The organism is Mongoliimonas terrestris, assembly GCF_001927285.1.
GTDB lineage: Bacteria > Pseudomonadota > Alphaproteobacteria > Rhizobiales > Pleomorphomonadaceae > Chthonobacter > Chthonobacter terrestris.
In genome coordinates, this window is sequence record NZ_MSIG01000008.1 from 1 (window position 1) to 56,985 (window position 56,985).

At 69.7% G+C, this 56,985-nt stretch carries 48 protein-coding genes, 1 tRNA gene and 1 other RNA gene (1 of these 50 only partly in view); 27 read left to right on the top strand and 23 right to left on the bottom strand.

Annotation, left to right across the window (positions count from 1 at the left end):
* From BUQ68_RS12825 to BUQ68_RS12840, 4 genes are all read right to left on the bottom strand, one after another.
* Positions 1-1,044 (bottom strand): ABC transporter permease (locus BUQ68_RS12825; protein WP_075216387.1); only part of this gene is annotated, 1,044 nt, incomplete at its 3' end.
* 5 nt (positions 1,045-1,049) lie between these two features.
* Positions 1,050-2,159, bottom strand: coding sequence for a microcin C ABC transporter permease YejB (locus BUQ68_RS12830; protein WP_075216388.1), 1,110 nt, complete (start codon positions 2,157-2,159; stop codon positions 1,050-1,052).
* A gap of 102 nt (positions 2,160-2,261) precedes the next feature.
* Positions 2,262-4,157: an extracellular solute-binding protein gene (locus BUQ68_RS12835; RefSeq protein WP_075216389.1), complete on the bottom strand. Its 1,896-nt coding sequence runs from the start codon at positions 4,155-4,157 to the stop codon at positions 2,262-2,264.
* Complete coding sequence (locus tag BUQ68_RS12840) at positions 4,157-6,016, bottom strand: extracellular solute-binding protein (RefSeq protein ID WP_425349528.1); 1,860 nt, start codon at positions 6,014-6,016, stop codon at positions 4,157-4,159. The genes BUQ68_RS12835 and BUQ68_RS12840 overlap by 1 nt, the downstream gene beginning before the upstream one ends.
* 341 nt (positions 6,017-6,357) lie before the next feature.
* Here BUQ68_RS12840 and ffs point away from each other — a divergent pair.
* The 4 genes from ffs to recR all read left to right on the top strand — a co-directional run bounded on the left by ffs (position 6,358) and on the right by recR (position 9,678).
* Positions 6,358-6,454: signal recognition particle sRNA small type (ffs, locus tag BUQ68_RS12845), an RNA gene on the top strand.
* 136 nt (positions 6,455-6,590) lie between these two features.
* On the top strand, positions 6,591-8,564 hold the full coding sequence (locus BUQ68_RS12850; protein ID WP_075216390.1) for a DNA polymerase III subunit gamma/tau: 1,974 nt from the start codon (positions 6,591-6,593) through the stop codon (positions 8,562-8,564).
* A gap of 156 nt (positions 8,565-8,720) precedes the next feature.
* Positions 8,721-9,047, top strand: a complete 327-nt coding sequence (locus BUQ68_RS12855; RefSeq protein WP_075216391.1) for a YbaB/EbfC family nucleoid-associated protein — start codon at positions 8,721-8,723, stop codon at positions 9,045-9,047.
* A 25-nt stretch (positions 9,048-9,072) separates the two neighbouring features.
* Positions 9,073-9,678, top strand: a complete 606-nt coding sequence (gene recR / locus BUQ68_RS12860) for a recombination mediator RecR (RefSeq protein ID WP_075216392.1) — start codon at positions 9,073-9,075, stop codon at positions 9,676-9,678.
* Positions 9,679-9,704: 26 nt separating this feature from the next.
* Here the strand turns inward: recR and BUQ68_RS12865 are convergent, their stop codons facing one another.
* The 3 genes from BUQ68_RS12865 to BUQ68_RS12875 all read right to left on the bottom strand — a co-directional run bounded on the left by BUQ68_RS12865 (position 9,705) and on the right by BUQ68_RS12875 (position 13,031).
* Entirely contained in the window at positions 9,705-10,130 is a 426-nt protein-coding gene (locus BUQ68_RS12865; RefSeq protein WP_075216393.1) for an OsmC family protein, read from the bottom strand.
* Positions 10,131-10,284: 154 nt separating this feature from the next.
* Positions 10,285-11,664, bottom strand: coding sequence for a glutamine synthetase family protein (locus tag BUQ68_RS12870; RefSeq protein ID WP_245293243.1), 1,380 nt, complete (start codon positions 11,662-11,664; stop codon positions 10,285-10,287).
* 8 nt (positions 11,665-11,672) lie between these two features.
* On the bottom strand, positions 11,673-13,031 hold the full coding sequence (locus tag BUQ68_RS12875; protein WP_075216394.1) for an aspartate aminotransferase family protein: 1,359 nt from the start codon (positions 13,029-13,031) through the stop codon (positions 11,673-11,675).
* Between the two features lie 165 nt (positions 13,032-13,196).
* Here BUQ68_RS12875 and BUQ68_RS12880 point away from each other — a divergent pair, with 165 nt between their 5' ends.
* The gene (locus BUQ68_RS12880) at positions 13,197-14,375 is read left to right on the top strand and encodes an alpha/beta hydrolase (RefSeq protein ID WP_075216395.1); all 1,179 of its coding nucleotides are present in this window, start codon (positions 13,197-13,199) and stop codon (positions 14,373-14,375) included.
* A 42-nt stretch (positions 14,376-14,417) separates the two neighbouring features.
* On the opposite strand, the gene kdsA is transcribed toward BUQ68_RS12880, so the two are convergent.
* From kdsA to galE, 3 genes are read right to left on the bottom strand one after another with little or no spacing between them, the layout of a single operon-like run.
* Positions 14,418-15,275, bottom strand: a complete 858-nt coding sequence (kdsA, locus tag BUQ68_RS12885) for a 3-deoxy-8-phosphooctulonate synthase (protein WP_075216396.1) — start codon at positions 15,273-15,275, stop codon at positions 14,418-14,420.
* Positions 15,276-15,307: 32 nt separating this feature from the next.
* On the bottom strand, positions 15,308-16,279 hold the full coding sequence (locus tag BUQ68_RS12890) for a KpsF/GutQ family sugar-phosphate isomerase (protein WP_075216397.1): 972 nt from the start codon (positions 16,277-16,279) through the stop codon (positions 15,308-15,310).
* Positions 16,280-16,331: 52 nt separating this feature from the next.
* The gene (gene galE, locus BUQ68_RS12895; RefSeq protein ID WP_075216398.1) at positions 16,332-17,324 is read right to left on the bottom strand and encodes a UDP-glucose 4-epimerase GalE; all 993 of its coding nucleotides are present in this window, start codon (positions 17,322-17,324) and stop codon (positions 16,332-16,334) included.
* Between the two features lie 449 nt (positions 17,325-17,773).
* Here galE and BUQ68_RS12900 point away from each other — a divergent pair, with 449 nt between their 5' ends.
* Positions 17,774-18,868 carry a response regulator gene (locus BUQ68_RS12900; protein ID WP_175577810.1) on the top strand — a complete coding sequence of 365 codons (1,095 nt, stop codon included), beginning with the start codon at positions 17,774-17,776 and terminating at the stop codon, positions 18,866-18,868.
* Positions 18,869-18,893: 25 nt separating this feature from the next.
* Here the strand turns inward: BUQ68_RS12900 and ppk2 are convergent, their stop codons facing one another.
* Complete coding sequence (ppk2, locus tag BUQ68_RS12905; RefSeq protein ID WP_083656549.1) at positions 18,894-19,910, bottom strand: polyphosphate kinase 2; 1,017 nt, start codon at positions 19,908-19,910, stop codon at positions 18,894-18,896.
* Positions 19,911-20,087: 177 nt separating this feature from the next.
* Here ppk2 and BUQ68_RS12910 point away from each other — a divergent pair, with 177 nt between their 5' ends.
* The 12 genes from BUQ68_RS12910 to BUQ68_RS12965 all read left to right on the top strand — a co-directional run bounded on the left by BUQ68_RS12910 (position 20,088) and on the right by BUQ68_RS12965 (position 34,749).
* Entirely contained in the window at positions 20,088-21,467 is a 1,380-nt protein-coding gene (locus tag BUQ68_RS12910; protein ID WP_075216400.1) for an ATP-binding protein, read from the top strand.
* A 148-nt stretch (positions 21,468-21,615) separates the two neighbouring features.
* Positions 21,616-22,323: a phosphate regulon transcriptional regulator PhoB gene (gene phoB / locus BUQ68_RS12915; RefSeq protein ID WP_075216401.1), complete on the top strand. Its 708-nt coding sequence runs from the start codon at positions 21,616-21,618 to the stop codon at positions 22,321-22,323.
* A 163-nt stretch (positions 22,324-22,486) separates the two neighbouring features.
* Complete coding sequence (gene adhP / locus BUQ68_RS12920; RefSeq protein ID WP_075216402.1) at positions 22,487-23,512, top strand: alcohol dehydrogenase AdhP; 1,026 nt, start codon at positions 22,487-22,489, stop codon at positions 23,510-23,512.
* A 202-nt stretch (positions 23,513-23,714) separates the two neighbouring features.
* Positions 23,715-24,338: a ribosome maturation factor RimP gene (gene rimP / locus BUQ68_RS12925; RefSeq protein ID WP_083656550.1), complete on the top strand. Its 624-nt coding sequence runs from the start codon at positions 23,715-23,717 to the stop codon at positions 24,336-24,338.
* Positions 24,339-24,483: 145 nt separating this feature from the next.
* On the top strand, positions 24,484-26,157 hold the full coding sequence (nusA, locus tag BUQ68_RS12930; RefSeq protein ID WP_075216403.1) for a transcription termination factor NusA: 1,674 nt from the start codon (positions 24,484-24,486) through the stop codon (positions 26,155-26,157).
* Between the two features lie 81 nt (positions 26,158-26,238).
* Entirely contained in the window at positions 26,239-27,048 is an 810-nt protein-coding gene (locus tag BUQ68_RS12935; protein ID WP_075216404.1) for an RNA-binding protein, read from the top strand.
* A 77-nt stretch (positions 27,049-27,125) separates the two neighbouring features.
* Positions 27,126-29,840, top strand: a complete 2,715-nt coding sequence (gene infB, locus BUQ68_RS12940; RefSeq protein ID WP_075216405.1) for a translation initiation factor IF-2 — start codon at positions 27,126-27,128, stop codon at positions 29,838-29,840.
* Between the two features lie 177 nt (positions 29,841-30,017).
* Positions 30,018-30,485 (top strand): 30S ribosome-binding factor RbfA, encoded by a 468-nt coding sequence (gene rbfA / locus BUQ68_RS12945; protein ID WP_425349529.1) that lies wholly within the window; start codon positions 30,018-30,020, stop codon positions 30,483-30,485.
* A gap of 97 nt (positions 30,486-30,582) precedes the next feature.
* Entirely contained in the window at positions 30,583-31,512 is a 930-nt protein-coding gene (gene truB / locus BUQ68_RS12950; RefSeq protein ID WP_075216407.1) for a tRNA pseudouridine(55) synthase TruB, read from the top strand.
* 34 nt (positions 31,513-31,546) lie between these two features.
* Complete coding sequence (rpsO, locus tag BUQ68_RS12955) at positions 31,547-31,816, top strand: 30S ribosomal protein S15 (RefSeq protein ID WP_075216408.1); 270 nt, start codon at positions 31,547-31,549, stop codon at positions 31,814-31,816.
* Positions 31,817-32,167: 351 nt separating this feature from the next.
* On the top strand, positions 32,168-34,297 hold the full coding sequence (pnp, locus tag BUQ68_RS12960; protein WP_075216409.1) for a polyribonucleotide nucleotidyltransferase: 2,130 nt from the start codon (positions 32,168-32,170) through the stop codon (positions 34,295-34,297).
* Between the two features lie 176 nt (positions 34,298-34,473).
* On the top strand, positions 34,474-34,749 hold the full coding sequence (locus tag BUQ68_RS12965) for a hypothetical protein (RefSeq protein ID WP_075216410.1): 276 nt from the start codon (positions 34,474-34,476) through the stop codon (positions 34,747-34,749).
* A gap of 113 nt (positions 34,750-34,862) precedes the next feature.
* Here the strand turns inward: BUQ68_RS12965 and BUQ68_RS12970 are convergent, their stop codons facing one another.
* From BUQ68_RS12970 to BUQ68_RS13010, 9 genes are all read right to left on the bottom strand, one after another.
* Positions 34,863-35,255 carry a DUF1236 domain-containing protein gene (locus BUQ68_RS12970; protein ID WP_075216411.1) on the bottom strand — a complete coding sequence of 131 codons (393 nt, stop codon included), beginning with the start codon at positions 35,253-35,255 and terminating at the stop codon, positions 34,863-34,865.
* Positions 35,256-35,453: 198 nt separating this feature from the next.
* A complete protein-coding gene (locus tag BUQ68_RS12975) occupies positions 35,454-36,449 on the bottom strand; it encodes an NAD-dependent epimerase/dehydratase family protein (RefSeq protein ID WP_075216412.1) in 996 nt (331 codons plus the stop codon).
* A gap of 41 nt (positions 36,450-36,490) precedes the next feature.
* The gene (locus BUQ68_RS12980) at positions 36,491-36,859 is read right to left on the bottom strand and encodes a DMT family transporter (RefSeq protein ID WP_075216413.1); all 369 of its coding nucleotides are present in this window, start codon (positions 36,857-36,859) and stop codon (positions 36,491-36,493) included.
* 273 nt (positions 36,860-37,132) lie between these two features.
* Entirely contained in the window at positions 37,133-37,879 is a 747-nt protein-coding gene (locus tag BUQ68_RS12985) for an SDR family oxidoreductase (protein ID WP_075216414.1), read from the bottom strand.
* On the bottom strand, positions 37,876-39,210 hold the full coding sequence (locus tag BUQ68_RS12990; protein WP_210215639.1) for an FAD-binding oxidoreductase: 1,335 nt from the start codon (positions 39,208-39,210) through the stop codon (positions 37,876-37,878). Before BUQ68_RS12990 ends, BUQ68_RS12985 begins: the two co-directional genes overlap by 4 nt.
* An 11-nt stretch (positions 39,211-39,221) precedes the next feature.
* Positions 39,222-40,700 (bottom strand): UbiA family prenyltransferase, encoded by a 1,479-nt coding sequence (locus tag BUQ68_RS12995; protein WP_175577811.1) that lies wholly within the window; start codon positions 40,698-40,700, stop codon positions 39,222-39,224.
* Positions 40,701-40,844: 144 nt separating this feature from the next.
* The gene (locus BUQ68_RS13000) at positions 40,845-42,212 is read right to left on the bottom strand and encodes a hypothetical protein (protein WP_139315237.1); all 1,368 of its coding nucleotides are present in this window, start codon (positions 42,210-42,212) and stop codon (positions 40,845-40,847) included.
* A gap of 845 nt (positions 42,213-43,057) precedes the next feature.
* Positions 43,058-43,133, bottom strand: a tRNA-Ala gene (locus BUQ68_RS13005).
* A 381-nt stretch (positions 43,134-43,514) separates the two neighbouring features.
* Positions 43,515-43,889: a TIGR02300 family protein gene (locus BUQ68_RS13010; RefSeq protein WP_075216418.1), complete on the bottom strand. Its 375-nt coding sequence runs from the start codon at positions 43,887-43,889 to the stop codon at positions 43,515-43,517.
* Positions 43,890-44,100: 211 nt separating this feature from the next.
* On the opposite strand from BUQ68_RS13010, the gene aroA reads away from it, so the two are divergent.
* The 8 genes from aroA to BUQ68_RS13050 all read left to right on the top strand — a co-directional run bounded on the left by aroA (position 44,101) and on the right by BUQ68_RS13050 (position 52,659).
* The gene (gene aroA, locus BUQ68_RS13015; protein WP_075216419.1) at positions 44,101-45,453 is read left to right on the top strand and encodes a 3-phosphoshikimate 1-carboxyvinyltransferase; all 1,353 of its coding nucleotides are present in this window, start codon (positions 44,101-44,103) and stop codon (positions 45,451-45,453) included.
* Positions 45,450-46,076 (top strand): (d)CMP kinase, encoded by a 627-nt coding sequence (gene cmk / locus BUQ68_RS13020; RefSeq protein WP_075216420.1) that lies wholly within the window; start codon positions 45,450-45,452, stop codon positions 46,074-46,076. The genes aroA and cmk overlap by 4 nt, the downstream gene beginning before the upstream one ends.
* Before the next feature lie 290 nt (positions 46,077-46,366).
* Complete coding sequence (rpsA, locus tag BUQ68_RS13025; protein ID WP_075216421.1) at positions 46,367-48,067, top strand: 30S ribosomal protein S1; 1,701 nt, start codon at positions 46,367-46,369, stop codon at positions 48,065-48,067.
* 857 nt (positions 48,068-48,924) lie between these two features.
* On the top strand, positions 48,925-49,878 hold the full coding sequence (gene sppA, locus BUQ68_RS13030) for a signal peptide peptidase SppA (RefSeq protein WP_075216422.1): 954 nt from the start codon (positions 48,925-48,927) through the stop codon (positions 49,876-49,878).
* 254 nt (positions 49,879-50,132) lie between these two features.
* On the top strand, positions 50,133-50,420 hold the full coding sequence (locus BUQ68_RS13035; protein ID WP_075216423.1) for an integration host factor subunit beta: 288 nt from the start codon (positions 50,133-50,135) through the stop codon (positions 50,418-50,420).
* 249 nt (positions 50,421-50,669) lie between these two features.
* Positions 50,670-51,020, top strand: a complete 351-nt coding sequence (locus tag BUQ68_RS13040) for a LapA family protein (protein ID WP_083656552.1) — start codon at positions 50,670-50,672, stop codon at positions 51,018-51,020.
* Between the two features lie 20 nt (positions 51,021-51,040).
* Positions 51,041-51,991 carry a bifunctional Delta(1)-pyrroline-2-carboxylate/Delta(1)-piperideine-2-carboxylate reductase gene (gene lhpI / locus BUQ68_RS13045; protein ID WP_075216425.1) on the top strand — a complete coding sequence of 317 codons (951 nt, stop codon included), beginning with the start codon at positions 51,041-51,043 and terminating at the stop codon, positions 51,989-51,991.
* A 29-nt stretch (positions 51,992-52,020) separates the two neighbouring features.
* Positions 52,021-52,659, top strand: coding sequence for an alpha/beta family hydrolase (locus BUQ68_RS13050; protein ID WP_095407338.1), 639 nt, complete (start codon positions 52,021-52,023; stop codon positions 52,657-52,659).
* Between the two features lie 89 nt (positions 52,660-52,748).
* Here BUQ68_RS13050 and BUQ68_RS13055 read toward each other — a convergent pair whose 3' ends face one another.
* From BUQ68_RS13055 to BUQ68_RS13065, 3 genes are read right to left on the bottom strand one after another with little or no spacing between them, the layout of a single operon-like run.
* The gene (locus BUQ68_RS13055) at positions 52,749-53,894 is read right to left on the bottom strand and encodes an Hsp33 family molecular chaperone (RefSeq protein ID WP_075216427.1); all 1,146 of its coding nucleotides are present in this window, start codon (positions 53,892-53,894) and stop codon (positions 52,749-52,751) included.
* Positions 53,894-54,820, bottom strand: coding sequence for an ornithine carbamoyltransferase (argF, locus tag BUQ68_RS13060; RefSeq protein ID WP_075216563.1), 927 nt, complete (start codon positions 54,818-54,820; stop codon positions 53,894-53,896). The genes BUQ68_RS13055 and argF overlap by 1 nt, the downstream gene beginning before the upstream one ends.
* Positions 54,821-54,841: 21 nt before the next feature.
* Positions 54,842-56,059, bottom strand: coding sequence for an aspartate aminotransferase family protein (locus tag BUQ68_RS13065; protein ID WP_075216428.1), 1,218 nt, complete (start codon positions 56,057-56,059; stop codon positions 54,842-54,844).
* Between the two features lie 465 nt (positions 56,060-56,524).
* On the opposite strand from BUQ68_RS13065, the gene BUQ68_RS13070 reads away from it, so the two are divergent.
* A protein-coding gene (locus tag BUQ68_RS13070) for a GcrA family cell cycle regulator (protein WP_075216429.1) crosses the window boundary here: on the top strand, positions 56,525-56,985 show its 5' portion. Its footprint extends 97 nt past the window's final position; the window shows 461 of its 558 coding nt (coding positions 1-461); its start codon is at positions 56,525-56,527; the stop codon falls past the right edge of the window.

A 56,985-nucleotide genomic window follows, 5' to 3' on the forward strand; every position in this document is an offset into this window, starting at 1 on the left:
CCAGGGGGCCTGCAGGTTGGACTTGCCCTGGGCGAGCAGTTCGCCGAGCGACGGCGAGCCGGGCGGCAGGCCGAAGCCGAGGAAGTCGAGCGACGTCAGCGTGGTGATCGAGCCGTTAAGGATGAAGGGCATGAAGGTCAGCGTCGCCACCATGGCGTTGGGCAGGAGGTGGCGCCACATGATGGTGAGGTTGGAGACGCCGAGCGCCCGCGCGGCGGTGATGTATTCGAAGTTGCGCGCGCGAAGGAACTCCGCCCGGACGACCCCCACCAGCGACACCCAGGAGAAGAGGAGGAGGATGCCGAGGAGGATCCAGAAGGAGGGCGCCACCACGCTGGACAAAATGATGAGGAGATAGAGCGTCGGCACGGCGCTCCAGATCTCGATGAAGCGCTGGAAGAGAAGGTCCACCCAGCCGCCGAAATAGCCCTGCACGGCGCCGGCCGCGATGCCGATCGCTGAGGAGATGATGGCGAGCGTCAGCCCGAACAGCACCGAAATGCGGAAGCCGTAGATGAGGCGCGCGACCACGTCGCGGCCCTGGTCGTCCGTGCCGAGCCAATTGAAGTTGCCGAAGGTGCAGTTCTTGTCCGCCGCCCCGTCCGCATAGGCGACGCAGCGTTCCTCGCGCGTCAGAAGGAAGGCCGGCGGCGCCGGCGCCGGAGTCGGCATCTGGGTATTGATGGTGCGGTAGGAATAGCGGACCGGCGGCCACACCATCCAGCCGTTGGCCTCGATTTCGTCCTGGATGAAGGGGTCGCGGAAGTCCGTGGTGGCGAGGAAGCCGCCGAACTTCTCCTCTGGGTAGTTGACGAGCACCGGATAGAGGATCTCGCCCTTGTAGGAGGCGATGAGCGGCCGGTCGTTGGCGATCAGCTCGGCGAACAGGGTGACGACGAAGAGCACCATGAAGATAAAGAAGGACCAGGTGCCCCGCCGGTTGGCCTTGAAGTTGGCGAGCCGGCGCTGGTTCAGCGGCGACAGGAAGGGCCGCTTGGCGCGCGGCTCCGGTCGGGTGTCGGCGGCGGGGGTCTTGGCGTCCATGGGCGTCAGACCTCCCGGCTCTCAAAATCGATCCTCGGATCGATCCAGGTGTAGGTGAGGTCCGAGATCAGCCCCACCACGAGGCCGATCAGGGAGAAGATGTAGAGGGTGGCGAAAACCACCGCGTAGTCGCGCTGGATCACGCTTTCAAAGCCGAGGAGGCCGAGGCCGTCCAGCGAGAAGATCTGCTCGATGAGGAGCGATCCGGCGAAGAAGGCCCCGATGAAGGCGCCAGGAAAGCCCGCGATGACGATCAGCATGGCGTTGCGGAACACGTGCCGGTAGAGCACCGCCCGCTCGGTGAGGCCCTTCATGCGGGCGGTCTGGACGTACTGCTTGCGGATCTCGTCCAGGAAGGAGTTCTTCACAAGGAGCGTGGAGGTGGCGAAGGCGGAGAGCGCCATGGCGGTCAGCGGCAGCACCAGGTGCCAGAAATAGTCGAGGATCCGCTCCGGCCAGGAGAGTTCGGCCCAGTTGTCGGAGGTGAGGCCGCGCAAGGGGAAGATGTCGAGGAAATTGCCGCCGGCAAAGAGCACGATCAGGAGCACGGCGAAGAGGAAGCCCGGCACCGCATAGCCGACGATCACCACCGCCGAGGTCCACACGTCGAACCGGGAGCCGTCGCGCACGGCCTTGGCGATGCCGAGCGGGATGGAGATGCCGTAGGACAGAAGCGTCATCCAGAGCCCGAGCGAGATGGAGACCGGCATCTTTTCCAGCACCAGGTCGATCACCGTCACGTCGCGGAAATAGCTCTCGCCGAAGTCGAAGCGGGCGTAGTTCCACAGCATCAGGAGGAAGCGTTCCAGAGGCGGCTTGTCGAAGCCGAACTCCTGTTCCAGTTCGGCGATGAAGGCCGGGTCGAGCCCCTGCGCGCCCCGATACTTGGACGTGTTCACCGCCCCGCCCTGGTCGGCGCCCGCCTGGACGCCGGAGAAGTCGCCGCCGCCGCCGGAGATGCGCTCGGTCGCCGACACGTCGGTCCCTTGCAGCCGGGCGATGATCTGCTCCACCGGCCCGCCGGGGGCGAACTGCACAACCACGAAGTTGATGGCCATGATGCCGATCAGCGTCGGGATCATCAGGAGGAGGCGGCGGAGGATGTAGGCGCCCATGGGCGGTGTTCAGTCCCTGACTGCATGCGGCGAAAGACGCCCCGGCCGCGTGGACGGAGCGTCGGCGGCGGACGAGCCCGCGCCCACCCGCCGGGACCGGCGTCAGCCCTTGGCGAGCGCCGCGGCCTTGTCGGCGTCGATCCACCAGGTGGTCTCCACCGGAAAGCCGTAGGCGGGTTTTGCCTCCGGCCAGCCGAGCTTGTCCCAGTGGGCGATCCGGTGCACCGAGGAGTACCAGTTCGGAATCCAGACATGCAAGGCGCGCAGCACCCGGTCGAGCGCCCGCACCGTCACCATCAGGTCCTCCCGGCTGGTCGCCCGCCCCGCCCGCTCGATCAGGGCGTCGATCGCCGGGTGCGCGATGCCGGAGAGGTTATAGGAGCCCGCCCGCGCCGCCAGCCGCGAATGGAAGAAGGCGTCCAGGCTCTCGATCGGGGTCGCCCCCATGGAGAAGGCCCGGATCGTCATGTCGAAGTCGAAGTCGTTGGTGCGCGCCTGGTACTGGCTCGCGTCCACCACCCGGATGGTGGCGGTCACGCCGATCGCCGTCAGGTTCTGCACATAGGGGCCGAGCACCCGCTCCCAGATGGAGGATTCCGTCAGGATCTCCACCGTCAGCGGCGCCCCGTCCGCCCCCACCAGCTGGTTGCCCTCGCGCCGGTAGCCGGCCTCCTGGAGCAACTCACCCGCCCGGCGCAGCATCGCCCGGTCGCGGCCGGAGCCGTCCGACACCGGCGGGCTCACCGGTTCGCCGAAGGTGGCGGCCGGCAGGTCGGCCCGGAAGGGCTCGATCAGGGCGGCCTCCTCCGGCGGGATCGGACCTGTCGCCGCGAACGGCGACTTCTGGAAGAACGAGGTCTGCCGCTCGTAGATGCCGTAGAAGAGGTTCTTGTTCGTCCACTCGAAGTCGAACGGGATGCCGAGCGCCTCGCGCACCCGGATGTCGGCGAACTTCGGCCGCCGCATGTTGAAGAAGGTGCCCTGGATCGACGGGATCGCCTCCGACGGCACCTCGCGCTTGATCACCCGGCCCGCGGCGAGTGCCGGGAAGGTGTATTCGGTCGCCCAGGTCTTGGAGGTGAACTCCTGGCGGAAGTCGATCTCGCCCTTCTTGAAGGCCTCGAAGGCGGCCTGCCGCTCCCGGTAGAACTCGATGCGGATGGTGCCGAAGTTGAACCGGCCGACGTTCACCGGCAGGTCCTTGGCCCAGTAGTCCTCCACCCGCTCGTAGTCGATGAAGCGGCCGGCCTCGAAGCGGCCGATCCGGTAGGGGCCGGAGCCGAGCGGCGGCTCCAGGGTGGAGGCCTCGAAGTCGCGGCCCTCCCAATAGGCCTTGGGCAGGATCGGATAGGCGGCCGCGTCGAGCGGCGCCGACAGGCTCTGCTTGCCGGAGAAGACGAGCTCCAGGATGCCGGCGTCGATCGCCTCCACGGAGACGAGTTCACGCAGGCCCTCCGACAAGGTCGGGTGCCCCTTCTCCTTCAGGATCCGGTAGCTGAAGGCGGCGTCCTCGGCGGTCAGCCGGGTGCCGTCGTGGAAGCGCGCGTCCGGGCGGAGCGTGTAGGTGTAGGTGTTGCCATCGTCCGACACCTCCACCGTCTCGGCGACGAGACCGTAGAGCGCGTCCGCCTCGTCGAGGCCGCGCACCATCAGGCTGTCGTAGATGATCTCGCTCCGCGGCGGGGCGCTGCCGCGCAGCACCAGCGTGTTGAGCGTGTCGAACGTGTCCGGGTCCTGGTTCAGCACCCAGTTCGGCACCGCGTAGACGAAGCGCCCGCCCTTCGGGGCGTTCGGGTTCACATAAGTGAAGTGCGGGAAATCCGCCGGGTGCTTCAGGTCGCCGAAGACGCTGAGCCCGTGCGCCGTCCGGCCCGCCTGGGCCACCCGCACGGGAAGAACGCCGGCCGCGGCGGCAAGCGCCGCGGTGCCGGAAAGCTGCAGCAGGCGGCGCCGCGTGAGGGCGCCCAGTCTGGCGGCATGCGGGGTCGTCGGGTCCATCAGCCTCCTCCGCCCGTCTTGGCGGCCTTTTCGGTGTCGAACCACCAGACCGACGGGAAGCCCACGTCGAACCGCGGCAGCGGGTCCGGGTGGCCGAAGCGGTTCCAGTAGGCGATGCGGTCGGTCAGGATCGTGTAGCTCGGGATCACGAACTGGTTGCCGAGAAGCACCCGGTCGAGCGCCCGGGTCGCGGCCTCCAGGGTGGCGCGGTCGCGGGCGAACACCACCTCGCGGATCAGCGCGTCCACCGCCGGATCCTTGATGCCGGCGTAGTTGCGCGAGCTCTCGCTGTCGGCGGCGGCCGAGCCCCAGTAGTCCATCTGCTCGTTGCCGGGCGACAGCGACTGGCCCCAGCCGGTGTAGATCATGTCGAAGTCGCGCGACCGGACGCGGCTGACGAACTGGTTGCTGTCCACCGGGCGGATGGTCATGGTCACGCCGATGCGCTTCAGCGCCTGGGCGTAGGGCAGGGCGACGCGCTCGATGGTGGAGCCGTTCAGAAGCAGCTCGAAGGTCACCGGCTGGCCGTCCGGGCCGATCATCTGATTGCCTTCCAGCCGGTAGCCGGCCTCGCGGAAGAGCTCCACCGCCCGGCGAAGGTTGGTGCGCACGTTCTCCGGGGTGCCGCCGACCGGGTTGTCGTAGGGCACCGTGAACACCTCCGCCGGCACCTGGTCGCGCACCTTGTCCAGGATCTCAAGCTCCTGGCCTTCCGGCAGGCCCGAGGAGGCGAGCGGGATGCCGTAGAAGAAGCTGTCGATGCGCTCGTACTGGCCGTAGAAGAGCGACTTGTTCAGCTCCTCGAAGTCGAAGACGTGATTGAGCGCCTGGCGCACCCGCCGGTCGGTAAAGAGCGGACGGCGGATGTTGGGCACGAAGCCCACCATGACGCCGCTCACCTGTTCCAGCGCCACGTCCTCCTTGAGGATACGGCCCTCGCGCACGGCCGGGATGTCGTAGCCGGTGTTCCAGCGCTTGGCTTCGTTCTCGGTCCAGTAGTCGATCTTGTCGGCCTTGAAGGCCTCGAACTCCACCGTCAGGTCGCGGTAGTATTCGTAGCTGATGCGGTCGAAGTTGTTCGTCCCGACGTTCGCCATCAGGCTCGCGCCCCAGTAGTCGGGCACCCGTTCGTAGGTGATGCTGCGGCCGGCGTCGACGCGGGCGATCCGGTAGGGGCCGGAGCCGAGCGGCGGCTCCAGGGTGCCGTTCTCGATGGAGCGCTGGTTGCCGTTCGCGTCCTTGCCCTCCCACCAGTGTTTGGGAAGCACCAGGAGCTGGCCGACGATGTGCGGCAGCTCGCGGTTGCCGGTCTCGTCGAAGGTGAAGGTCACGTCCCGCTCGCCGGTCTTCTCCGCCTTCACCACGTGCTGGTAGTAGAAGCGCTGGGTCGGATTGAGGGCCTTCAGCTGCTCGAACGACCAGATCACGTCCTCCGGGGTCACCGGCTGGCCGTCGTGCCAGCGTGCCTCCGGCCGAAGGCGGAAGGTCACCGAGGAAAGGTCGTCCGGATAGGAGAGCGCCTCCGAGAGGAGGCCGTAGGAGGCCGAGATGTCCAGCTCGTCGAGCGAGGAGGTGGTCAGCGTCTCGTAGAGGAGGCCGAGGCCGTCCGCCGGCACGCCGCGCGGCAGGATGGGGTTCAGCGTGTCGAAGGTCTGCGAAGCGCCGCCGAGCCGCACCGTGCCGCCCTTCGGGGCGTCCGGGTTCACATAGTCGAAGTGCTTGGCGTCAGGGCCGTATTTCGGCGTGCCGGCAAGTGCCGTTGCGTGCCGCCAGACGGGTTCGCCGCCGCCGGTGGCCGCGGGCGCGTCCTGCGCGACGGCCGTCGCCGGCAAGGCCGCAAGGCCGAGCCCCACCGCCACCAGAAGCGCGGCGCCGGCGCCGCGAAGGCCGCGTGCCGGCCGGTCGGCCGCCGTTTCCTCGCGCCGGCCGATCGAGGCCGCCGCCGTCCTTGCCAAGCCACACCGCATCCAGCTCTTCCCTTCCGCCGATGGTCCATGGGTCAGAGGTAGCCCGAAGTTCGGGCCAAACCAGGACGGCCCCTCAAAATAACAGAAATTTCATGGTGGGGAGCCCGGCCGACAGACTGTTGCGCGGTCGTCTCGCCGCACGGGCGGCCGCTCTGGCCTTTGCCGGCGGCGACCGGGGACGGCCGCCAAGGACCCTCTTGCGTTTTCGTCGCGCAGTCGCGATATGTGAGCCGGGAGGTTGGCAGTGGACGTGCCACTCGCCAACCGGGTCAGGTCCGGAAGGAAGCAGCCCCAACGAGCTCCGGCTCGGGTCACTCGTCGGCCTCCCACCCCGTTTTTCCGCGCCCCCTCGTCTTCCCCCACGGGGCGTCTGGCCCTTTCAGGCACGGTCGGGGCGTCTGCCAGTGTCTTCAGCGTCGGCCGGCGATCGCAGGGCCGGCGGACGGGCCGCCGGAGAAAGCCGCGCATGGACGACACGCCCGCCCTTGGCGCCCCCACGCTCGACGATCGGGAGCCGGCCGGCCTCATCCCGGCCGAACCGATCCGTCCGGCCGCCGGCTACCGGGTGCTCGCCCGCAAGTACCGGCCGCAGAGCTTCGCCGACCTGATCGGCCACGGCGCCATGGTGCGCACCCTCTCCAACGCCTTTCAGACCGGCCGCATCGCCCAAGCCTGGATGCTCACCGGCGTGCGCGGCGTCGGCAAGACCACCACCGCCCGCATCCTCGCCCGCGCCCTCAACTACGAAATCCCCGGCCGCGTCGATCGGCCGACCGTCGACCTTCCCGAGGAGGGCACCCACTGCCGCGCCATCATGGAAGGCCGGCACGTGGACGTCATCGAAATGGACGCCGCCTCCCACACCGGCGTCAACGATGTGCGCGAGGTGATCGAGGCGTCGCGCTACAAGCCGGTTACAGCCCGCTACAAGGTCTACATCATCGACGAAGTGCACATGCTGTCGACGGCGGCCTTCAACGCCCTCCTGAAGACCCTGGAGGAGCCGCCCGAGCATGTGAAGTTCATCTTCGCCACCACCGAGATCCGCAAGGTGCCGATCACGGTGCTCTCCCGCTGCCAGCGCTTCGATCTGCGCCGGGTCGACGGCGGCCTCCTCACCGGCCACCTGCGCCGGATCGCGGCGGCCGAACAGGTGACGGTCGACGACGAGGCGCTGGCCCTCGTCGCCCGCGCGGCCGAAGGCTCGGTGCGCGACAGTCTCACCATCCTGGACCAGGCCATCGCCCACGGGGGCGGAGCGGTCTCGGCCGAGACCGTGCGGGCCATGCTGGGCCTTGCCGACCGGGCGCGGGTGATCGACCTCTTCGAGATGGTCATGAAGGGCGACGTGGCCGAAGCCCTCGGCGAACTCGCCGACCAGTATGACGTCGGCGCCGACCCGGCCGTCATGCTTTCCGATCTCGCCGCCTTCGTGCATCTCGTCACCCGCATGAAGCACGTGCCGGCCATGACCGAGGATCCGTCGCTGACGGAAGCCGAGCGCACCCGCGGCCGCGCCTTCGCCGAGACGCTCTCGGTGCGGGTGCTGAGCCGCGCCTGGCAGCTTCTCCTGAAGGGCATCGCCGAGGTGCAGGCCGCGCCGCGCCCGCTGCCGGCCGCCGAGATGGTGCTCGTCCGCCTCGCCTACGCGAGCGACCTGCCGACCCCCGACGAGGCGATCCGTCAATTGAAGGAAGGCCTTGGCGCCCTCCCGGCAGCCGGCCGAAGCGCGACGCCGACCGGGCCGGGCGGCCCGACCGGCGCGGGCGCCGGCATGGGTGCGAGTCCGGGCGCCGCCATGAGTGCGGGGCTCGGCGCCGCCATGAGTGCGGGGCTGGGCGTCGAGCCCGCCGCGCCCCAGGCGATGCTGCGCACGGTTTCGGGCGACGGGCGCCCCGGAGGCGCGCCGGCCCGGCCGTCGCCGGCCGCCGATCCGGCCCGGCCGGCCTTCGCGGGCGAGCCGGCGGTGGCGCTCGCCACCTTCGACGACGTCATCGCGCTTTGCGCGGAGCGGCGCGACATCGGCCTCAAGATCGCCCTCGAACGGGACGTCCGGCTGGTGCGTCTGGAGGACGGGCGGCTGGAATTGAACCCGCTGCCGACCGCCAACCCGAACCTTGCGGGCGAACTCGGCCGCAAGCTCACGGCCTGGACCGGCCGCCGCTGGATCGTCGCCCTCTCCCGCGAGGCCGGGGCGGAGACCGTCCAGGCCCGGCGCGACGCGGCCCGCCGCACGGCGGTGGACGACGCCCGGGCCGACCCGGTGGTCTCCGCCATCCTGGCGCGCTTTCCCGGCGCCGAGATCGTCGACGTGCGCATGACCGCCGAGACGGCGGCGGAGCCGGCGTTCGACCCGGTGGGGACGGCCGCGGAGGATTTCGACACGGTCGACCCGGACTTCCTGGTGCCCGACTGGGAGCCCTCCGATTTCGACGACTGACCGGCACGCGTCCCCCGGCGCTTGACGGGGCGGACGGGCGGACCGACCTCAGGAGCCCGCACGACGACAAACCGGCTACGAAGCCCTTACAAGCCGACGACAAACGACGACAAACGGCTACAAACGACGACATCCGGCGACACGAAGGAGACCTCCATGTTCGGCGACCTCGGCAAGATGATGAAGCAGGCGCAGGCCCTGCAGGCCAAGATGGCGGAGGCCCAGGAGGAGATCGGCCGCGTGGAGGTGACCGGCGCGGCCGGCGCCGGCCTCGTCACCGTCACCCTCTCCGGCAAGGGCGACCTGAAGGCCCTTAAGCTCGATCCCTCCCTCCTCAAGGAGGACGAGGGCGACATCCTGGAGGACCTGATCGTCGCCGCCCACGCGGACGCCCGCACCAAGCTGGAGGCGGCGATCGCGGAGAAGATGCAGGCGGTCACGGGCGGCCTCAACCTGCCGGCCGGGATGAAGCTGCCTTTCTGATCAAGGCTTTGGCGGAAAGGCCATCATGTCCCGACGGGTCACCGGACCGGAGATCGAACGGCTGGTCCAGCTCCTTGCCCGGCTGCCCGGGCTCGGCCCGCGCTCGGCGCGCCGGGCCGCGCTGCAGCTCGTCAAGCGCAAGGACCAGCTGCTGATCCCGCTCGCCGAGGCGCTCGGCCGGGTGGGCGAGACCGTGCGCGTCTGCTCGTCCTGCGGCAACATCGATACCACCGACCCGTGCTTCGTCTGCACCGATCCGCGCCGGGACGCCAGCACCATCGTGGTGGTGGAGGACGTCTCCGACCTCTGGGCGCTGGAGCGCTCCGGCGCGGTGGACGCCCGCTACCACGTCCTCGGCGGCGTCCTCTCCCCCCTCAACGGCATCGGCCCCGACGACCTCGACATCGCCGGTCTGGTGGAACGGGCCCACGATCCCGCCGTCAAGGAGGTGATATTGGCCGTCAACGCCACGGTCGACGGCCAGACCACCGCCCATTACGTGACCGACCGGCTGCAGGGCCTGGACGTCAAGGTCTCCCGGCTCGCCCACGGGGTGCCGGTCGGCGGCGAGCTCGACTACCTCGACGAGGGCACCCTCGCGGCCGCCATCCGGGCCCGCACACCGTTCTGATCGTTCGGCTTTTCGTCTCCGCGCCGTCAGGCGAGGGACGCGTCCAGCGTTACCGTGATGGCGCCGAGGGCCCGCGACACCGGGCATTCGGCCTTGGCCTTGTCGGCGAGTTCGCGGAACTTGGCTTCATCGATCCCCGGCACGGTCGCCGTCAGGGTAAGGGCGCTGCCCGTGATGCCGGTGCCGGGCACGAGCTCCACCGCCGCGCTCGCCTCCAGCCGCTCCGCCGGGGTGCCGTTCTCGGCGAGGAAGTGGGAGAGCTGCATGGCAAAGCAGCCTGCGTGGGCGGCCGCGAGCAACTCCTCCGGGTTGGTGCCGGACCGGCCGCTTTCGTCCTCGAACCGGGACTTGAAAGAATAGGGCTGGCTGGAGAAGGCCCCGCTCTGGGTGTCGATCGTGCCCGTGCCGTCCTTGAGGGCCCCGCTCCAGACCGCTGTCGCCGTGCGCTTCATGACGTCTCTCCCGTCCTCGTATCGATGCGGCCACCGTCGCCGGGTCGAGACCGCGGCGGAGGCGGCGCCGCCCGAGAAATCGGGCGGCGAAAAGGACTATAGGGCGCAACCGCGAGAGGTCGATGACGGCGCGGCGGCCGGGACCGGAACGCTCTCAGGCGAGGCGCAGGTACCAGGCGTAGTCGCGGTCGGTGACCTCGGCGAAGAAGCGGTCGCACTCCGCCTCCTTGATGGTGAGGAAGATGTCGGTGAATCGCTCGCCGAGCCGCCGCTTCAGCACCTCCGACTGGCGGGCGCGCCGGAGCGCCTCCGGCCAGGCCCGCGGCAGGCTCGGCGCGATCTGCTGGTAGCCGTTGCCGGTGATGGGCTCGGACGGCTGAAGTCCTTTCTCCACACCTTCCAGCATGCCGGCGAGCACCGCCGCCATGGCGACGTAAGGATTGGCGTCGGCCCCGCACACTCGGTGTTCCAGGTGGCGCGTCTTCGGCGGTCCGGCGGTGACGCGGATGGGCACCGAGCGGTTGTCGATCGCCCAGGCCGGCCCGACCGGCGCGTAGGAGTTGGCCCGGAAGCGCCGGTAGGAGTTGGCGTTCGGGGCGAAGAAGGCCATGCCCTCCGCCATGGTGGCCTCCAGGCCGGCGATCGCCTGGCGGAGGAGCGCGTTGCCGGCCGGCTCGTCGCCGGCGAAGAGGTTGGCGCCGGCCTCGTCGGCGAAGCTCACGTGAAGGTGGGTGCCGGACCCGGCGAAGCCCTGGTAGGGCTTGGCCATGAAGGTGGCCGCATAGCCGTGCTTCTCCGCCACGCCCTTGACGAGGCGCTTCCAGAGGATGGCGTCGTCGCAGGCGCGCAGAACGTCGGTCCGGTGTTCCAGCACGATCTCCAGCTGGCCCGGCGAATACTCCGATATGAGCGTGCGCGCCGGCAGTCCGGCGATCTCCGCCGCCCGGTAGACGTCGTCGAGAAAGCCGGAAAAGTCGGAGAGATCCTGGATCAGGTAGGCCTGCAGCTCGCCCTGGCGGAAGCCGTTCGGCGCCGTCGGCGGCACCGCCCGGCCCTCGGCGGCGGCCTTGCCGTCGAGAAGGTAGAACTCCAGCTCCACCGCCGCCACCGGCTGAAAGCCCGCGGCCCGGCAGGCCTCGGCCACCCGCACCAGGGCGTGGCGCGGGTCGGCCTCGGTGCCGCGCCCGTCCGCCTCGAAGGAGGTGAGGATGAACTGGGCCGTCGGCGTCGCCCGCCAGGGCGAGCGGACGAGGCTGCCCTTCACCGGCCGGCACAGGCGGTCGCTGTCGCCCTCGTCCCAGACGAGCCCGGTCTCCTCCACGTCTGCGCCGCGCATGTCGAGCGACAGGATGGAGCAGGGCAGCGGCCGGCCGGTGCGGTAGGCGCCCATCATCTCCTCCCGCCGGAGGATCTTGCCCCGCTGGACCCCGGACGGGTCGGTGAGGAAGCACTCGAACTGCACCACGTCCGGATTGGCGGCAAGGAAGGCCTCGGCTTCGGACGGGTCGGCGATATAGGCGGGACGGTCGGACACGGGCGGGATCACCGAGCAAGCAGGGAGAGGACGTCGTCGAGGGCGGCCACCAGCCGGTCCACATGGTCCGGGCGGGTGGCGGGGGAGACGAGCGTCATGTTGTGGAAGGGCGTGACGACGACGCCCCGGTTGAGAAGCCCCAGGTGGACGGCGGACTCCACGCCGTGGTCGATGCTGGCGGCCGCCTCGGCCCCGTCGCGAAGGGGCGCCGTGCTATGGACGATCTCCGCGCGGGCGCCGAGCCGGGTCACCGACCAGGGCAGGCCGTGGCGGGCGATCACGGCCGAAACGTCGTCGGCGAGCCGGGCGGAAAGCGCCAGCATGTGGTCGTAGGCGGCGGGCGTCATCATGGCCTCGAGGGTCGCCCGCATGGCGGCGAGCTGCAGCCGGTTGCCCGAGAGCGTGGTGCCGATGCCCGAATAGCCGGCCGGCCGGCGCGCGTCCACCGCCTGCATGGCGGCCTCCACGGCAGCGGTGAAGCCGAACACCGCCGCCGGCAGGCCGCCGGCGATCGGCTTGCCGACCACCAGGAAATCCGGTGCGAGGCCGTGCGCCCGGGCATAGCCGCCGCGCGCCGTCGAAATGGTGTGGGTCTCGTCCAGGCAAAGGAGAGTGCCGGCCGCCCGGCAGGCGTCGGCGACGGCGTCCAGGAAGCCCGGCGCGGGCAGCACCATGGCGGTGTTGGTGAGCGCGGGTTCGGTGAGCACCAGGGCGACGTCGCCCCGGGCGAGCTCCGCCGCCACCGCCGCCGGGTCGTTGAACGGACAGCAGACCGTGGTGGCGGCGATGTCCGCCACCTGGCCGAGGAGGCCGGGCCGGACCACCGTGCGGCCGTCGAGCGCCCGGGTGACGAAGACGTCGTCCACCTGGCCGTGGTAGCAGCCCTCGAAGACGAGGATGCGCGGCCGGCCGGTGATGGCCCGGGCCCAGCGGATCACCGCCCGATTGGCGTCGCTCGCCGTCTGGGTCACCTGCCAGTAGGGCAGGGCGAACGTCTCGGCGAGGAGGTCGCCGACCACGGCCGTCTCGGTGGACGGCAGCATGGCGGTGAGACCGCCCTCGGCCGCCGCCGCGATCGCCGCCACCACGGGGGGAGGGGCGTGGCCGAACATGGCGCCGGTGTCGCCAAGGCAGAAGTCCGCCAGCCCATGCCCGTCCGCGTCGGTGAGGTCGGCGCCGGTCGCCCGGGCGACCACAAGCGGAAAGGGCGTGCCCCAGTCCTTCATCCAGTGCAGCGGAACGCCGCCGGGAAAATGCCGACCGGCCGCCTCGGCGAGCGCCCGGGACGCCGGGTTCCGGTCGATGAAGCGCGCCCGCTCGGACATCAGGAAGGCGGCGGCGCGCTCGGAAAGGGCGGTGGGGGTCATGAGATCGTCGGATATCGAATGGGTGGCGCACGAAGCCACGGCCGGCACGCCTTGTCCAGTCATACCCACGAACAACCGGTTGCCTCCGAACCGCCCGGATGGGTTGTCATGGGTTGCCAGAGCGGGCGCGGGCGGACAAAAGAATGCGTATAACAATATAGGTCAATGCCGATGCCCTGGTGCCGCCTCCCCGCCCTCCTCCTCGCGCTTGCCCTCGCCGCCTGCGCGGGCCGGCCGGACGACGGGGCTCTGATCCCGACCGACGTGGCGGCGCCGGGCGCCGAGCGGGTCGACGTGCTGGTCGCCACCACGCGGCTGCGCGAGCCGGAGACCGCCGCGATGTTCTCCGGCGAGCGGTCCGAGGGCATCGATTTTGCCCATCTGGCGGTGTCGATCCCGCCGAACCACAAGCCCGGCACGGTGGAATGGCCGCCCCGGGCGCCCGGCGATCCGTCACGGCACTTCGTCACGCGGGAGCGCAGCTATCTCGACGGCGAGGCCGCCTTCAAGGCGCGGCTGAAGGCGGCCGTCGCCGCAAAGGCGCCGGAGGACCGGACAGTGTTCGTGTTCGTGCACGGCTACAACACCACCTTCGACGAGGGGGTCTACCGGCTCGCCCAGATCGACCACGACACCGGGTTCGGCGGCGTGCCGGTGCTGTTCACCTGGGCCTCGCGCGGCTCGATCCTCGACTATGTGTACGACCGCGACAGCGCCACCGTCGCCCGCGACGCCCTGGAGCTCACCTTGCGCCTCGCCGCCGAAAGCGGCGCCCGCAACGTGGTGCTGTTCGCCCACTCCATGGGCAACTGGGTGGCGGTCGAGGCTCTGCGGCAGGCCAAGATCAGCGGCCGCCCGGACCTCGGCGGCAAGCTCTCCGACGTGGTGCTGGCCTCGCCGGACATCGACGTGGACGTGTTCAAGGCGCAGATGGACCGCTACGGCGTGCCCGACAAGCCCTTCATCATGATGGTGTCGACCGACGACCGGGCGCTTCTGGTCTCGTCCATCCTCGCCGGCGACAAGCCGCGCGTCGGCGGCTACACGGAAGACACCGCCGCCATCGCCAGCCTCGGGGTGATCGTCGTCGACCTCACCAACGTGGAGGGCCTCGACGGCCTCAACCACGACAAGTTCAACGCCGTCGCGCCCGGCTTCCTGCGCCGCCTGCGCGACCGGCTGGCGGCGGGCGACGACCTGGAGTTCGAGGCGACCAGCGTCGGCGAGACGATCGGCACGCTCGGCCGCAACATCGGCGGCGCGGTCGGCACCACCGCCGGCGTGATCATCACCACGCCGGCCGCCATCCTGACGGCGCCGGTGGAGGCCATCATCCGGCGCTGAGGCGGGGCCGCCGGGCGCGCACGGGGGCGGCGCCCGGCCCGGTCAGTAGCCTTCGGTGAGGACGCGGGCCTTGGCGATCTCGTCGAGCGCCTTCAGGTCGGCGAGGAAGCCCGGGATCCAGGACAGCGGCAGCATGTTCGGGCCGTCGGACGGGGCATTGTCCGGGTCGTCGTGCGCCTCGGCGAACACGGCGGCGCAGCCGACCGCCGTGGCGGCGCGGGCGAGCGTCGGCGCGAAGGCGCGCTTGCCGCCGGACGAGGTGCCGCGCCCGCCGGGCTCCTGCACCGAATGGGTGGCGTCGAATACCACCGGGTAGCCGGTCTCGGCCATGATCGGAAGGCCGCGGAAGTCCGTCACCAGGGCGCCGTAGCCGAACGAGGTGCCGCGGTCGCAAAGAAGCAGGTTCTCGTTGCCCGTGGAGGCGATCTTGTCGGCGACGTTCGCCATGTCCCACGGGGCGAGGAACTGGCCCTTCTTCACGTTGACGCACTTGCCGGTCTCGCCGGCGGCGATCAGAAGGTCGGTCTGGCGGCAGAGGAAGGCCGGGATCTGGATGATGTCCACCACCTCGGCGGCCCGGCGGGCCTGGGCGATGTCGTGGATGTCGGTGAGCACCGGGCAGCCGTAGGTCTCGCGCACGGCGGCGAGGATCTCCAGGCCGGCCTCGATGCCGACGCCGCGCTGGCCCTTCAGGGAGGTGCGGTTCGCCTTGTCGTAGGACGACTTGTAGACGAAGGGCACGTCCGCCTTGGCGGTCGCCTCGGCGAGCGCGTCGGCGATGCGGAAGGCGTGGTCGCGGCTTTCGATCTGGCAGGGGCCGGAGATGAGCACGAAGGGAAGCTCGTTTCCGAACGTGACGCGACCGACCGGGACGGTCTTCTGGGGCGTGGCGATGGCCATCTTGGTGATCCTTCGGGGCTCGGCCGGGCGGGTCAGGCGACGCCGGCGCGCAACAGGTCGAGCACGTGGACGATGCCGACCGGCTTACGATCTTCGACGACAAAAAGCACGCTGATCTGGCGCGCCTGCATGAATTCCAGACCCTCGCCGGCGATCACGTCCGGCCGGATCGTCTTGGGGTTGCGGCTCATGACCGCGTCGACCGTCTCGGCGAGCAGCGTCGCCGACATGTGGCGGCGAAGGTCGCCGTCGGTGATGACGCCGACGAGGTCGCCCTCCCGGTCGACGATGCCGACGACGCCGAAGCCGCGGGAGGTCATCTCCATCAGCGCCTCCGACATGGGCGCGCCCTCCGACAGCAGCGGCATGCGCTCGCCGCTGTGCATCAGGTCGCGCACGAAGGTCAATTGCGCGCCGAGCTTGCCGCCCGGGTGGAAGACCCGGAAGTCGATGGCCGAGAAGCCCTTCTCCTCCAGGAGCGCGATCGCCAGGGCGTCGCCGACGGCCAGCTGCAGGAGCGTGGACGTGGTGGGCGCCAGCCCGTTCGGGCAGGCCTCCTGCACCTTCGGCAGCACCAGCGCCACGTCCGCGTTGCGGGCGAGGGTGGACTGCGCCCCGGAGGTGAGGGCGATCAACGGCACGTCGAAGCGGCGCGCGTAGGTGAGGATGTCGGCAAGCTCGGTGGTCTCGCCCGACCAGGAGAGCGCCAGCACCACGTCGCGTCGGTCGATCATGCCGAGGTCGCCATGGCTGGCCTCGCCGGCATGAACGAAATAGGCCGGCGTGCCGGTGGAGGCGAAGGTGGCGGCGAGCTTGCGGCCGATATGGCCGCTCTTGCCGACGCCGACCACGATCAGCCGGCCGGCGGCGCCGAGGATGACCCGGGCCGCCTCGGCGAGACGGATGCCGAGGTCTCCGGCGCGGATCTCGGTGCGGACGGCCTCGATGGCGTCCGTGGCGATGTCGAGGGTCCTCAGGGCGGAGGCCGTCGTCTTGGAAGGCATGGCGGGAGGGTCCTGATCGGCCCTTTGGCCGCGCCGTGCCACGGTCGCGGCGTCAGGGCCGGCTGTTGCGCTTGCGGAGCGAATCCTCCCAGGAAAGGGCGTGGGACACGATCGTGTCCAGGTTCGCGTGTTTCGGCGCCCAGCCGAGGAGGTCGCGGATCCTTGTGGAATCGGCGATCAGGGCGGACGGGTCGCCGGCGCGACGGTCTGCGATTTCGACGGCAAAGTCCACCCCCGACACCCGCTTCACCGCGTCGATCACCTCAAGCACCGAATAGCCGGTGCCGTAGCCGCAGTTGCAGGTGAGGCTGGCGCCCCCCTCCATCAGGTGGGCGAGGGCGAGGACGTGGGCCTCGATCAGGTCGCTGACGTGGATGTAGTCGCGCAGGCACGTGCCGTCCGGCGTCGGGTAGTCGGTGCCGAACACGCGCATCATCGGCCGTTCGCCGAGGGCGGTCTGGCTGGCGATCTTGATGAGGTGGGTGGCGTTCGGGGTCGACTGGCCGGTGCGGCCGGCCGGGTCGGCGCCGGCCACGTTGAAGTAGCGCAGCACCGCATAGCGCAGCCCGTGGGCGGCGGCGGTGTCGCGCAGCATCACCTCGGTCATCAGCTTGGACCAGCCGTAGGGAGAGACCGGCGCCGGCGCCATGGTCTCGTCGATCAGCGCCCGCTGCGGCTCGCCGTAGACGGCGGCGGTGGAGGAGAACAGGAAGGACTGAACGCCGCCGCGCACCGCCGCCTCGATCAGCGCCCGGGATTTGACGGTGTTGTTCAGGTAGTATTTCAGCGGGTCGACCACCGATTCCGGCACCACGATGGAGCCGGCGAAATGGGCGATGCCAGTGATGCCGTGGCGGGCGATCAGGCCTTCCACGAGAGGCTGGTCGCCGATGTCGCCCACCACCAGCGTGGCCGCAGGCGGCAGCACCGCGTCGAAGCCGGTGGAAAGATCGTCCACCACCACCACCGTTTCGCCGCGGTCCACCAGAGCGTGGACCATGTGGCTGCCGATGTAGCCCGCTCCGCCCGTCACAAGGATCGCCATGTTGCCGTCTCCGCCGCCGCCGGTTCCGGAGCGTCGGCCTTCGACACCCCGTCTGGCGTCAATAGGCGAGCACAAAGCCCATGGCAATTCGGGAGGCGCCGTTGGTCTGGTGAAACGAAAAACGCGGTCAACGGCGCCGCAGGCCGGTTAAGCCATTGCTCACCACGATCGAAATCTGCGGTGTGTTCCGCTCATCGTGCCTGCCCGGACCGGCCGGTGCGAAACGCGGTTTTCGCACCCGGTTCGTAGGGTCGGCTTCGCCAGCTCGAGGCGCCGTCACAGCCCGTGCCGGGCGGGGGGTCGGACGCGAGCCGGTTAACCAACTGTTAATCATACTGGTTGAAGGGTTGTTAAGGCCTTCGCCTTCGACGAGGCTGATGGGCGATTCGCAAGCCCGTCGAACGGGTTCGGCGGTGGGAGAGACAATGTTCGGCCCCTCAGACCACAAGGTGCCAAAGAGACGGAGCGCCCCGCGGCTGACCGTGGTCGGCGCCACGGATCGCCCGCAGGCCCTGAGGCCGCTGACCGTCCTCTATGTGGAGGATGACGCCGACGACGTGTTCCTGATGCGTCGCCATCTGGCGAAGTCCGCCCACTTCCAGGTCGAACTCGTGCACGCTTCGACCCTCGATACGGCGCGGACCCTGACGGCCGAGCATGCCTACGACGTGGTGTTCTGCGACTTCTGGCTCGGCGGCGATACCACCGTGCCGCTCATCGATGAACTGGCCCGGGCCACCGACGCGGCGGTGGTGCTGGTGTCGTCCTTGGAGAACGAGGACATCGAACTGATCGGGCGCCGGGCCGGAGCCGCCGGCTTCGTGGCCAAGGACGACCTGTCGGCCGCCGCCCTCGACCGCATCCTCAACACGCTCCTGCCGGCCGGCGTCGTCGCCGATGCGGTGGATGCCCGGCAGGCAGGCGGCGTCGGCCCCTGGCTGCGGGCGCTGATGCGGACGCTCGACGCTGCCGGGCCGGTGGTGGGCGCGACCACCGACGAGGCCTTCGCCGGCCGCTTCATCGCCGACCTGTCGGCCGTCGACGGATCGCTGAGGGGCGACGTCATCGACCGGCTCGCCGACCTCGACCGGGCGAGCCGCCGGGGCGGACCGGTCCGCTTCGACGCGGTGCCCTATCTGACCGACGCGGTGGCGACCCTTCGGGTGCGCGGCGGGCGGGCGGCCCGGATCGATTTCCTGGCGCCCTACCTCCCGGTGCCCCTGGTGGCCAACCCGGCCATCTTCACCGATCTCCTGCACGGCTTCTTCGTGGAAGCCCTCGATCTGGTGCGCGCCGGCCGTCCGCTCGTGGTGACGCCGCAGGTCGTCTCCGGCGCGCTCCTCGTGCGGATGACCGCCGACACCGCGCCGCACCGTGCCCCGGTCGACGGCAGCGAGGCGGCGCGCACGCGGGCGGCGGCCGATGCCCGCCGCATGTTGGTCGAGACTCTGGCCCAGGCGGCGGGCGGCCATTGCGGCTTCGGCGCGCCGAGCGCGCCGTTCGCCGCCATCCTCTCGGTTCCGCTGCGCCCCCCGGCGGCCTGACCGCACCGGCGAACGGGCTTCGGGATCAGCGCCGGTTGAGGAGATCGGGGCCTTGGCCGAGGATGGCCGGGTCCACCGACCCGATGGCCTCCGGCGCCTTCTCCGCATAGTCGACCGACGAGAGGATGTGCCGGATGGCATTCAGCCGGGCGCGCTTCTTGTCGTTGGCGAGAATGACCGTCCACGGGGCGTGGACGCTGTGGGTGGCCGCCAGCATGGCATCGCGCGCCTTGGTGTAGGCATCCCAGAGGCCGAGGGCCTTGATGTCGATCGGCGACAGCTTCCAGATCTTCAACGGGTCGTGCCGCCGGTCGTAGAAGCGCTTCAGCTGCATCTCGCGGCCGATGTCGAGCCAGATCTTGAAGAGGATCAGGCCGTCGTCCACGAGCAACTGTTCGAACACCGGCGCCTGGTGCAGGAAGGAGCGCACCTCCGCCTCGCTGCAGAAGCCCATCACCCGTTCCACCCCTGCCCGGTTGTACCAGGAGCGGTCGAACAGCACGATCTCGCCGCGGGTCGGCAGCTGCGCCACATAGCGCTGGAAGTACCATTGGCCGCGTTCGGTGTCGCTCGGCTTGGGCAGGGCCACGGCGCGAGCGGAGCGGGGGTTGAGGTAGGCGCGTACCGTCTCCACCATGCCGCCCTTGCCGGCCGCGTCGCGCCCCTCGAACAGGATGACGACCCGAGCGCCGGTCTCGCTCACCCACTTCTGCAACTTGACGAGTTCGATCTGCAGGAGCCGCAACTGGTCCTCGTAGACCCGGTCCTTGGTGGTATCCTCGTAGGGATAGCCGCCGGACGCCAGCGCCCGCTCGACGATCTCGGGCGCGAGCACCGGGTCGTCCAGGTCGAAATGGATGTCGCCGACCGGAATGCTTGGTGCCTGCGGCGCATGGTTGGCGAGCACCGCGGCCCCTTCGCGGTCGGCGAGGGCCTGCGGCTCCGCCGCCGCAAGGGCGGTGTCGACCGCGTGCCCGTCGCGGCCGTTCGCGCTGGCTTCCGTGGCCGATTTCTTGGTCTTTGCCTTCGGCTTCTTGCTCATGTCCGCCTCCCGTCACCCCAGCGTCGCCGCATGATGCTAACAGGCTGGGCGACGAAAGCGACACGCTGGATGATTCGCGGGCAGACTGTCGAACAGCCTGGCACGGTGGACGCCCATCTTTTGCCGGCAAACCGCGACAGGGCATGCCGACGGTGCCCGTCGGGCACGGGAGTGGACATGGAGATGGCCGGGGCGGACGACAGCCGGACACCGACGACGGCATCCTCGCGGGCCGTGGCGCGGCTGCGGGCGCATCGGCTGCTGCTGGCGGTCGCCGCCATGGTCGCCGGGGCGGCGATCCTCGTCTACGACGTGCCGATGGCAGGCGCGGCCGCCGGGCTGCTGATCCTGGCCGGCGCGGTGGCGTTCGGCCTTGGCGGCGCCCCGCATCGCCCGCCGGACCGGCCGGCGCGGACCTCCGGCACGACCCCTGTGTGGCCCGACACCGGCATGAAGCTCGTGGTCGACGTGATCGAGGACCCGTGCTTCATCACCGACGGGACCGGCATCGTCCGCTACCAGAACCACGCCGCCGGCGAGCGGTTCGGGATGGCACGACCCGGCGATCCGCTGTCGTTCAAGCTGCGGGTGCCGGAGCTTCTCGCCGCCCTGGAGCGGGTCGGTCGCGGCGGCGACGTGGAAGCGGTCCGGTTCGCCGAGCGGGTGCCGACAGAACGAGCCTGGCTCGCCCGCGTCGCCGGGGTGCGCGTCGGCCGCCGGGAGGGCCGGGCGCGCACGGACTTCATTCTCGTCCGGCTGCACGACGAAACCGAGATGATGCGCGTGGAGCGCATGCGCGTGGACTTCATCGCCAACGCCAGCCACGAACTGCGCACGCCGCTCGCGTCCCTCACCGGCTTCGTCGAGACCCTGCTCGGTCCGGCCCGCAACGACGAGGTGAACCGCGAGCGCTTCCTGAAGATCATGCTGGAGCAGGCCGGCCGCATGGCCCGCCTGATCGACGACCTTCTCTCCCTGTCGCGCATCGAGATGAAGGCGCACCTGCGGCCGGAGACCTCCGTCGACATGGCGCAGGTGGTCGGGCAGGTGATCGACATGCTGGGGCCGCTCGCCGAGGAGACCGGCGCGCGCGTCGTCCGCACCCTGGCGCCGGTCGACCACCGGGTGCGCGGCGACCGGGACGAGCTCATCCAGGTGACCACCAATCTCGTGGAGAACGCCCTCAAATACGGGCGGGACGGCGGGCGGGTGGACATCACCTTGACGGCGGAGAAGGGCCCGGACGGCGCCGAGGGGCGGCTGCTCACGGTGCGCGACGACGGTCCAGGGATCGCACCGGAACACCTGCCGCGGCTGACCGAGCGCTTCTATCGGGTCGACGCCGACCAGAGCCGCCGGCGCAAAGGCACCGGCCTCGGGCTCGCCATCGTCAAGCACATCGTCGCCCGCCATCGGGGCCGGCTTTCGATCCGCTCCACGCCGGGCGAGGGCGCGAGCTTCAGCATCTGGCTGGAATCGGCCCCCGCGGCGGCCGCAGGCGCGGGGTCGGCCGTGCGCCCCGGCCCGGCCGTTGATCTTTCCCTCGACCGTCACTAGAACGTCATGGAAGAGCGGTGGCGCTGGCGTCGCCGCCCGGCCCCGGTCCGCGCCTCCGTCGCAGGCCGCCGATCGGAGGCCATGCAATGTCTCCTCTGCGACAACGGCCGGACCGCCGGCCGTCGCCGGGGACAACGAGACGGGTTCCGTGACGCGCGTACTGATCGTGGAGGATGAGGAGCCCCTTCGGGCGCTGCTCACCTATAACCTGGAGGCCGAGGGCTTCCAGGTGGACGTGGCGGCCCGGGGCGACGACGCCGCCGTCCGCCTGGACGAGGGCCTGCCCGACGTCCTGGTGCTGGACTGGATGCTGCCGGGCCTCTCCGGAATCGAGCTCTGCCGGCGCCTGCGCCAGGATCCGCGCTCTCGGCGGCTGCCGATCATCATGCTGACCGCCCGCGCCGACGAGACAGACCGGGTCCGTGGGCTTGCCACCGGCGCCGACGACTATGTGGTGAAGCCCTTCTCGGTGCCGGAGCTGATCGCCCGGGTCCGCGCGCTGCTGCGCCGGGTCGATCCGGACGCCACGGCGAGCCGGCTGGTGGTCGGCGACATCGAACTCGACCGCGAGACGCACCGGGTCCGCCGATCCGGCCGGGATGTGCACCTCGGCCCGACCGAGTTCAAGCTCCTGGACTTCCTGATGCGCAGCCCCGGGCGGGTCTATTCGCGCGACCAGCTGCTGGACGGTGTCTGGGGGCGGGACGTCTATGTGGACGACCGCACCGTGGACGTGCACGTCGGCCGCCTGCGGCGCTCGCTCAACCACGGCGACCTGCCGGATCCGATCCGCACCGTCCGGGGCGCCGGCTACAGCTTCGACGAGCGGTTCGAGGAGCGGGCCGCCGGCGCCTGAGAGCCGGCCTCGGCAGGGGGCTCCGGCGCAGCGCCGGGCCTGACCGGCACCGGCCGCCTCCCCATATGACAGTCCGGTGATTGATGCGGGTCAAGGCGGACCGGCACGGGGGACCTCTATGCTTCCTGGCATCCTACCAGCCGAGAAGCGGAGCTCCTTTCCCATGTCGAAGACCATGAAAGCCGCCGTCGTGCACGCCTTCGGCCAACCTCTCGTCCTGGAGGAGGTCGCGGTGCCGGAGCCCGGACCCGGCCAGGTGCTCGTCAAGATCGTGGCGAGCGGCGTCTGCCACACGGACATCCACGCGGCCGACGGCGACTGGCCGGTGAAGCCCAAGCTGCCCTTCATCCCCGGACACGAGGGCGTCGGCTATGTGGCGGCGCTCGGGCCCGGCGTGAAGGGCCTGAAGGAGGGCGATCCGGTCGGCGTGCCGTGGCTCCACGACGCCTGCGGCTGCTGCGAGCATTGCACCACCGGGTGGGAGACGCTCTGCGAGGACCAGCACAACACCGGCTATGGCGTCGACGGCGGCTATGCCGAATACGTGCTCGCCGACGCCGACTACGTGGGACGCCTGCCGGAGAACCCGGACTTCGTCGCCATGGCGCCCATCCTCTGCGCCGGCGTCACCACCTACAAGGGCCTGAAGGAGACCGAGGCCCGCCCCGGCCAATGGGTGGTGATCTCCGGCATCGGCGGCCTCGGCCATGTGGCCGTCCAGTACGCCAAGGCCATGGGCCTGCACGTGGCGGCGGTGGACGTGGCGGAGGACAAGCTGGCGCTTGCCCGCAAGCTCGGTGCCGACGTGACGGTGAACGCGGCCGAGGAGGACGTGGGCGCGGCCATCGGCAAGGCGACCCACGGCGGGGCGCACGGGGTTCTGGTCACCGCCGTGTCCCGGCAGGCCTTCGCGGACGCCCTGAAGATGGTCCGCCGGCGCGGCACGGTCAGCCTCGTCGGCCTGCCGCCGGGCGATTTCCCGACGCCGATCTTCGACGTGGTGCTGAAGCGGGTGACGATCCGCGGCTCCATCGTGGGCACCCGGCGCGACCTCGCCGAGGCGATCGAGTTCGCCGCCGAAGGCAAGGTGACGGCGACCACGAGCACCGAACCGCTGGAGGCGATCAACGGCGTGTTCGACCGGCTGAAGGCCGGCCAGGTGGACGGGCGCGTGGTGCTGACGCTCTAGCCGAGCTGTATCAGCCGGGCTTCGTCAAGGCCGGTCGGGCTTGCCAAAGCGGCTTGCCGCCGCTATAGAGAGCCCATCAGTTCTGATGTGCTCGCTAAGAGCGGATTGGAGTGGGTTCCCCCGGAACCCGCTCCTTTTTATTATCCGCGGCCCCACAATCCGAGGCGGGACATCGATTGCACGAAGGCACCGACCGACCCATATGACTGCTGACGAGATCGCCCCGACCCCTCCGACCGCGCCCGCCGAAGGACAGGCCACCGCCGACGCTCCGGTCGCGGATCTGAACGAGCCGCGCGTGGTGTCCGAGACCGGCGTGGACGCGCGGGTGGCGGCGATCGTGGAGCCGGTGCTCGTCGATCTCGGCTACCGGCTCGTGCGGGTGAAGCTGTCCGGCCTCAACGGCCTGACGCTGCAGATCATGGCGGAGCGGCCGGACGGCACCATGGCGGTGGAGGACTGCGAGGCGGTGAGCCGCGCCATCTCGCCGGTGCTCGACGTGGACGACCCGATCGACAAGGCCTACCACCTGGAGGTCTCGTCTCCGGGCATCGATCGTCCGCTGGTGCGCCGGTCCGACTTCGACCGTTGGTCCGGGTTCGAGGCCAAGCTGGAACTCACCGTGCCGCAGATCGGCCGCAAGCGCTTCCGCGGCTGGCTTTTGGGCACGCGCGGAGACGACGCGGCCCGCGATGGCGGCATGCGCCTCTTGCAGGCGGCGGACGGGATCGACGAGGTCTGGTTTCCGCTCGACACGGTGGCGGATGCCCGGCTCGTCCTCAACGACGCGTTGATCCGCGACTCGCTGAAGGCGAGCAAGAACTAGACGAGGGGCGGTCTGCCGGGGCCGGACGCCCCGACAGGCCGACGAGCACGGGTCCGTCGATCACCGGCCCCCCGGAGAACCGGGAGCGCCCGGATCGGTGGGTCCTCAGACCATGGACCTTCGAAAAGGTCAGGAGAGAGAAAGCATGGCCGTCAGCGCGAACCGACTGGAACTCCTGCAGATCGCCGACGCGGTCGCGCGTGAGAAGTCGATCGATCGCCAGATCGTGATCGCCGCCATGGAGGACGCCATCCAGAAGGCGGCCCGGTCCCGCTACGGCTCCGACACGGACGTGCGCGCCGAGATCAACCCGCGCACCGGCGAGATCCGGCTGCAGCGCCTGTTGCAGGTGGTGGAGAGCGTGGAGAACGTGTCGACCGAGGTCGACCTCGCCGAGGCGCGCCACCGCAACCCGGCCGCCCGCATCGGCGACTTCATCGCCGAGCCGCTGCCGCCGATCGACTTCGGCCGCATCGCCGCCCAGTCAGCCAAGCAGGTGATCGTGCAGAAGGTGCGCGAAGCCGAGCGCGACCGGCAGTTCGACGAATTCAAGGACCGCATCGGCGAAATCGTGAACGGCGTGGTCAAGCGCGTGGAATACGGCAACGTGATCGTGGACCTCGGCCGCGGCGAGGCGATCGTGCGCCGCGACGAGCTGATCCCGCGCGAGACCTTCCGCTACGGCGACCGCATCCGCGCCCTCATCTTCGACGTCAGGCGCGAGCAGCGCGGCCCGCAGGTCTTCCTCAGCCGCACCCATCCGCAGTTCATGGCCAAGCTGTTCGCCCAGGAAGTGCCGGAGATCTACGACGGCGTCATCGAGGTGAAGTCCGTCGCCCGCGACCCGGGCTCGCGCGCCAAGATCGCCGTCATCTCCAAGGACAGCTCCATCGATCCGGTCGGCGCGTGCGTCGGCATGCGCGGCAGCCGCGTCCAGGCGGTGGTGCAGGAGCTCCAGGGCGAGAAGATCGACATCATCCCCTGGAACGGCGATGCGGCGACCTTCATCGTCAATGCGCTGCAACCCGCCGAGGTTTCCAAGGTTGTCCTTGACGAGGACGCCGAGCGCATCGAGGTGGTGGTGCCCGACGAGCAGCTGTCGCTCGCCATCGGCCGCCGCGGCCAGAACGTACGCCTCGCCAGCCAGCTGACCGGCTGGGCGATCGACATCATGACCGAGGCCGAGGAAAGCGAGCGCCGCCAGAAGGAGTTCAACGAGCGCACCGAGCTCTTCATGAACGCCCTCAACGTGGACGAGGTGGTGGGCCAGCTGCTCGCCACCGAAGGCTTCGGCTCGGTGGAGGAACTCGCCTACGTGGACCGCGACGAGATCGCGTCCATCGAGGGCTTCGACGACGACACCGCCGAGGAGATCCAGGCGCGCGCTCTGGAATTCCTCGACGCCAAGGAGCGCGAGCTCGACGAGGAGCGCGTCAAGCTCGGGGTCGCGGACGAGTTGAAGGATGTGCCGGGCGTGACCACCGCCATGATGGTGGCCCTCGGCAAGGACGGCGTGAAGACGGTCGAGGACCTCGCCGGCTGCGCCACCGACGACCTCGTCGGCTGGACCGAGCGCAAGGGCGGCGAGACCACCCGTCACAAGGGCGCGCTCTCCGATCTCGACGTGAGCCGGGCGGACGCCGAGGCGATCGTCATGGCGGCGCGCGTCGCCGCCGGCTGGATCGAAGCGCCCGTCGAGACCCCGGAAGCCGATGCGGCCGACGACGACGCCGAGGCGGACGGGGGCGAGGCGGATGGCGCCGAGGCCGACGATGCGGCACCGGCCGACGACGCGGCGACCGAGGCCGCGAGCGCCTGACGAAACGAGACACGCGCCCGGCGGCGATCGTCGCCCGGCGCCTTGACGCCGGCACGGCCGGGAAACGAGGAAGACGGGACCATGGCGCCGAAGCGGGACGAGTCCGAACGGACCTGCCTGGTGACGCGGGCGACGGGTCCGAGCGCCGGCCTCATCCGGTTCGTCCGCGGGCCGGACGGGCAGGTGGTGCCGGACCTGAAGGGCAAGCTGCCCGGTCGCGGGGTCTGGCTGACGGGCCGCCGGACGGTGGTCGCCGAGGCGGTGAAGAAGCGGGCGTTCTCCCGCGGCTTCAAGGCCGAGACCGAGACGCCGGCGGACCTGCCGGATCTGGTCGACCGGCTGATGGCGGACGCGGCGCTCGGCGCGCTTTCCATGGCGCGCAAGGCCGGAAAGGTCGTGACGGGCTTCGGCAAGGTCACGAGCGCCCTCGGGCGCGGCCAAGCGGTCGCCGTGATCCACGCGGTCGAGGCGGCCGACGACGGGCGACGCAAGGTGGCGCAGGTGATGCGACGCCGCGCGCGGGCCGAGGCCGGGCTCGACGACGAGGCGGGGTACGATGAGGACGACGACGAGAGCGATCTCGACGCCCTCGAACGCGACGGCCTCGCGCCGGACGACGGCCTTGAGGTTGACGATGACGCGGATCCGGGCTCTGGCGAGCCGGGGCCGCGCGCTGCGGACGGCGGTTCCGCGATCGACCCGGCATTGCTGCCGCGGGTGATCGGCGGGATCTTCACCAGCCGCGAATTGGATTTGGCATTGGGCGGCGCAAATGTGATACATGCTGCACTGCTCGCCGGCGGAGCGAGCACCAGCTTCCTCCATAACGCCGCCGCGCTGGCCCGCTACAGGGGCGCGGCGCAGGATACGGACTGGACAGCGGGCCTTTGAAACAGAGGACCCCGCGGCACGATTGGTCATTGGGCGCGGACGCGAAGCCTCCTGACCGGCGAGGATAGAGCACACGTATGAGCGATACGAAGAACACTGACGACAAGACCCTCAGCGTCGCCCCGAAGAAGGCGACCTTGTCCCTTGGCCGACGCACCGTCGAGCAGGGAACCGTCCGGCAGAGCTTCAGCCACGGACGCACGAAGGCTGTCGTCGTGGAGAAGAAGAAGAGCCGCGGCCCCGGCCAGGGCGACGGCGCCCCGGCGCCCGCTCCCCAGCAGCCCGCCCGTGCCGACCAGGCGCCGCCCCGCGGCGAGCCCCGTCGCGACCAGGGCGGCCAGCCCAGGCCGCAGGACCGGCGGCCGAACGCCGGCGGCATGGTGCTGCGCTCGCTCTCCCAGGACGAGATGGAGGCGCGCCAGCAGGCGCTCGCCCAGGCGCTCGCCCGCGATGCGGAAGAGAAGCGCCGCGCCGTCGAGGAGGCGCGTCGCCGCGCCGAGGACGAGGCGCGCCGCAAGATCGAGGACGAGGCCCGCGCCGTTCGCGAGGCCGAGGAGGCCCGCGCGCGTGCCGAGGCCGACGCCATTGCCGAGAAGGAAGCTGCCGAGCGCGCCCTGAACGCGCCCGCCGTCGCCGAGCCGGCGCCGGCGCAGCCCGTTGCCGCGGAAGCGGCCGAGCCGGCCGTCACCTCCGTGCGCCTCACCGGCAGCGAGTCCAAGCGGCCGCCGGTGATCGAGATCCCGCAGCCGGCCCGAGCCAAGGCCGCCCCCGGCGGTGCCCCGGCGACCCCGGCCGTCGCCGAGGACGAGGACGAGAGCCCCCGCGGCCGTACGGCGGCCGCGGCCGTCAAGAAGGCCCGCGTGCCGGCCCCGGCGCCGGTCAAGCGCGCCGAGGAGGACCGCCGCAAGGGTCGCCTCACCATCACGACCGCCCTCACGGACGACGAGGGCGAGCGGTCCCGCTCGCTCGCCGCCCTCCGCCGTCGGCGCGAGAAGGAAAAGCGCGCCCAGCAGTCCGGGCCGCGCGAGAAGGTCATGCGCGAGGTCGTGCTGCCGGAGGCGATCACCATCCAGGAGCTCGCCAACCGCATGGCCGAGCGCGCGGTGGACGTCATCCGCCTGCTGATGAAGCAGGGCCAGATGCTGAAGATCAACGACGTGATCGACGCCGACACGGCCGAACTCGTCGCGGTGGAGATGGGGCACACGGTCAAGCGCGTGTCCGAGGCGGACGTGGAGGAGGGCCTCTACGCGGCTCCGGACGTTGCCGAGGACACGGTGGCGCGGCCGCCGGTGGTCACCATCATGGGCCACGTCGACCACGGCAAGACGTCGCTGCTCGACGCGCTCCGCCAGGCCAACGTGGCGGCGGGCGAGGCCGGTGGCATCACCCAGCACATCGGCGCCTACCAGGTGGAGATGAACGGTCAGAAGATCACCTTCATCGACACCCCGGGCCACGCGGCCTTCACGGCCATGCGCGCCCGCGGCGCCAAGGTGACGGACATCGTCATCCTGGTGGTGGCGGCCGACGACGGCGTGATGCCGCAGACCATCGAGGCCATCGCCCATGCCAAGGCGGCGGGCGTGCCGATGATCGTTGCGATCAACAAGATCGACAAGCCGGAAGCCAAGCCGGAGCGCGTGCGCACGGAACTGCTGCGCTACGAGGTGCAGGTGGAATCCATGGGCGGCGACATCCTGGAGGTCGAGGTGTCGGCCACCAAGAAGATGAACCTCGACAAGCTTCTGGAAGCCATCCTGCTGCAGTCGGAAGTGCTGGAGCTGAAGGCCAATCCGGACCGCGCCGCCGAGGGCATCGTGGTCGAGGCCAAGCTCGACAAGGGCCGCGGCCCGGTGGCCTCCGTGCTGGTGGAACGCGGCACCCTGAAGGTGGGCGACATCGTCGTCGCCGGGTCGGAGTGGGGCCGCGTCCGCGCGCTCCTCGACGATCACGGCCGCACGGTGCCGACCGCCGGTCCGTCCATGCCGGTGGAGATCCTGGGCTTCCAGGGCACCCCGGACGCCGGCGACCGGGTCGCCGTGGTGGAGAACGAGGCGCGGGCCCGCGAGATCACCGAGTACCGCATCCGCCTGAAGCGCGACAACATGCAGAAGCGCGTCTCCGGCGCCCGCGGCTCGCTCGAGCAGATGATGAGCAAGCTGCAGACCGCCGGCCGCAAGGAGTTCCCGCTCGTCGTCAAGACCGACGTGCAGGGCTCCCTGGAGGCGATCACCGGCGCGCTGGAGAAGCTCGGCACCGACGAGGTGGCGGCCCGCATCATCCATGGCGGTGTCGGCGGCGTGACGGAATCGGACGTGACCCTGGCGGAAGCATCGGACGCGGCCATCATCGGCTTCAACGTCCGCGCCAACGCCCAGGCCCGCCAGTCGGCGGAACGCTCGGGCATCGAGATCCGCTACTACAACATCATCTACAACCTCGTGGATGACGTGAAGGCGGCCATGTCGGGCCTGCTGTCGCCGGAGCGCCGGGAGACCTTCCTCGGCAACGCCGAGATCCTGGAGATCTTCAACATCACCAAGGTCGGCAAGGTCGCCGGTTGCCGGGTGGTCGAAGGTGTGGTCGAGCGCGGCGCCAGCGTCCGCCTGATCCGCGACAACGTGGTGATCCACGAAGGCAAGCTCGGCACCCTGAAGCGCTTCAAGGACGACGTGAAGGAAGTTCACGCCGGCCAGGAATGCGGCATGAACTTCGAGAACTACCAGGACATGCGTGCCGGGGACGTGATCGAATGCTTCCGCGTGGAGGAGATCGCGCGCACCCTCTGACGCGCGCGATCCGTCACCGTTGAAACCGGGTGCGGCGCCGGGCGGACGATCCCGCCGGCGCCGGACCCGTTCCGGCATCGTGCCGGTTCCGCTTGCCGGCCCCCTGGCGCGCCCGGCCTGTTTTATTCGTCAAAGTCCTGCCCCGCCGTTGCCGGGCGTGGGCGATCGTTCGATCGGATTTCCGTTTCCATGTCCAAGAACTCCCCTCGCGGCCGCGACGAGGCTCGCGGCCCGTCCCAGCGCCAGCTCCGCGTCGGCGAACTGATCCGGCACGCCATGGCGGAACTCCTCGCACGCGGCGAGATCCTCGATCCGGAGCTGAGCGCGCTGATGATCACCGTGCCGGAAGTCCGCGTCTCGCCGGACCTGAAGAACGCCACCGTCTTCGTCACCCCGCTCGCCGGCGGCGAACCCAAGGTGGCCGTCAAGGCGCTCGACCGCCACAAGCGCTTCATCCGCGGCCAGGTGGCCACCCGCATCAATCTCAAGTACGCGCCAGACCTCACCTTCCGCTTCGACGACCGCTTCGAGGAGAGCGCCCGCATCGACGCCATCCTGCGCAGCCCGGAGGTGCGCCAGGACCTCGCCCCCGAGTCAGCCGAAGAGTCCCCCGAAGAGGCGCGCGACGAGCGGGGCGACGCCTGACGGCCCCGCGGCCCGCTTCCGATCCCGCACGCCGCCGGTCCAAGCCCGGCCGGCGCGGCGGAGCCCGACGATCCACGACTGACGCCCGAGACGGTCCATGTCCCGCAAGAAGAAGCCCAACACGGTCCATGGCTGGATCATCCTCGACAAGCCGGTGGGGATGACCTCCACCCAGGCGGTCGGGGCCATCAAGCGCCTCTACGGCACGTCCAAGGCCGGCCACGCCGGCACGCTCGACCCGCTCGCCTCGGGCCTCCTGCCGATCGCCCTCGGCGAGGCCACCAAGACGGTGCCCTTCGTCCAGGACGGCCGCAAGCTCTATAGTTTCACGGTGCGCTGGGGCGAGGAAACCACCACGGACGACACGGAGGGCTCCGTCGTCGCCATGTCCGACCTGCGGCCGACCGCCGAGGCGATCGACGACGCGCTCGACGGCTTCGAGGGCGAGATCCTGCAGACGCCGCCCGCCTTCTCGGCCATCAAGGTCAACGGCGAGCGGGCCTACGACCTTGCCCGCGACGGCGAGGTGGTGGACCTGGAGGCCCGGCCTGTGACCATCCACCGCATCGACCTCGTCGCGGTGCCGGACGCCGACACGGCGGTGTTCGAGGCCGAGTGCGGCAAGGGCACCTACGTGCGGGCGATCGCCCGCGACCTCGGCCGCCTCCTCGGCTGCCGCGGCCACGTGACGGCGCTTCGCCGGCTTGCCGTCGGCCCGTTCGGCGAGGCGGACATGATTCCCCTGGACTCCTTGCGCGACTTTTGGCAAGAGGACCCCGCTGACAGCCGTCTGGCTGCCGCACTCCGCCCCGTCGAGACCGCGCTGGACGACATCCCGGCCCTGGCCGTGACGGCGACGGATGCCAATCGGTTGCGCTCCGGCCAACCGGTTCTCTTGCGCGGACGGGACGCTCCCGCCTTCGAAGGACCCGCCTACGCGACCTGCCAGGGGCAGTTGATCGCGTTCGGCGACGTCGAACGCGGCGAGCTTCACCCCAAGCGCGTCTTCAACCTGACCGCCGCCTGAGGGCACGGTCCCACGACCGAAAAAGGATTCGACGATGTCGATCACCGCAGAGCGCAAGGCCGCGCTCATCAAGGACTATGGCACCAAGGACGGCGACACCGGGTCGCCGGAAGTGCAGGTTGCGATCCTCTCCGAGCGCATCTCCAACCTCACCGAGCATTTCAAGACGCACGGCAAGGACAACCACTCCCGCCGCGGCCTCCTGAAGCTGGTCAGCCAGCGCCGCCAGCTGCTCGACTATCTCAAGAAGTCGAGCGAGGAGCGCTACACGACCCTCATCGGCCGCCTGGGTCTGCGCCGCTGACGTCCGGTTCGAAGGGGGCGGTTCCCGCAAGGGTCGCCCCCTTCGCCTATCCACGCCGTCGGCTGCGATTTTCGGCATCCGTCGTCGGATGGATTTAGACGCCCTGGCCGTCAAAACGTGCTAAGGGCCATGCCGAAGGTGCTTCGCACGCGGCGGACACCTCGAACTGGCGACAAAAGCGGCCCATCCCCGCCCTTTCGCGGCGTGGGGCCACCGCATGTCGCCGCCGACCGGTGCGTTCGGCCATGGGGCAGGATTGCCGGACGCTTCGCCGCCATCTCCGGCCGGAGCGTCCCGCCGTCTTGCCCGTGGTCCGCGGCGCCGGAACCTACGACAAGACAGGAAACATTCATGTTCGATATCCAGAAGGTCGAGATCGAGTGGGCGGGTCGCCTGCTGACCCTCGAGACCGGTCGCATCGCCCGCCAGGCGGACGGCTCCGTGTTCGCCACCTATGGCGAGAGCACGGTGCTGGCCACCGTCGTCTCCGCCAAGGAGCCGAAGCCCGGCCAGGACTTCTTTCCGCTGACGGTCAATTACCAGGAGAAGGCCTTCGCGGCCGGCAAGATCCCGGGTGGCTACTTCAAGCGCGAGGGCCGTCCGTCCGAGCACGAGACGCTCACCTCCCGCCTGATCGACCGTCCGATCCGCCCGCTCTTCCCGGACGGGTACAAGAACGACACCCAGGTGATCGTCACGACGCTCTCCCATGACATGGAGAACGCGCCGGACATCCTCGCCATGGTGGCGGCCTCCGCCGCGCTGACGCTCTCCGGCGTGCCCTTCATGGGGCCGATCGCCGGCGCCCGAGTCGGTCTCATCGACGGCGCCTTCGTCCTCAACCCGCCGGTCGATTCCATGGCCGACTCCAAGCTCGACCTCGTGGTCGCCGGCACCCAGGACGCGGTGCTGATGGTGGAGTCTGAGGCCAAGGAGCTCGACGAGGACACTATGCTGAAGGCCGTGATGTTCGGCCATCAGGGCTTCCAGCCGGTGATCGACGCCATCATCCGCCTCGCCGAGCGCGCCGCCAAGGAGCCGCGCGACTTCACCGCGCCGGACTTCTCCGCCATCGAGCAGAAGATGCTGGCCGTGGCCGAGACGGACCTCCGCGAGGCCTACAAGATCACCCGCAAGCAGGACCGCTACGCCGCCGTCGACGCCGCCAAGGCGAAGGTGATGGCCGCCTTCTTCCCCGAGGGCGCCGAGCCGGAGTTCTCCAAGGAGCAGGTGGGCTCGGTCTTCAAGGAGCTGCAGGCCAAGATCGTCCGCTGGAACATCCTCGACACCGGCATGCGCATCGACGGCCGCGACCTCTCCACGGTCCGCCCGATCGTCGCCGAAGTCGGCGTGCTGCCGCGCGCCCACGGCTCGGCCCTCTTCACCCGCGGCGAGACGCAGGCCCTGGTGGTCGCGACCCTCGGCACCGGCGAGGACGAGCAGTTCGTCGACAGCCTGGAAGGCACCTACAAGCAGCACTTCCTGCTGCACTACAACTTCCCGCCCTATTCGGTGGGCGAGACCGGCCGCATGGGGTCGCCCGGCCGCCGCGAAATCGGCCACGGCAAGCTCGCCTGGCGCGCCGTCCACCCGATGCTGCCGGAGAAGCACGAGTTCCCGTACACGATCCGCGTGGTCTCCGAGATCACCGAGTCGAACGGCTCCTCGTCCATGGCCACCGTCTGCGGCTCGTCGCTGGCGCTGATGGACGCGGGCGTGCCGCTGAAGGCCGCCACCGCGGGCATCGCCATGGGCCTGATCAAGGAGGGTGAACGCTTCGCGGTTCTCTCCGACATCCTCGGCGACGAGGATCACCTCGGCGACATGGACTTCAAGGTGGCCGGCACCGAGCACGGCATCACCTCGCTGCAGATGGACATCAAGATCACCGGCATCACCGAGGAGATCATGAAGGTCGCGCTGGAGCAGGCCCGCGGCGGCCGCCAGCACATCCTCGGCGAGATGGCCAAGGCCATCACCGGCGCCCGCGCGGAGCTCGGCGAGTTCGCGCCGCGCATCGAGGTCATGAAGATCCCGACCGACAAGATCCGCGAAGTGATCGGCACCGGCGGCAAGGTGATCCGCGAGATCGTGGAGAAGACCGGCGCCAAGATCGACATCCAGGACGACGGCACCGTGAAGTTCGCCTCCAGCGACATGAAGGCCATCCAGGCCGCCATGAACTGGGTGAAGGGCATCGCGGCGGAACCGGAGATCGGCGCCATCTACGAGGGCACCGTGGTGAAGGTCGTCGATTTCGGCGCCTTCGTGAACTTCTTCGGCTCCCGCGACGGCCTCGTGCACGTCAGCCAGCTCGCTCCGCAGCGCGTCCAGAACGTCAAGGACGTGGTGAAGGAAGGCGACAAGGTCTGGGTCAAGCTCGTCGGCTTCGACGAGCGTGGCAAGGTGCGCCTCTCCATGAAGATCGTCGATCAGGCGACCGGCCAGGAGATCAAGGGCGACGACCGCGCCGACGGCTGACGGCGCCGGGTCCACCGGGTCCGGGCTGCTTCCTGGAAAGCGGCCGGCCCGTCCGCCTGACGATCCTGGAGCCGGCGCTCGTTGCGCCGGCTCTCGTCGCTTGAAGACCGCCTCCGCTTGACATCCCGCCGGCCGCGTCCCTTGATGCGGCCGAAACCCGCCACCGGCCGAGCCCCATGTCCACGACCAAGATCCCCGAAGACGAGACCCGCTTCTCCGGCACCGACGCCATGCTGTCGGCCGTGGGGGCAACCCTGCTGATCGTCACGGAGATGCTCGGCGCCGCCTTCGCTTTCGCCTGGGCCATCGGCGGCCTGATCGGCCTCGGCCCGACGGTCACCTACGTGATCATGGCGGCGGTCGGGCTGCCCGGTCTCGCCCTCTCCTTCCGGCTCACCGGCCGCATCCTGAAGGTGGAGCGCAGCCTCAGCCAGCTCCCGCCGCGGGCCTGACCGGCGCCGGTTCCGGCAAACCCGAGACGTGAAGACAAAAGGGCCGGGCGCTCCGTCGGGAGCGTCCGGCCCTTTTTCCGTCCCGCCGATGGTCGCCGGGAATGAGGGGTCGATTACTCGACCACCTGGATGATCTGGCGGGTCTGCGGCTCCACGATCACGCGCTGGCCATTCACGATGGCGTAGCGGTACTGGGTGTACTGCGGCACCTCGTAGAGCTCCACGGTCTGCGGCAGCGGCTGGCCGACGACGACCTGCTCCTGGAGTTGCACGGACGGCACCTGCTGCTGCACCACATACTCGCGCACCTCCGGCTCCGGCGGCGCCACGATCGAGCCGAGGGCCGCGCCGGCGACGCCGCCGACGGCCGCGCCGATCGGGCCGCCCACGATGGCACCCGTGACCGCGCCGCCGGCAGCGCCGCTGACGGTGCCTTCCTGCGCCGGGGCTGCCGATACGGTCGCCGAGAGAGCAAGCGCAGCAAGAATGGGAAGAGACTTATTCATGGTGAGAACCTTTCCTGTGAAGTAGTCCCGGCCAAACAACGGCCGCGTCGGAAGTTGGTTCCTCAACACGAACTGCTAACCACTTCGCTGGGGGGCGGGAATAAAAAAGCACGCCCGACGTTGCGGGCGTGCTTGCGGTCTTCGTCTTGCACCCGAGGGGCGAAGACAAGGAACGGCGGGCCGAGAGGAGCGCAGCCGTCAGGCGGCGGCGGCCAACGGCTTGGCGGCGCGGCCGGCCCGATACTCCCGATAGGCCGCGTTCAGCATGTCCACGTCGTTGTGGAGTGGCCGCCAGCCGAGATCCCGCTCGGCCGCGGAGGTGTCGCGGATGCAGGTCTCGTCGGCGATCAGGAACTGTTCCGGATCCATCAGCGGCCTGTTCACCTTGTCGAGGAGGCCGAGCACCGACTTCACCAGCGGGGCGGGCGTCGGCACCAGCACGGACTTGCTGCCGGCCTCGCGGATCAGCGTGCCCAAGAGCTCGCGCACCGGCGGCGGGTTCGACGAACCGAGGTTGTAGGCCTTGTTCGGAAAACCGCCCTTCCAGGCGGCGATGCAGGCCGAGGCGCAGTCGTAGACGGAGATGAACTGGTAGGGATTCTTGCCCGACCCGATCATCGGCACCGGCAAGTTCAGCTCGATCAGCCGGAACAGCTTGGTGAGGATGCCGAGCCGGCCCGGGCCGATGATGAGGCGCGGGCGGAAGATGGTGCTGTCGATGCCGCGGGCCCGGAAGGCGTCGCAGAGATCCTCCGCGCCCTTCTTGGAGGCGCCATACTCGCCGAGCGGGTTGCGGGGGGCGTCCTCGCGGGTCATCACCGTCGGGGTGTGGCCATAGACCATGTCGGTGGTGAACTGCACGTAGCGGCTGGCGCCCGCGCCCTCGATCCACTCCAGCAGGTTGCGCACGCCGTGGTAGTTCACCGGCCAGAAGAAGTCGTATCGCTCCCGCTTCAGGACGATGGGGGCGAGCATCTTGGCGGCGAGATTGTAGACCACGTCGTCCGGCCCGAGCGGGATGGCGCGCAGCGTCTCCGGCTTGGTGACGTCGAGCGAGACGAAGCGCACCGGCCCATAGTGGGAAAGGTTGCTGCGCTCGATGTCGCCGACGATGACCTCCTCGCCCATCTTCAGGAGGTCGGCCGCGAGATGGCGGCCGACGAAGCCGTTGCCGCCGATGATGATGTGCTTCATGAGGTCGTCTCCTATGGATGCGAACGGGCCGCCGCCGGCTCTCAGCTGAACGCGATCAGGACGGTTCCGGCGCAGATCAGCGCATATCCGGCCATGCGGATCACACCGACATCCTCCCCGAAGACGAAGAACGCATAGGCGGCGACCATGATGTAGGCGAGGCTGAGAAAGGGGTAGGCGAAGCTGAGATCGACCCGCGACAGCACCGCCAGATGGGAGGCCATGCTGATGGCGAACACCGTGAGCCCGCCAAGGATCCAGGGATTGAACAGCACCGAAAAGACGGTGGACACGAGGCCGTCCGTGGCGACAGACAACGGTCCCAGGGAGCGCATGCCGGTCTTCAGGATGATCTGGGCCGCCGCGTTGGTGGTGACGGTGAACAGGATCATCAGGAGCGTCAGGGCCATGGTGTCACACTGCCTCGTCCGAATTCAGAACGCTCCGGACCTGCGACGGGCCCGCCCGTCCGGCCGGTTGCCCAAGCAACGAGGAAAAAGCCGGCCGCGCGGCGGGTGCGGAGCAAAGACGATTTGGCCGGCGGGGCCGTCCCCCGCGGGGGCGGTCGCCATCGGCCGGAAAGAGGGCAGCGCATGGTGCGCCGCCGAAGAACCCGATCGCAGATAGCCGAAACCACATTTCTTGTCACGTGCTTTGCTCGATGGCCCCGGTGCCCTGCCGGTTCAAAGTGAAAGCCGCTTGAAGATGGGCTCCGGGATGGCGCCGATCACCAGCATGATCAGGCGCCAGACCGGGCGCACGTGGATGGTGTTGCGGCGCTTCAGGTCGGCTCGGTAGACCGCTTCGCCGACCTCGGCCGGCGCCGCGGTGATCGGCCCGGGCAGCGGCATCCCCTCCGTCATCCGGGTGCGCACGAAGCCGGGCTTCACGGTCACCACGTGGACGCCGGTCCTGGCGAGCCGGTTGCGCAGGCCCGAAAGAAAGGCGGTGAAGCCCGCCTTGGCGGATCCATAGACGTAGTTGGAGGCGCGGCCCCGGTCGCCGGCGACCGAGCTGATGCCGACGATGCAGCCGGTGCCGCGCGCCGCCATGCGGTTGGCGACGGCGCCGAGCACCCGGGCGGGCCCGAGATAGTTGGCTTCCATGACGGCGGTGGCGGCGGCGGGATCGGCCTCGGACCGCGTCTGGTCGCCGAGGAGGCCGACGGCGCACACCACCGTGTCGGGTAGTGCCGCGAGGCTGTCGAGGAAGCGGTCCGGGTCCGGGTCCACCGCGTCGAAGGGCACCACGGTTGCGCTGACCTTGTGGCGGATTTCGATGTCGGTCGCAGCCCGGGCGAGATCCGCCGGGTCGCGGGCCGCCAGCACCACGCTGGCGCCCCCCGCGGCGTAGCGGTGGGCGATGGCAAGGCCGATGTCGGAGCGGCCCCCGAGCACCAGCACGGACCGAGGCGGCGTGGCGGCGCTCACAGGCCGAGCCGTCGCGACAGGGCGGATTGGAAGCGGTCTTCGAGCCCGTGACGGGCGCGGACCGCGCGAAAGAGCGGCAGGCGCGGATAGCCGGCCGCCAGGAGGGCGGGTTTCATGCGGGCGTCCTTGGCAAGGTAGATGCGGCCGCCGGCGTCGAGCACCAGATCGTCCAGCCGGTCCAGAAGGGCGAGGGCGTCGGGCGACGCCGGAAAGTCGAGCGCAAGGGTCAGGCCCTCCATCGGAAAGGAGAGATGGCCCTCGCCCTCCGGGCCGAACTGCTTCAGGACCGCCAGGAAGGAGCCGGACCGGGCCTCGGCGATGGCGCCGAGAATGCGCACCAGCGCGGCGCGGGCGCCGGCGAGCGGCACCACGAACTGGTATTGCAGGAAGCCCTTGGAGCCGTAGATCCGGTGCCACTCCAGGAGGGCGTCGAGCGGGTAGAAGTAGCTGTCCAGATCGACGAGGCCGGTCCCGTTCCGGTGGCGGCGATAATAGAGGGCGTTGAACGCCTTCACGGTCGGGCCGCTGATCGCAAGGGCGGGAAAGTCGAACGGCACCGTCTTGCCGCGTCGCCGGGTGCGGGCGAGGGGATCGGCGATGCCGGCGGGAAGCTCCTCCGGTTCGGCGTGTTCGCCATCCATCACCACGGAACGGCCGAGCGAGGCCCCGCTGGCGAGGCAGTCGATCCAGGCGACCGAGTAGGTGCTCGTCGATCCGGCGAGACGCTCCAACGCGCCGTCGAGGTCGGCCACCCGATGGGTCGTCTGGCGGATCGTGGCGGTGCGGATCGGCTGCAGGCGAAGGCGGGCGGCGAGGATGACGCCGGTGAGGCCCATGCCGCCGAGCGTGGCGAGGAAGAGGTCCGCCTCCGCGTCGCGCGAGCAGGTGACGATCCGCCCGTCGCCGAGGGCGAGGTCGAGGTCGATCACGTGAGCGCCGAAGGAGCCGGCCCCATGGTGGTTCTTGCCGTGCACGTCCGCCGCGATGGCGCCGCCCACGGTGACGAAGCGCGTGCCCGGCGTGACGGCGGGAAACCAGCCGCGCGGCGTGAACACGTCCACGATGTCGGAGAGCAGCACGCCGGCCTCGCACGACAGGACGCCGGTCGCCTCGTCGAAGGCGAGGAAGCGATCGAGTGGCCGCATCGCGAGGGTTGTCGGCACGCCGAGAGAGGCGTCGCCGTAGGAGCGGCCGTTGCCGCGGGCGATCACCGGATGGCCGGCGGGCATGGCCGCGTCCTCCGGACGACGGACCGGCAGCACGGCGCAATCGAGGACCGGGTAGCGGCTCCAGCCGCTGAGGCGGGTGGTCGGAAGGGAGCGATCCAGCACCATTGCCTCGTTCAGACCGCCACCACCACCAGCGACAGCACGCCGAGGGCGCAGAGCCAACTGATGCGATCGCGAAGCGCGAACACCACGGGGTCCTCGTGCAGTTCGCCGCGGTTCGCCAGGATGAGAACACGGGAGACCCAGTAGAGCTGGATCACGCAGGTCAGCCATAGCACGTCCGGATTGGAATAGAGCACCGTGACCTGCTCGGAATTCATGTAGAGCGCCACGACCAGCACCGACATGTAGCCGGACGCGGCCGCGAGCGGCAGGAGGACGCGCATGTCCTCGAACCGGTAGCCGCGCCCAGACGGGGGCGGCCCGCCGGCTGCCTCCTTGGCGGCGAGTTCCGTGTAGCGCTTGGCGATGGCGAGGCAGAGGAACAGGAAGAGGCAGAGCATCAGGAGCCAGTTGGACCCTGGCGCCCCGATCGCCGCGGCGCCGCCCAGCACCCGCACCGCGTAGAGCCCGCCGAGCACCACCACGTCGACGAAGACCTTCCGCTTCAGGATGAGCGAATAGGTGACCGTGGCGACGAAATAGGCGCCGAGCACCGCCAGGAAGGCCGGGGGCAAAGCGAGGAAGCCGATCGCGAAGGCGGAGAGGATGAGGAGGGCGCTCATCACCACCCCGTGGCTGACCGCCACCGCGCCGGCCGCGAAGGGGCGCCGGTGCTTGGTCGGGTGCCGGCGGTCCGCCGGCAGGTCCAGGAGGTCGTTCAGCGCATAGGCGCTGGACGCCGCGAAGGAGAAGCACAGGAAGGCCAGGAGCGTCGCCAGGACCTGGCCCGGATCCGCGTACGAATGGTTGAGGACGAGCGGCAGGAAGACGAGGGCGTTCTTGGCCCACTGGTGCACCCGGAGGACCCGCAGGTAGGGGCTGGCGGACCGGCGGGTGCGATCGACGACCGTCGCCGCCGGGAAAGCGGCGAGCACCCGCTTCTCGAACGCCGTTCCATGGCTGACGACCAGCACCTGCCGGGCGCTCCGCCATACGGGGAAGTCCACGTCGGCGTCCGCCACATAGTCGTAACCACCCGCGCCGAAGGCCTCCACCAGGGTCTCGGCCTTGGCCGAACCGGCGAGATTGCGCCCGGCGGACGTGGCGAAGACGCCGTCGATCACGCCGATCCGGTCCGCCAGGGCCTGCACCTGCCGATGGTCGGAGGCTGACGCCAGGTAGACCGGCCGACCTTCGGCCTTGGCTGTATGGATCAGGTCGACGACGCTCTGGCGGAGCGGAATGTCGGACAGAATGCCCACATGGTCGTTGATGTGCGCCTTCAGCCGGGCGCGCCCACCGATCAGCCAGAAGGGAATGAGAGCCGCCGTGAACGGGCGCTCGGCGGCGAGCCGCAGGGCGGATTCGTGCAGGAAGTCCGACACGATCAGCGTACCGTCCACATCCACGACCAGCGGCACGGGGGCCGCGCCCGGATCCGGGATGGCGACGGCCGCCGGTCGCATGGTCGCGGGTTGCTGGATCGTCATGGGGGCCGACCTGAGATTAGACATCGGCAAAACGCCTTAATTGCATATACATGCGCGCCGCTCGTCCGGCACGGCCGGAATGCCGGGCAGCTGCTGAAAACCCGAGCCTGTTGCACTGCCGCAAGAGCCGCCGCGCCGCGCCGGTCAGGGCCTCGGCACAAGCACGAGGGAGGGGGCGGACCGTTCGACCACGTAACGCTCGCGGATCGCCTGTTCGACGTTCTCCGGGACGACGCCGATCTCGAAGAAATTCTCCTGCAGCTGCAGGCGCTTGTAGTATCCGGTCCGGATCCGCTCGAGGAGAAGTTCGGAAGGCACCCGGCCGGTCTTCAGCTTCTGCCCGTAATTGTAGACCTCCACCTCGAACGCCTTGCCGGCCCACAGGCACATGGACAGCATGTGGCAGGCGACCGGCCCCTCCGTGGTGGCGAGGCTCTCGATGAGGGCGAGATACTCCCCCTCCCGCTGGCCGACCCAACGCCAGTGCTTGAACGCGCCGTTCGCCTCTGTGAGGCCGCCGAGAAGCGGGGCGGCCATGAGGGCGGCGCTGAGCGAGAAGGCCGTGCCGAAGCCGAGGCCGGCCGGCTCCAGCCGCGTCGCGAGGAGCGCGGCGAACAGCATCAGGCCCATGCAGGTGGCAAGCACGACATCAAAGAGGGCATTGAAGTTGACCCCCTCGCCGCCGAGCGCCGGTACCCCGACCAGGAGGCCCACCGCATAGATCAGGAGAACGAGCTGGACGCCCGCGTCGCGCCAGGCAAGCAGCGCCAGCGCCACCATGGCGACCGCGAACGGCGCGAAGGCTGAGGCGTGCCGCGCCATCATGTGGGCCATCAACTGCGGATCGAACACCCGGGCGTGCAGGAACACGCTGCGGAACACCGATGGCCCGTAGAGCAGCCAGCCGACCGCCGCAGCGACGACGACCGCGACCATTCCGGCGGCGATGAAGTGCAGCGCGGCGCGCCGGTCGTGGATCGCAAGCCAGATCAGAAGCGCCAGCGGGAGCACAAGGAGGTTGTGCTTGACCAGGCCGCCGAGGAAGAGGAGCGCCACCGCAAGCACCAGCCGCCCGGTCTCCGGCACCAGCCGGCGGCCGGTGACGAACACGGCGAGGCCGGATGTCTGCAGCGCGTGGCCGAACCACTGCGGGTCGTTCATGGCCGTGTAGTTGTTGAACCACATCCCCACGTAGACGAGGAGCACCAGCGGCGTCAGCAGCGCGGCGAAGCGATAGCGCGTCAGCACGAAGACGACGATGGCGATGTTGAGACCGCTGACGAGAAGGCTGGCGGCCGCCAGGAAGCGGCCGGCGATGATCGGATCTCCGAAAAGAGGCGTCAGCGCCGCGACGACATGGAAGGAGAGGGGCGGGTAATTGTTCGTCGAGAAGGCGTCGAGCGGCGGATAGAGCGGCTCACCGCCCAGCAGCGCCAAGACGTGATAGCCGTTGAAGCCCTCATTGTAGTTCAGCGGTACCTTCTGAAAGATCTGCAGAAATGGGATCGACATGAGAACGCCCGCGACACAAGCGAACGCAAGCAAGAGCGTCAGCTTGGACAGGCGATCGACGAGGTCGTCGTCTGATTGTCCGGAATACGTATTGAGTATCATCATAGCCTCAAAGAATGTCGCGAACAGTATATGTTCGGCATCCTGAAGGCAATGTGCCCGTCAACACCAGCAAACAAGCCGACGCGGACGCCATCTCGTGAACACGGTCAGGATCGACGGCGGAACCGAGGGGAGGGTGGCGACAGGGCCGGCTGTTCGGCGCCATGCGCTGCCACGGGCGAGATGGCCGTGCAACGCCTCCGCCACCTGCACCGGGCTTTGATCCGCGCCGGGCGTCCTTGCAAACCTCGGTCTTCACCTCGACAACCCGGAATTCGTATTCTGGGCATGTCTTGGCCGGGGACACACCACCGGCCTCCGAACCGCGACGGCACGTCGTCGACAACCGGCTTGGTAGGACGCGCTGTCAAGCAGGTCACGCCCGCGGCGAGAACGAGTCGGAATTCCTTCCGAGGGTGCCATCGTTCGTTTCCAGAGCCTGCGCGGTGGACGCCCCGCCCGGTCGGAGGAGCGCCGTCTCGATCCGCCGAGAGGCTGTGCCGAAGCGGAATGACTCCACGACCGGCTCTTCACGACCGGTTCGTTGACCGGGCTGCCCTTCCGGCCCTCCCGCCATGTCTCTCGCCTCAGGGTCGATCATCCTGGAGCGAAGGCCGACGGCAGGTTTGCGTCAGGAACCGAACCGGCCAAGACACGCGTTGACCGGCCAGACGGAACACCGTCAGGACGGATCCCATGGGGATCACCTGATGCGGTTATGGTTTAATCCTGGAGAGGAGACCTGGTGGAGCCAAGGGGAGTCGAACCCCTGACCTCTTGAATGCCATTCAAGCGCTCTCCCAACTGAGCTATGGCCCCACGCGAGGTCGCCGGACCGTTGCCGGTTCGACTGATGTCCGCGCCGGATTTCGGCGCCGCCGGTCTGGGTTCCGGCTCGACGCGCCGGGATATACGGGGCATCGGATCGCTGATCAAGTCCTTTTTTCTGAGGATCGGGAGAGGGCTCGCGACGGGCGCTTCAAGTGGCGGAAAACAGGCCCGCCGAGCGTCCCGACTGCCATTTGAGGCGCCGCCCCCCGCCGTCTGGGCGTGGCCGAACCGACCGGAAGGCCCGGAGGCGGCAAACGAAAAAGGAGCGCGAACCGGGTTCGCGCTCCCGTCATGGCGGGTGTTCGGGACGACGATGGCCGACTGGCCGGCGGTCTTCCCTGAAAGGCCGCGTGGACCGGTGGCGCGCGGTCAGCGCTCCTCCTCGTCCTCCACATCGCCGATGATGTCGGAGACGTCGCCTTCGTCTTCCTCGTCCTCTTCCAGGAAGGTGTCGTCCACCTCCGCGTCGTCCTCGATCTCCGGATCCTCGATGTCCGGCACGTCGTCGCCGTCCGCGTCTTCCGCGTCCTCCAGCGACACGAACTCCGGGCTCGCCTCCGTCAGATCCTCTTCCTCCTCCTCGGGGTCGTCGGCGATCGCGGCCGACGGCCGCGCCTTGGCGATGAGGTGCGGATCGAACGGAGCCCCGCAGCGCGGACACAGGATGGGGCTCTTGTTCAAGTCGTAGTATTTGGCGCCGCAGCTCGGGCAGAGGCGCTTGGTCCCAAGTTCCGGTTTCGCCACGGGTTCGACCTCAAGGATAGCGGGGACTGAAGGGCTGGGATTCGGGAATCGGACATAGACGGTGGCTTCCCCCCTGTCAAAGACCAATTCAAGCGCCGGCCGGTGCCGGGTCCGGGGGGGTGAGCCGGATGACGGCGCCCCGGCCCTATGCTAGAGCCAACGCCGATCAAACGAGCCGTTCTGAGCGGCGCCGCAACATCGGAGGCCCGCGATGGGTTCCCATTCCGCCACCCGTCCCCTCGCGGCCGGACGCTCCGGCCCGCTGACCGGCCGCATGCGCGTGCCGGGCGACAAGTCCATCTCCCACCGTTCGCTGATGCTCGGCGCGCTCGCGGTCGGCACCACCACGATCGACGGCCTCCTGGAAGGCGACGACGTGCTCAACACCGCCGCCGCCATGCGGGCGCTCGGCGCCACCATCGTCAAGGACGGCGACGGCCGGTGGCACGTGACGGGGGTCGGCGTCGGCGGCCTCCTGGAGCCGACCGGCGTGATCGACTTCGGCAATGCCGGCACCGGCGTGCGCCTCTGCATGGGGCTGGTGGCGAGCCAGCCCATCGCCGTCACCTTCACGGGCGACGCCTCGCTGGTGAAGCGGCCCATGGGCCGGGTGCTCGATCCGCTCCGCCAGATGGGCGCGGAGGTGCTGGCGCGCTCCGGCGACCGGCTGCCGCTGACGCTGCGCGGGGCGGCGACACCCATGCCCGTCACCTACCGCGTGCCGATGGCCTCCGCCCAGGTGAAGTCGGCGGTGCTCCTTGCCGGCCTCGGTACGCCCGGCGTCACCACGGTCGTGGAGCCGGTGTTCACCCGCGACCACACCGAACGCATGCTGGAAGGCTTCGGCGCGGCGATCGGCATCGAGACCGCCCCGGACGGGGTGCGCACCATCCGCCTGGAAGGGCGCCCGGAGCTGAAGCCGCAGGCCATCACCGTGCCGTCGGATCCCTCGTCGGCCGCCTTCCCGATCGTCGCCGCCACCATCGTGCCGGGCTCCGACGTGGTGGTGGAGGGCGTGCTGATGAACCCGGCGCGCATCGGCCTCATCGACACCCTCCTGGAGATGGGCGCCGACATCGAGGTGGTGGAGAGCCGCGAAACCGGCGGCGAGCGGCTCGCCGACCTTCGCGTGCGGTCCGCCGCCCTGAAGGGCGTGACCGTCCCGGCGTCGCGAGCGCCGTCCATGATCGACGAGTATCCGATCCTGGCGGTGGCGGCCGCGACCGCCCACGGCGAGACCCGCATGCAGGGCCTGGAAGAGATGCGGGTGAAGGAGTCCGACCGTCTCTCCGCGGTGGCGGACGGCCTCAAGATCAACGGCGTCGACTGCACCGAAGGCCCGGACTGGCTGGTGGTGCGCGGCGGAAGCGTGCCGGGCGGCGGACGCGTCGCGACCCATCTGGACCACCGCATCGCCATGAGCTTCCTCATCCTCGGCTTCGTCGCCAAGGCGCCGGTCACCGTGGACGACGCCGCCATGATCGCCACCTCCTTCCCGACCTTCCAGCCGCTGATGGCCGGTGCCGGGGCGGTCTTCCTGCCGGCCGGGGACGACGACGCATGAGGATCGCCATCGACGGCCCGGCGGGCGCCGGCAAGGGCACCCTCGCCGAGCGGCTCGCCCGCCACTACGGGCTGCCCTTCCTCGACACCGGGCTCCTCTACCGGGCGATCGGCCGCCTGATGGTCGATGCGGGGGCGGACCTCGACGACCCGGCGGTCGCCGGCGGCTATGCGGAACGGCTCCAGGCCGCCGACCTCAAGCGTGGCGACCTTCGCGGCCGCGCGGCGGGCGACCTGGCCTCGCGGGTCGCCGTCCATCCGCCGGTGCGCGCGGCGCTTGTCGATTTCCAGCGCGCCTTCGCGGCCCGGCCGGGTGGAGCCGTGCTCGACGGGCGCGACATCGGCACGGTGATCGTCCCGGACGCGGACGTGAAGCTCTTCGTGACGGCAAGCGCGGAGGTCCGGGCGCGCCGGCGCGCCGACGAACTCGCCGCCGGCGGCGCCGCGCCGGACTACGGGCAGATCCTCGCCGAGATCCGCGCGCGCGACGCCCGCGACAGCACCCGGACCGTGGCGCCCCTGATGCCCGCCGCGGACGCGGTGGTGCTCGACACCAGCGCCCTCGACCGTGACCAGGTGTTCGCCGCCGCCGTCGCCATCGTGGACGCCCGCCGTCCGGCCTGAACGGCGTCCGAACGCCGTGCCGTCGGCAGTGCGGCCGAGCGGCGGGGCTCCGGACCGCGCACCGCCACGGGTTGCCACCGCCCGCCGGTTGGTCTATATCGTGCGCGCTTCACGGGCGGCCGCCGGCCGCCGGTGACCCAATCCATTGCGGCTTCGTCCGTCCGGCCATCAGCGTCGGCACCCGTGGGATCCACGGGCGGTCCGGACACATCCGGACCTCGGTCGGTCGAAGCCTTGTCGCCACACTTGCCCCGCCGACGCGAGCCGGTCTTCCGGCACCAGGAGTTTCAATGGCACTGCAGAACCCAACCCGTGAGGATTTCGCCGCCCTTCTCGCCGAGAGCCTGACCGCCTCGGACGTCATCGAGGGTGCCGTGGTCAAGGGCATCGTCGTCGGCATCGAGAAGGACCTCGCGGTCATCGACGTGGGCCTCAAGGTGGAAGGCCGCGTTCCGCTCAAGGAATTCGGCGCCCGGGCCCGTGACGGCGAACTGAAGATCGGCGACGAGGTCGAGGTCTACCTGGAGCGCGTGGAGAATGCGCTCGGCGAGGCCGTCCTCAGCCGCGACAAGGCCCGCCGCGAGGAGAGCTGGGTTCGCCTCGAGGTCGCCTTCGAGAAGAACGAGAAGGTGGTCGGCCACATCTTCAACCAGGTCAAGGGCGGCTTCACCGTCGATCTCGACGGCGCCACCGCCTTCCTGCCGCGCTCCCAGGTGGACATCCGCCCGGTGCGCGACGTCGGCCCGCTGATGCACACCCCGCAGCCGTTCCAGATCCTCAAGATGGACAAGCGCCGCGGCAACATCGTGGTGTCGCGCCGCGTGGTGCTGGAAGAGACCCGCGCCGAGCAGCGCTCCGAGCTCGTCCAGAGCCTGGAAGAGGGTCAGGTGGTCGAGGGCGTGGTCAAGAACATCACCGACTACGGTGCGTTCGTGGACCTCGGCGGCATCGACGGCCTCCTGCACGTCACCGACATCGCCTGGCGGCGCATCAACCACCCGACCGAAGTGCTGTCCATCGGCCAGCAGGTCAAGGTGCAGATCATCCGCGTCAACCAGGAAACCCACCGCATCTCCCTCGGCATGAAGCAGCTCGAGGCGGATCCGTGGGACGGCATCGAGGCCAAGTACCCGGTCGGCGTCAAGTTCCATGGCCGCGTGACCAACATCACCGACTACGGCGCGTTCGTCGAACTGGAGCCGGGCATCGAAGGCCTGATTCACGTCTCGGAGATGTCCTGGACCAAGAAGAACGTCCATCCGGGCAAGATCGTCGCCACCTCGCAGGAGGTGGACGTGATGGTGCTCGAGGTTGATCCGGTCAAGCGCCGCATCTCGCTCGGCCTCAAGCAGACCCTGCAGAACCCCTGGGAGGCCTTCCTGGAGAAGCACCCGTCCGGTTCGGTGGTCGAGGGCGAGGTCAAGAACAAGACCGAGTTCGGCCTCTTCATCGGTCTCGACGGCGACGTGGACGGCATGGTCCATCTCTCCGACCTCGACTGGAACCGTCCGGGCGAGCAGGTGATCGAGGAGTTCCAGAAGGGCGACATGGTCAAGGCCGTGGTGCTTGACGTGGACGTCGAGAAGGAGCGCATCAGCCTCGGCATGAAGCAGCTCGGCAACGACCCGCTGGAGACGGCTGGCGATCTTCGCCGCAACGCGGTGGTCACCACCGAAGTGCTGGAGATCAAGGAAGCCGGCCTGGAGGTCAAGATCGTCGACACGGACATCACGGCCTTCATCCGCCGTGCGGACCTGTCGCGCGAACGCTCCGAGCAGCGTCCCGAGCGCTTCGCCGTCGGCGAGAAGGTGGACGCCCGCGTCACCCAGTTCGACCGGAAGACCCGCAAGGTCGGTCTCTCCATCAAGGCGCTCGAGATCGCCGAGGAGAAGGAGGCCGTGGCCCAGTTCGGTTCGTCCGACTCGGGCGCTTCGCTCGGCGACATTCTCGGCGCGGCCCTGAAGGCCCGCCAGGAGGGCGGCGAGGAGTGATCCGGCGTCGGGCCTCACGGCCCGACCTGTTCACCAGACCCATCATGGAGGGTCCGCTTCGGCGGGCCCTTTTTTTGTGTCCGGAGCGCCCGCCCGCGATCCGTCATCTTTGACGACACGTCTGCGCCCCGCGCCGATCGCCTGCTGTATACAAGCAGCCGAGCGGCGCGTTAATCATAATCATTCATCTTAACATCAGTCTACCGGCATGTATCAGCCCTCGGCGGTTGAGCATCCGAAGCATTTTATGTTTTATTTATCTCAACCGATGGGTTCGCGTTTCATTTACCAGAAGCGGGACTTCACCGGTCCATTTAAGGCTTGGCCAAGATGATCATGTCATCATGGCCTCGTAGCTGATTTGTGCATTCGTTTCTATTGACCGGCGTTTCGCCGCTCGTCCGATCGAGGACGGCTGTTTCAGCGGACCTGATCTTCGCGTCTTTTGACGCGTCATGGATTTTGATGACGAAAGCATACTGCGGACCTGTTTGCGCGGACTGAGACTGTTGCCGAGCATGCATACTTGACGCGGGTGGGACGTGGATGGATACTCTCCATTGTCCCACCCGCACTCGGGTCTGGGCGCATAGACTGGCTTCCTCGTCGAAGCTGGCCCGCCGGCAACGACATGATCGTCCGGCACAAGCAGGGCGTCGCTTCGGGCGGCGCCCTTTTGCATCTCTCGCCCCCCTTCCTGCTTGCGTAAGTCCGGTCTGCCGGCGCGCAGTTCCCGACGGACTGGGCGCCATCGCCCCGCCTCCGGCACCCGACCGCGCGCCGGCGCGGCCGTTCGACTGGTCTAATGCATCGGATCCGGTGTATATCCCCCCGGTCCCGGAGGGAGCCGCGCCGTCATGAGCCTTGATGCCGATCTGATCGTCGACCGCCGCCGCGCCCAGCGCAGGATCGTGTTCTGGCGGGCGGCCACTTTCCTGGTCCTTGGCCTCACGGTCGCGGGTCTCGGCCTGCTGTTCTGGGCCGGCGACCGGACCGCCTCCGATCACGTGGCGCGCATCACCGTGACCGGCGTGATCCTGCAGGACCGGGACGTTCTGAAGATGATCGAGCGCATCCGCGAGAGCGACCGGGTGCGCGGCGTGGTGGTGGCGATCGACAGCCCGGGCGGGTCGACCACGGGTGGCGAGGGGCTCTATGAAGCCCTCCGGACCCTGGCAAAGGCGAAGCCGACCGTCGCGACGGTCGGCACCCTCGGCGCGTCCGCTGGTTACATGACGGCCATTGCGGCCGACCATGTGGTTGCCCAGCGAACCTCCATCACCGGGTCGATCGGCGTCCTCTTCCAGTACGGAAACGTCACCGCGCTGCTCGACAGCCTTGGCGTCACGGTCCGGAGCGTGAAATCCGCGCCGCTTAAGGCGGAGCCCTCGCCGTTCACCCCGGGCGAAGTGCCGGGCGCCCGCGAGATGATCGCCCGCATGGTGGACGACACCTACCAGTGGTTCGTCGACATCGTGGCCGAGCGCCGTGGTCTCGACCGCGCCGAGGCGCTGAGGCTGGCCGACGGGTCCGTCTACACCGGACGCCAAGCCTTCGAGCTCCGGCTCGTCGACGCCATCGGCGGCGAGGCGGAAGCGGTCTCCTGGATGGAGCGGGAGCGGGGCGTGCCGGAGGACCTGCCGGTGGTCGACTGGCGTCCGCGCCGCGACCTGACCCTCGCCGGACTGGCGGGCGAGGCGGCCACCTCGGTCGCAAGCGCACTCGGCCTGCCGGTTTCGATCTTCCGCACGGCACCCGCGCTTGACGGCCTCGTTTCCGTTTGGCAACCTCAACTCTTGGACGGACAATGAGATTTTCGTCCGCCGATGGCGCTTGGCCGAACCCTCGGCCGTAACGGCGCCGGCGTCTTTCGGCGGACGTTGCCGTCGCCGGGGCGAAGGTCTGGCGCCGCAGGACGCACCCGAACGCCTGTCACGGGCATCGGGCCGGTGGCCTCGCCGACCATCCAGGGCCGATGTGGCCCCACGCGGACCATCATTGGCGGCATGACGGACGGGCAGCCGCGGGGGCTGGTCGGCAACGGTTCGGGGGAGACTGACCTCACATGATCAAGTCGGAACTGGTGAGCCGCATCGCGGCCCGCAATCCGCATCTCTACCAGCGCGACGTGGAGAACATCGTCAACACCATCCTGGACAAGGTGGTGGAGGCGCTGGCCAACGGCGATCGGGTGGAACTGCGCGGCTTCGGCGCCTTCTCGGTGAAGAGCCGCCCGGCGCGCCTCGGCCGCAACCCGCGAACCGGCGAGAAGGTAGAGGTGGACGAGAAGTCCGTCCCCTTCTTCAAGACCGGCAAGGAGATGCGCGAGCGCCTGAACGGCGACGCCGACTGATCGGCGACGCCGACTGATCGGCGAAGTCGACGGACGGGCGAAGCCGCGAGTTTGGCAGAACCGGCAGAACGGCACGCGGAACCACCGGTGCGGCGCGCCGGTTCGTCCTTCGACCCGGATACGCCGGGAGGAGGGCTGGTCGGGACGGGTCCGCGCAGGCTAGTGTCGCGGGGCTCGTGCCGATGCCGAACCGGCACCGCCGGGATGGATACCGGCGGACGCCGAACGCAGGAAAGGGGACTTCAGGTCGTGCGAACCCTCATCTTTCTTCTGATCGGCGCGCCGATCGCCCTGGTCGTCGTGGCCCTCGCGCTCGTCAACAACCAGCCGGTCACCATCCTGCTCGATCCGTTCACGCCCGAAACGCCTTACCTGACCGTGACGGTCTCGCTCTACGTGATCTTCTTCGTCACGCTGATGGTCGGCGTGTTCATCGGCGGGATCGCCGTCTGGGCGCGCCAGGGCCGCTTCCGCAAGGCCGCCCGCCAAAACCGTCGCGAGGCGAGCCGCTGGCGCGGCGAGGCCGAGCGTCTGCGCGAGCAGACCGCCGTCACGCCCGCCGGTCCGGCGCTGCCCGCGCCCGGCCGCCGCGCCGCCTGACCGGAAGGACCGATCCGGCCATGCGGCACTTCTCAGCCGCCGAAGTGGCGGCGGCCTTGCCGCCGTCCGCCCTCGTGGAGGCGCTGCGCGACGCGTTTCGAAGCGAGATCGTGACGCCGCTCCGCCATCACCACACCATCGCGCGCGGCAGCGGCGAGGCGGCGACCCTCCTCCTCATGCCGTCCTGGCATCGGACAGGCGGCTACATCGGCACCAAGCTCGTCAGTGTGTTTCCGGGCAACGGCAGGCGCGGCCTGCCGGCCGTGAACGGCGTCTACGTGCTGATGGACGGTGACACCGGCGTACCCGTGGCGGTGCTCGACGGCAAGGAGATCACGGTCCGGCGCACGGCCGCCGCCTCGGCGCTGGCGGCCGACTACCTCGCCCGGCCCGACGCGCGACGGCTGCTGATGATCGGCGCCGGCGCCATGGCGCCCCACCTGATCGCCGCCCACTGCGCCGTCCGGCCGATCGACACGGTGACCATCTGGGCCCGCGACCCCGCCAAAGCGGCGGCGCTCGCGCGCGACCTCGACCGGGCGACGCTGCCGCGCCCCTGCGCCGTCGCGGTCACGACCGATCTTCCCGCCGCGCTCGCGGACGCCGACGTGGCGAGCGCCGCGACGCTTGCGACCGAGGCGCTGATCCACGGTGGCGATCTGCCACCCGGCATCCACGTGGACCTGGTCGGCGGCTTCACGCCCGCCATGCGGGAGGCGGACGACGCGGCGGTCCGGCGCGCCTCCGTCTTCGTCGACACGCGCACCGGCGCCACCACGGAGGCCGGCGACATCGTGCAGCCGTTGCAGGCCGGCGTGATCACGGCGGCCGACATCCGCGCCGACCTGTTCGATCTCGCCGCGGGCCGGCACCGTGGCCGGGAGACGCCGGCCGAGATCACGCTCTTCAAGTCGGTCGGCACGGCCCTGGAGGATCTCGCCGCCGCCGCCCGGGTGGTCGACGGCCGATGACGGCCGGGGCGACGCCGACAAGGCTTCCGGTGGACGTCCTGGTGACGGAGGCGGTCGGTGGCCCGGCCGTGGCCACGCTCCTTTTCGCCCACGGCGCCGGCGCGCCCATGGACAGCGCCGCCATGACGGCTTTCGCCGGAGCCTTTGCGGACGCAGGCCTTCGGGTGGTGCGCTACGAATTCCCCTACATGGCTGCGCGGCGCTCCGGGTCCAAACGGCCGCCGCCGAAGGCCGAGACGCTCGTGCCGGCCTGCGCCGCCGCGCTCGCCCAACTGCTCGCCACGGTCGACGGGCCGGTTCTTCTCGCGGGCAAGTCCCTCGGCGGGCGCGTGTCGGTGCTGACCGCCGGCGATGCCCTTGACGCCCGGGTGCGCGGCGTCGTGGCGATCGGCTATCCTTTCCACCCGCCCGCCAAACCGGAAGCGACGCGGTTGGTGCCGCTTCAGACCGCCTGCCTGCCGGTGCTGGTGCTCCAGGGAACGCGCGATCCGTTCGGGACCTGCGAGGAGGTGGCTGACTACGCGTTGCCCGAGGCCGTGTCGCTGACCTGGTTCGAGGATGGCGACCACGACCTGAAACCCCGGCGCACGTCCGGCTTCACGGCGGACGACCACCGACGGGCGGCGGCGACCGTGGTGCGCGCCTTCGTCAACAGGGTTTGCGGCTGATCGCCGGACTCGTTTTGGACAGGTCTCGTCGCCATGCCGTCGTGACCGGACGCGCGTGCGCCTGATCCGGTCGTACAGCGTCCGGCCCTTCAGCGGACGGTCGGTTCGTCGTCCTCGGGGGACGTCCGGTCGCCATCGGTCGCGTCCGGGGCGGTCGGCCCGGCGCCGCCCTCGGCGGCCGTGTCCACGCCCGACAGGTCGCCGCCCGCCGAGCCATCGTCCGCCGCCACGTTGTTCTCCTCCGCCGCGTCGAAGTCCGTCGGGTCGAAGTCATAGACCGTGGAGCAGAACTCGCACGTGACGGTGATGCGCGCGTCCACGGTCATGTCGCGGCGCTCTTCAGGCGTAAAGGTGCGCAGCATGTCGTCGATGCGCTCGCGCGAGCAGCGGCAACGCTCCTGAAGCGGCTGGCGGTCGAAGACGCGCACGCCGCGCTCATGGAACAGGCGGAACAGGAGGCTTTCCGCGGACACCGCCGGATCGGTGAGTTCCACGTCCTCCACCGTCTCCACCAGCACGCGCGCCTCGGTCCAGGCGTCGTCGTCCTCCACCTGGTCGGCGAACGGGTCGCTGCCGTCCGGCGCGTCGCCGGGATGGAGGTCGCGCACGCGTACCCGGTCCTCCGACTCCGGCAGGAACTGGACGAGGATGCCGCCGGCACGCCATTCCCGGCGCGGCTCGTGGCCCGGGTCGCGGGTCACCAGTTCGCCGACGGCGAGCCGCACGCGGGTGGGGATCTGCTCCGACTGGGCGAAATACTGGTGCGCCGCGTCCTCCAGCGACCGGCCGTCGAGCGGCACGACGCCCTGGTAGCGGCTGGTGTACTGGCCCTGGTCGACCGTCATTGCGAGGTGGCCCTTGCCGAGCAGATCCTCGGGCCGGTCCATGCCGGCGGCGACCGAGGCCAGCACGGCCTCCCGGTCGAACCGGGCGCAGGCGCGCAGCCGGTCGGGCGTCTCGAAGTCCACCACCAGCATGTGGACGGGCCCGTCCGACTGGGTCTGGACGATGAAGCGGCCCTCGAACTTTAACGAGGTGCCGAGCAGCGCCGTCAGCGCCACCGCCTCGCCGAGCAGGCGGGAGACCGCCGGCGGGTAGTCGTGGCGGCCGATGATGGTGTCGAGCGCCGCGCCCAGATGCACCACGCGCCCGCGGGCGTCGAGCCCCTCCACCTGGAACGGCAGAACGCTGTCGTCGCCGGCCGCCACCGGGCCGGCCGCAAGCTGGTCAGTCATCAGCCAATCGCTCCCAGGCACCAGGCCAGGATGCCTTTCTGGGCGTGCAGGCGGTTCTCCGCCTCGTCGAACACCACCGACTGGGGGCCGTCCATCACGCTCGCCGTCACCTCCTCCTCGCGGTGCGCGGGAAGGCAATGCAGGAAGATGGCGTCCTTGGACGCCGCCGCCATCAAACGATCGTTCACCTGATATGGTTTCAGGAGGTTGTGACGGCGCTCGCCGTCCGCGTCGCCCATGGAGACCCAGGTGTCGGTCACCACCGCGTCGGCCCCGTCCACCGCCGCAAAGGGGTCGGTGGTCACCTCCACGGTGGCGCCGTTGGCCCGGGCCCAGGCGACCGGCGCCTCGCGCGGCGTGAGCTCCGGCGGCGTGGCGATGCGCAGGGTGAAGTCGAAGCGGGCCGCCGCGTGCACCCAGGAGGCGAGCACGTTGTTGCTGTCGCCGGACCAGGCGACGGTGCGGCCCTTGATGGGGCCGCGGTGTTCCTCGAACGTCATCACGTCGGCCATGATCTGGCACGGGTGGGAGAGCCGCGTCAGGCCGTTGATCACCGGCACGGTGGCGTTCTCGGCCAGCTCCGTCAGCGCCGCGTGGTCGAGAATGCGGATCATGATGGCGTCCACATAGCGCGACAGCACGCGGGCGGTGTCGGCGATGGTTTCGCCGCGGCCGAGCTGCATCTCGTCGCCGGTGAGCATCAGCGTCTCGCCGCCGAGCTGGCGCATTCCCACGTCGAAGGAGACGCGCGTGCGGGTGGAGGGGCGCTCGAACACCATGGCGAGCACCTTGCCGTCGAGCGGGCGCTCCCCGCGCCGGCCGCCCTTCAGCGCCGATTTCATGGCGAGGCCGCCGTCAAGGATGCGCCGCAGCTCCGTGGCCGGGACGTCGGTGAGGTCGAGGAAATGCCGGGGGCCGGTTTGCATGGTCATCGCTCCCGCCCCCCTTCAAACGGCCGCGGCCTTGGCGGCGACGGCCTTGGCCGCCGCATCCACCCGGGTCACCGCCTCGCGCACCTCGTCCTCGCCGATGATCAGCGGCGGCAGGAGGCGCACCACATTGTCGCCGGCGCCGATGCCGAGCACCTTCTCGGCCCGCATGGCGGCCACCACGTCGGCGGACGGCACCTTGCACTTGAGGCCGAGCAGAAGCCCCTCGCCGCGCACGGTCTCGAACACGGTCGGGTTCTGGTCCACCACCTGGGCCATGGACTGCTTCAGGCGAAGGCCGATCGACTGCACGTGCTCCAGGAAACCCGGCGCCAGCACCACGTCGAGTACCGCGTTGCCGACCGCCATGGCGAGCGGGTTGCCGCCGAAGGTCGTGCCGTGGGTGCCGGCCGTCATCGCCGCGGCGGCCGCTTCCGTGGCAAGGCACGCGCCGACCGGAAAGCCGCCACCGAGCCCCTTGGCGGAGGCGAGGATGTCCGGCGCGACGCCGGCCCACTCGTGGGCGAACAGCTTGCCGGTGCGGCCGATGCCGGTCTGCACCTCGTCGAAGATCAGCAGCATGCCGTGCGCATCGCAGAGCTCCCGCAGGCCGCGCAGGCATACGTGCGGCAGCGCGCGCACGCCGCCCTCGCCCTGGATGGGCTCCACCAGGATGGCGCCTGTCTCCGGCGTGATGGCGGCCTTCAGCGCCTCGTGATCGGCGAACGGCACCTGGTCGAAGCCTTCGACCTTGGGGCCGAAGCCTTCCAGATATTTCTGCTGCCCACCGGCCGCCAGGGTGGCCAGGGTGCGGCCGTGGAAGGCCCCCTCGAAGGTGAGGATCCGGAAGCGCTCCGGCTGGCCGGCGGCGTGATGATAGCGGCGCGCCGTCTTGATGGCGCACTCCAGCGCCTCGGCGCCGGAGTTGGTGAAGAACACCCGGTCCGCGAAGGAGGCCTCCACCAGCCGGGCCGCCAGCCGCTCCTGCTCGGGGATCCGGAAGGCGTTGGACACGTGCCAGAGCTTGGCGGCCTGCCCGGCCAGCGCCTCCACCAGATGCGGATGGGCGTGTCCGAGGGCGTTCACCGCGATGCCGGATCCGAAGTCCAGCCATCGGCTTCCGTCCGTCGCCGTCAGCCAGGCGCCTTCACCGCGCTCGAAGGCCACGTCCGCGCGCGCGAACGTGGAGAAGAGCGGGGAGGGGGCGGGCGAAACCGGGGACGTGACGGCACTCATGGCCTACCTCTGCGAACGGACGACGATCCAGGCGTGAACCCTGGCGGGGCCTTCCGAACCCGCCAGAAAACGGTAGGCCGCGCCCCCATTTCCGGCAGGCGCGGCCCCTGTCCCATATACCATGAACGACGGCTTGACTGTCAATGCTGTGGGCCCGCGGGGGCATTGGATCGATTCATCTGCCTGTCTTCTTGCAACACTCGAGGCGAGCCAAGATTCGGTGTTCTGACAAGTGCTGCCGAAACGCCACGATATTTGGGGAAAAGTGGATCTTCGGGATCGCCCCGCGACCGCCGGCATTGCCTCCGAGTCTAGGGGTATTATAGATTCACCATAACGGCCACGAGATGTCGTGGTCAGGAACAGTCATCGGTTCATGTGCGCGCTTACCCAAGCGTATCCGGAGTGTCGTCCGGGCGCGTGAACCGGGATTCTGCCGATGCGGCACGAGCAAGGGATGAGGCCATGTCCTGGACGGATGAACGTGTGGAACGCCTGAAGGCACTGTGGTCGGAAGGCCTGTCGGCCAGCCAGATCGCAGCCGAACTTGGGGGTGTCACGCGGAACGCCGTGATCGGCAAGGTGCATCGCCTGGGGCTCAGCGGCCGGGTGAAGCCGCAGGTGCAGTCCGCCCGCCCGGCGGCCCAGCCGCAGAAGCCGAAGGTCGCGCCCGCCGCGGGCCGGCCGACGGTCCAGGCGCCGGTCGCCACCCGTCCGACCCAGCCGCTGACCATCGGCAACGTGGTCATCAAGGCGTCGCCGGACCTCGACATGGAACCGGCCGTCGCGCCGCGCATCCTGCCGGTGGTGGAGGCCGAGGCGGTGGCCTTCGAGCGGGTGACGATCCTCAACCTCACCGAGCAGACCTGCAAGTGGCCGATCGGCGATCCGGGCCGGCCGGACTTCTTCTTCTGCGGCCGCAAGTC

Excerpts from the sequence above, each read along its gene's own strand:
- rimP (WP_083656550.1), top strand. The coding sequence starts at position 23,715 with ATGACTGCTGACGAGATCGCCCCGACCCCTCCGACCGCGCCCGCCGAA.
- BUQ68_RS13065 (WP_075216428.1), bottom strand. The coding sequence starts at position 56,059 with ATGAGTGCCGTCACGTCCCCGGTTTCGCCCGCCCCCTCCCCGCTCTTC.
- adhP (WP_075216402.1), top strand. The coding sequence starts at position 22,487 with ATGTCGAAGACCATGAAAGCCGCCGTCGTGCACGCCTTCGGCCAACCT.
- BUQ68_RS13000 (WP_139315237.1), bottom strand. The coding sequence starts at position 42,212 with ATGTCGATCCCATTTCTGCAGATCTTTCAGAAGGTACCGCTGAACTAC.
- BUQ68_RS12855 (WP_075216391.1), top strand. The coding sequence starts at position 8,721 with ATGTTCGGCGACCTCGGCAAGATGATGAAGCAGGCGCAGGCCCTGCAG.
- pnp (WP_075216409.1), top strand. The coding sequence starts at position 32,168 with ATGTTCGATATCCAGAAGGTCGAGATCGAGTGGGCGGGTCGCCTGCTG.
- cmk (WP_075216420.1), top strand. The coding sequence starts at position 45,450 with ATGAGGATCGCCATCGACGGCCCGGCGGGCGCCGGCAAGGGCACCCTC.
- BUQ68_RS12890 (WP_075216397.1), bottom strand. The coding sequence starts at position 16,279 with ATGCCTTCCAAGACGACGGCCTCCGCCCTGAGGACCCTCGACATCGCC.
- BUQ68_RS12975 (WP_075216412.1), bottom strand. The coding sequence starts at position 36,449 with ATGAAGCACATCATCATCGGCGGCAACGGCTTCGTCGGCCGCCATCTC.
- BUQ68_RS13055 (WP_075216427.1), bottom strand. The coding sequence starts at position 53,894 with ATGACTGACCAGCTTGCGGCCGGCCCGGTGGCGGCCGGCGACGACAGC.
- BUQ68_RS12865 (WP_075216393.1), bottom strand. The coding sequence starts at position 10,130 with ATGAAGCGCACGGCGACAGCGGTCTGGAGCGGGGCCCTCAAGGACGGC.
- BUQ68_RS12980 (WP_075216413.1), bottom strand. The coding sequence starts at position 36,859 with ATGGCCCTGACGCTCCTGATGATCCTGTTCACCGTCACCACCAACGCG.
- recR (WP_075216392.1), top strand. The coding sequence starts at position 9,073 with ATGTCCCGACGGGTCACCGGACCGGAGATCGAACGGCTGGTCCAGCTC.
- kdsA (WP_075216396.1), bottom strand. The coding sequence starts at position 15,275 with ATGGCCATCGCCACGCCCCAGAAGACCGTCCCGGTCGGTCGCGTCACG.
- BUQ68_RS12965 (WP_075216410.1), top strand. The coding sequence starts at position 34,474 with ATGTCCACGACCAAGATCCCCGAAGACGAGACCCGCTTCTCCGGCACC.
- nusA (WP_075216403.1), top strand. The coding sequence starts at position 24,484 with ATGGCCGTCAGCGCGAACCGACTGGAACTCCTGCAGATCGCCGACGCG.
- BUQ68_RS12850 (WP_075216390.1), top strand. The coding sequence starts at position 6,591 with ATGGACGACACGCCCGCCCTTGGCGCCCCCACGCTCGACGATCGGGAG.
- ppk2 (WP_083656549.1), bottom strand. The coding sequence starts at position 19,910 with ATGAGCAAGAAGCCGAAGGCAAAGACCAAGAAATCGGCCACGGAAGCC.
- rpsO (WP_075216408.1), top strand. The coding sequence starts at position 31,547 with ATGTCGATCACCGCAGAGCGCAAGGCCGCGCTCATCAAGGACTATGGC.
- infB (WP_075216405.1), top strand. The coding sequence starts at position 27,126 with ATGAGCGATACGAAGAACACTGACGACAAGACCCTCAGCGTCGCCCCG.
- lhpI (WP_075216425.1), top strand. The coding sequence starts at position 51,041 with ATGCGGCACTTCTCAGCCGCCGAAGTGGCGGCGGCCTTGCCGCCGTCC.
- argF (WP_075216563.1), bottom strand. The coding sequence starts at position 54,820 with ATGCAAACCGGCCCCCGGCATTTCCTCGACCTCACCGACGTCCCGGCC.
- BUQ68_RS12970 (WP_075216411.1), bottom strand. The coding sequence starts at position 35,255 with ATGAATAAGTCTCTTCCCATTCTTGCTGCGCTTGCTCTCTCGGCGACC.
- BUQ68_RS12880 (WP_075216395.1), top strand. The coding sequence starts at position 13,197 with ATGCCGATGCCCTGGTGCCGCCTCCCCGCCCTCCTCCTCGCGCTTGCC.
- truB (WP_075216407.1), top strand. The coding sequence starts at position 30,583 with ATGTCCCGCAAGAAGAAGCCCAACACGGTCCATGGCTGGATCATCCTC.
- galE (WP_075216398.1), bottom strand. The coding sequence starts at position 17,324 with ATGGCGATCCTTGTGACGGGCGGAGCGGGCTACATCGGCAGCCACATG.
- BUQ68_RS12995 (WP_175577811.1), bottom strand. The coding sequence starts at position 40,700 with ATGACGATCCAGCAACCCGCGACCATGCGACCGGCGGCCGTCGCCATC.
- aroA (WP_075216419.1), top strand. The coding sequence starts at position 44,101 with ATGGGTTCCCATTCCGCCACCCGTCCCCTCGCGGCCGGACGCTCCGGC.
- BUQ68_RS12875 (WP_075216394.1), bottom strand. The coding sequence starts at position 13,031 with ATGACCCCCACCGCCCTTTCCGAGCGCGCCGCCGCCTTCCTGATGTCC.
- BUQ68_RS13035 (WP_075216423.1), top strand. The coding sequence starts at position 50,133 with ATGATCAAGTCGGAACTGGTGAGCCGCATCGCGGCCCGCAATCCGCAT.
- sppA (WP_075216422.1), top strand. The coding sequence starts at position 48,925 with ATGAGCCTTGATGCCGATCTGATCGTCGACCGCCGCCGCGCCCAGCGC.
- BUQ68_RS12910 (WP_075216400.1), top strand. The coding sequence starts at position 20,088 with ATGGAGATGGCCGGGGCGGACGACAGCCGGACACCGACGACGGCATCC.
- BUQ68_RS12935 (WP_075216404.1), top strand. The coding sequence starts at position 26,239 with ATGGCGCCGAAGCGGGACGAGTCCGAACGGACCTGCCTGGTGACGCGG.
- rpsA (WP_075216421.1), top strand. The coding sequence starts at position 46,367 with ATGGCACTGCAGAACCCAACCCGTGAGGATTTCGCCGCCCTTCTCGCC.
- BUQ68_RS12830 (WP_075216388.1), bottom strand. The coding sequence starts at position 2,159 with ATGGGCGCCTACATCCTCCGCCGCCTCCTCCTGATGATCCCGACGCTG.
- BUQ68_RS12835 (WP_075216389.1), bottom strand. The coding sequence starts at position 4,157 with ATGGACCCGACGACCCCGCATGCCGCCAGACTGGGCGCCCTCACGCGG.